The sequence below is a fragment of the Vibrio sp. YT-19(2023) genome (assembly GCF_033337395.1).
Genome location: NZ_JAWOQN010000017.1, coordinates 57,672 through 115,342, shown reverse-complemented (window position 1 = coordinate 115,342; position 57,671 = coordinate 57,672). Strand labels below are relative to the sequence as shown.

The window sequence follows — 57,671 nt, the reverse complement described above, 5'->3', positions numbered from 1 at the left end:
CTTTTCAAGACGTTCAAATATTGAGCGTGTGGTATCAAGTTGATTCCTTACTTCAATATATTGCGTCTGCAGAGTGGTTAACCTGTCGTTAAACGACTCTAAATTAGGCCTTTCAAGATCTTTCAATGCATGATTTAAATCATGTAGTGTTTGCTCAAGCTTGGTTTGTGCCTGTTTGAAGCTGTCTATTTCTTGCTGCCAGGCTTGAAGTTCATCATCTCCCACTCGACTACTTAGATAATGGCTTTCATCCTCAAATTTACTCGCCTGTAGTGCCTCATTCCACGCTAATTCTGCTTGGCTAAGTTTTTGCTCTGACTCAGATAACCACTGCTTGTTCGTCGCTAAGTGACTTTCCGCATTTGATTTCTCCAATATCGCTTGCTGCAAAGCGTTTTGCGCCTTTTCTAAGCCTGTGTTCAAACTCAGAATTTGCTCTTTTGTCAGCAAAATTTCACGTTCAAGCAAGTCAGCGGAACTGTATTTTGGGTCAATAGAAGCTTGTGATTGAGCCAATTGTTCTTGGTTCGCTTTAACGGTTGATTCATTTGCCGCCATTTGATTCTGCAGCTCATGAATTTTATTTTCACCCACGACGCAGCGTTGATTAAGCTGTTCAACGTTCTTTTCTAGCTTTTCAATATCAATAGCTTGTAGACGTAGGAGTTGAGCATTAAGCGCTTGCAAATCATTTTGAACCGTCGAGATCTCAGATGTAGCATACTCACCCAACTCCTCTTTCAACTGGTTATACTGATTCTGATACTGACTAATGACAACGTTATGTTGTTCTAGCTGATTGCTTAGTTGGTTCAACAAGGTTTGAGCTTCTCGCTCTTTCGCTCTAGCCGCCTGAACTTGCTCTTTTGTAACGGCTTCTTCAACAAACGTTGCGGGGTTAGGATGCGTTTCGCTACCACACACCGGGCATGCTTCACCTGCTTTTAGTCGCTGCGCTAATACTGCCGCTTGAGCGTTGTGCCACTTAAGCTCTATCGTATCAGCGGCTTGTTGACGCTGCATATAGCGCTGACTGGCTTCGTGTAGTGACTGCTGCTTGCCTACAGTTAGCGCATTGAGTTTAGAGAGCTCTAAAGTAAGATCATGCAGCTTTTGTAGATCCTGTAACAGCCGTTGTTTTTGTTTTATTTCCGCATCGATGCTGCCAATAAGCGCAACATCAACTCGTGCTTTCTCTAGCTCCTTCTGTCCCTGCTGGGCCTGTAACGTTAACTTATCTTTTAGTTCTATGTACTGTTTTAACGTTGCTTCAAATTGTTGTTTTTGTTGATAACCCGCCGTTATTTTACTTTCCAAATTGTCTTTCTCGACCAACTTGTTTTTCATACTTTCAAGCTGATACTGCAGTTGCGTTAACTGCGGGACCTTTGCCGCGGCCTCTTTTGCACTTTGCTGCAAGTTTTCTTGTTCTCTCGCAACGACATGAGCTTTTTCGAGACTCTCTTTCAAAGCTACGATTTTTTGCCTAAGATCTTGCGTTTGAGCTTTTGCATTTTGTAATGAGATGTAGGGCAACTCTATCTTATTGGCATTTTTAGCGTTTTCTAATTGCTGTTGACGAGCTTTTATCGAATCTGAGTGTTCTAGATGCAGCTTGAGTGCGCTTTCTGCTTGCTCTCGTTTCGAAAACTCTCCATTCAAGGTTTCCGCTTTTTGCAATTCAGATTTAGCAGTATTGAGCTTATCTAACGCTGCTTGCTCATTCTTTTTATCAGACTCTAATTGCTTAGTTACTTGTTCCAGTTGTTGTAATAGTTCTTGTTCAGAACTCGCTTCTGCAACTTGTAAAGCACCTCGAATTTGATTATCAAATTCGCCTTTCGCTTTACTAATTGCACTCGCTTTATCTTTGAGCGCGTACTCAATTTTTTTATATATGTCAGTTTGAAAGAGCTGGCCAAAAATTTCTTCACGCTCTTTAGAACTAGCAAGCAACAGTTCTCGGAATTTTCCTTGAGGCAACACCATAACTTGACGAAATTGAGTTTCATTCAAGCCAATAATATTGCTAACTTCAGTTTTAACCTGAGTCGTCTTGCTGGTGATAAGCGTTTCAGTCTCACCGAGTTCATAAAGAGCCGCAGTGTGCTTTTTAATCGTCATCCCTTCACCACGGGCCTTGGGCGCTTCCTGCTCAGGGGATCGAACAACTCGGTATTGTTTACCGTGTAACGAAAATTCGAGAACTACTTCGGTTGGTAAGTCTTGCGCGGATAAGTCACACCGCATCTGAATACCTTGTCGCTCATTACCTGTGGTTTCACCATAAAGGGCGAAGCAAATGGCATCTAAGATCGACGTTTTACCGGAACCTGTAGGACCATTAATCAAAAATAGAGGGTTACTGCCAAGCTTCTCAAAATGAATGATTTCAGTTTTTGCAAACGGACCAAAGGCTTGCATGGTTAGTTTAATTGGTTTCATCTTTGGTCCCTATTGCTGTGATAATTGCTTAATAATGTCAGTAACAGCTTGCTCTTGCTCTTTAGACAACTGGCTATCTTGCGCCTCAATAAAAAAATCTCGGAACATATCAATTTCGCTTCGCGCCAACTTTGCTTGCGCCATTTCCTGCTCTACCCCAATTAACATGCCAGGTTTCTCAAGGTGTAAAACGTTTGGATACACTGAACGAAGTTTTTCCATTGGGTTTAAAATCGCATGTTTATCCATCAAACGAACTAACAAATAATCTTCATTCTTGGGGTCTGTTTTCCCTTGCTCAATAACTTTATCCAGCTCGCCCTCTACAATACGCATTTCATGAGGAGCCGTAAGATCAATATGCTTTGCAGAAACGAATCCTTTCTTGTCCAGTTCAACTAACGTGAAACCTTTTCTCTGGTTCTGTTCACCAAAGCTATACTTCATGAGAGAGCCAGAGTAACGGATATGCTCTGCGCCTTTCTTTTGAGGCTGATGCAAATGACCAAGTGCGACGTAGTCAAAATCTAAGAAGTGTTCATGACTCACGCGATCAGAACCACCAATAGATAATGGTCGTTCAGAGTCTGACTCGATAGCCCCATCAACAAAACAGTGACTCACGAGCACGCGCTTTTGCTTAGAGATAAAGCGCTCTTTAATTTGCTCAACAAGCAATTGATGAGCCTCATCATGAGTGGATACCGAGGCTTTGTAGGCAAACCTGACCTGTTCAGGGTCGTTATAAGGCATACCATAAAACGCGACCTCGTCCGCAGAGTCCGTTTTTATGATGATGGGAGTGAGCATCTCTTCAAAGTTGCTAACAATATGGAGACCTGCATTTTTCATTTGCTCTGAGCCGAAACCTAGCCTTTCTGCACCATCATGGTTGCCAGATATCAATATCATTGGTGTTTCTAACTCGGTACAAATGCGTTTCACGACTCGATTTAACAGTTCTATTGCAACCGTTGGTGGCACCGAACGGTCATAGATATCTCCCGCCACTACAACTGCATCGACGGGGTTGCGTTCAATATAGTTAATCAGTTGTTCGAGTACTGCTTGTTGATCTTCGAGTAGTGATACGTTGTGGAATTGTCGACCAAGATGCCAATCTGAGGTGTGGATAAACTTCATTCGAATTCACTTTCCGCCAATTCTATGAGTAGGCTTGCTTCTGTCAGAGTCCATGTACCGTTTATAAAAAGGAATGCGTCACGGGTGGGATCTCGAACAAGCCAAAACTCAAGTTATTTTATTTCGGTAAGGATATCTTGAGTCGAACAGCTTTTCATGTGGTTTGTGTTCTATGGCTGGCTATTTAATCAGAAAGCGAGAAGAACACTGTAAAAACGCGGTGAGCAAAGCTATTTTGAAAAGCAAGCTGCGCCTAGTCATTGTCCAAACATCATTAAAGGGCCAGTTTCGAGTCAATCCCCCATAACATTTGCATCACTAAAACCTCAGCTACTACTACTAGAAGGAAAAGCAATAGCCAGACCTATTCACTACGCCAATTGTATATTACTCCTACCGCATAGCCATCTGACTCGATGTCCGCTTGCAACACGTGAAAGTCTGGGCAGGGGCTGCTTCTTTGAAGCTCATCAATCACTAACGCTTTTAAAACGCCGCCACATGCACCCAATCCGCCAAGTTTGATATCAACAAATTGATACTGAGTTTGATCGGTCACCCACGGAGACAAGAATTGCATTGAGTTTAACCATTGCGGTTCTTCCTTATTAACGGATAAATACAATTGACTGAGTGGATGTTCACAACTTACTCCTAATTGCTTAAACACCTTGTCCACGGCGATGCGTTGTTGTTTGGCATCTAAATCAATTCGAACAACATCAGGCACAAGACCTGAATGTCGAAAAAAGCACTTGGTTAAAATGATAGAGCTTTGAGGTTTGACATGCCCTTCTACATCACTCGTAACCTCTATAGCCAGTATCCAAGTCGCTTGCGTTTCATTAACTTCACGATTTATCCGATTTAGTGCCATCAAAAATGCAGCTTGGCCATAAGGATAAAAGTAAATTTCAGTATTGACAGTTTGGCCAACGAAAATAGAAAGCTCGCTTATCAATGCTTTAAGCAAACTTTTGTCTACCGAAGATGGTAAAAGAACACAGAGATTCCCTTTGATATCAACTTGCTCAAGACTCTCGCGCTCAGAGCGCACGAGGCTTAATATATGCTCATCTATTGATTGAGCAAAGTCAGGGGGTCGGATTTCCTCGGACAATCTAAAAGAATCATCAGCTATCTCGCGAACGGTGTGTGAACGGCCATTAAAGGATAGAAGATGCGTTTGAAATGCGAGTGGCATCTAGCCTCCGATTAAAACCGTAGGCATACCAGATAGAATTTTGCCACCATGAGACGTTGAATCGCCGACTCTCGCGGCTGGTTTACCGTTGATTGTTACGCTAGAAGAACCTGCTGAGATACTATCCGGAGGACCGATACAAATAAGCTTGTCGCCTTGTCTTGCCGCAGGTATACCGCCAATCGTTACGTTTGGTGAACCAACAACGACGGGACCACCGACATGCGGTATCTTTCCTGTTTTTTTAGGGCAAAGATGAAAGCTGCCCAAAATTGCGGCTGGTTTACCCACTTTAAATCACCTTAGTTCAATGAAATTTGCCCAGCTTTAAGAGCAATAGCTGAGCCGTTAATGGATATTTTATTACCTTTGATATTGATTTCTCCAGAGCTAGACATCTGAATAGAAGCACCACCTACTTTGATCTCGACGCTCTTTCCTGCATTAAAAGACAGTACTTCACCCGTTTCATTCGAAAAGTTTTTACCTACTTTCAAGCTCGCGTTCTGACCAACCTCTTGATTAACATCATTGGTCACTTTTTCGGTTTTACTGTTTTCAACGGCGATATCAACACAGTCTTCAACTAGCATTTGGAACAGTTTTTCAGCATGAAGATAAATGTGCTCTTCACCAGGCTTATCATCGAAGCGCAACTCATTAAAATTGGATGTACCTTTTTGTACAGAGCGTGATTTATAACCACTCTGAGAACTTTGCTCTGGTAAAGCGTAAGGAGGGAGTTGACTACCGTTATATAGTGACCCCGTAACGATTGGTTGATCAGGGTCTCCGTTAACAAACTCGACGATGACCTCTTGTCCGACTCTAGGGTGAAACACCGACCCCCATCCGTTACCTGCAATATTTTGCGCAACACGAATCCAACATGAACTATTTACATCGTATTTACCAACACGGTCCCAGTGAAACTGAACTTTGATACGGCCATGTTTGTCTATGTAAATTTCACCATCTTTGTTCCCCGTAACTACTGCGGTTTGCAAACCTTTCATCTGAGGTTTCGGGTAGTTAACTGAAGGACGCAGGATTGTCTTTGAGTCAACACAACTAAACGAGACTTTGACACCTTGCGCACCGGTCCCACCTTGACCAGTCTGGTTATAAACAGCAGCAGACAAAAAAACAGAAGACAGTACATATTCTTTGCCGACTCGAGATTTATCTTCATGCTTTTTAAACTTGAAGCACTTGCCCACACTGAATGTTCTGCACGTAGCCTCGCCACGACACAAATATGCATTTTGCTGTAGTGCTTCTATTGCATGCGTGTTTCTCAGTGCGTATTGATCATTGCTCTCCATTTCACCCATGTATTCAAAATACTCGCTTCCAGGTACTGTAAAAAAATCACTTTCACCCTTTGCAGTATTTTTAGGATTCGAAGAAGGCTTGAGCATGTTATAGCCTGACTTTTGACTCGCTTTAGTAGTCAGAATTTGCGTTTCATGCCAAGAAGAAATGTGGCTAGATTTCGCCGTACCTGTATCAAAATCGACTAAAAACTCAGTACCCGGCTTATAAAAACTGATGTCATCAAAAATATTGAGCGTATGGGCAGACTTAGTATGTGTAAAACTAAATGATAGCCCCTCCTCCGATAACAGACGTCGAACAAATTCAAGATCTGATTCTTCATATTGTACTTTGTATGTGTATTTAGGATAGGACTTGGTTAACTCAAAACTAAAGGCAACACTATGTTCCGATAGTACTTCAGAGATAATTTCCTTTATATCTTTATGCTGAAATATTCTGCAATTTTTTCGATATTCAGCGAAACGTAATTTAGGCTCTATTAATAATTCTATGTTTTTATAATTTTCGCCTTTATGTGTATTAGAAACCCTTTTCCCTTCTAATCTTGCAGCAGAAACATAACCATGCATATAACGAGGATTTGAAGAAACATCCTCATTATTTTCAAGGGTAATGGTAACTTCCTTACCAATAATTTCGTTTAACTCACTTCGTTGATCATTAAAGTAAGCTTTAGCACGCAATGAAAAAAGTTCTGAGATCTCTTCTCTATACTCAAACGAGTTTAGTATGATGGCATCTTTACCGAATGGCGAAGAAATTCGGATGAAATTGTTATCTTGAGTTGCTCTTTTCATTAAATACTTCTTTCAAAAAAATGCGGAGGAATACTCCCCCGCATGAAAATTACATTTGTTGACCTTTAACACCGCTGTAGCCGTATACCAATGGAGCAGAAGTGTTGTTCTTATCGTCAGTAGGAGTCACTGTCATCATCATTTCTGTGTAAGAAATTGTGATAGTTTCAACTGGACGATCGTCTTGGATAGAAACTGAGTAGTTAGAAATCATCGCATCAGTCAGTTCGATCTTCATGATCTCTTCAACCTTCTCACCCTGCTTAGTAATATGGAAAACCGCTGGTTTACCTTTACCAATCGTCGCTTCTTTAAATAAGTCAGGAGAAGAACGGTCTTGAAGTTTAGTGATAGTCAAATCATATAGACGAGTAGCGCTCGCTTCACGGTCCATCGCTGTACCAGTGTATGATGAGATCTCACGACCTACACTCCAATCTACAGATAGTAGTGTAATCAAATCTTTGTATTGCTCGGCTGTTGCCTCACCCTTAATATCTGCGTATTTAAGATACGTATTAGACTGCATGCTAATCTCCTATAGCATTATTAATTGACATATATCGTAATAATTTAATTATCTGACGTTTGGTGATAATTAGTGATTAATGTATCAAAAACTTCATTTTAAATACGCCCTGTTATATCTTTAAATAAGATTTAATTTAAGCGTTTTTTATAAAAAATAATAGTTAATATGAACCAACTCCCAATTATTATTGAGAGTGTAAAGGATGTTAAACTATTGAGACATCAAGTCCACTAGTTGTACCTTTAACAATAATTTCATCAAACGTCTTATCATTAAGAATTGCATGCAATATTTCATGAGAAATCTTCGGAAGCAATGTATTTTCTATGGTTGTTTGTACCACACGCGCACCACTCCCAGACTCATTGCTATTGTCTACAATATCATTAATTAGTTCCTCATCAAAAAACAGGTCAGCGTTATAGTGCTTACGAATACGATTCGTAATTTTATCCAACTTTAATTTTGTTATTTCTATCAATACTTTTCTTGATAGAGGCAAATAAGGTAATACATTCACACGCCCTAAAAATGCTGGTTTAAAGTCAACCAACAAATCATCGCGTAAAGCATCTTTTAGCGCTGACGGCTCAGGCGCTAAATCAGGATCAGAATACAAAGACATCGTCGTTTCGGTCCCTGTGTTCGCGGTCATAATAATAATAGTGTTTTTAAAGTCTATATCTCGACCTTCACCGTCTTTAATTGAGCCTTTATCAAATACCTGATAAAAAATATCTTGAACACCAGGGTGCGCTTTTTCCATTTCATCGAGGAGAATTACACTATAAGGTTTACGTCTAACAGCTTCAGTCAGTACACCTCCTTCTCCATAACCGACATAACCAGGAGGAGAACCTAATAGCAATGAGACTTTATGCTCTTCCTTAAATTCCGACATATTGATAGTCGTGACATTTTCTTCACTACCATACACTTTCTCTGCAATCGCCAAAGCCGATTCGGTTTTACCCACTCCGCTTGGTCCGGTTAGGAGAAATACACCATTTGGTCGTGTCTCATCCGTGAGCTGCGCACTCGCGGTTTTTATCACTTCAGACATGAGCTCTAAAGCGTGATCCTGCCCGACAACTCGCTTACACAAACTTTCTTTCAAACCCAATACTGCTTGGATTTCATCATCCTGAAGTTTACCCAGCGGTATACCGGTCCAATCCGAAATAACTTCTGCGATTAGCGCTTCATTTACATGCGAAAAAACTAAGGGCTGTGAGTTAGCGGAGAGGTTATTTTCAAGCTCTTGTAACTTGTCTCTCGCAGTCTCAGAACCCTCCTGGATTATTTGGGTTCTAAGTGACTTAGCTTCACTTACCCATTCTTTTTCTTTTTCCCAAAGTACTTCTAATTCAATAATGTCATTAGATAGCGCATCAATCTCTTTTCGGACACCTTGCAGCTGCACATCAAGAGATGCTCCTAGCCGATTCTCTTGGCTAAGATGCTCATATTCAGCTTGCTTTGCTTTAAGTTTGTTTCTTTTCGCATCTAGGCCTCCCGGTGTAGATGACTGACTTAACGCAACTCGAGAACAGGCCGTATCTAAAACAGAAACCGCTTTATCTGGCAGTTGACGACCATTAATGTATCGAGCTGAGAGTTGGACCGCTGCATTGAGAGCTTGGTTAGTGATATGAACATCGTGGTGTTGTGCCATTACATCAAGTAAGCCTCGTAACATTTCGATCGCGAGCTCAGGGGCTGGCTCATCAACCTTTACGACTTGAAAACGCCTAGTTAAAGCTGCATCTTTTTCAAAATACTTTTTATACTCTGCCCACGTTGTTGCTGCGATCGTTCTGAGTTCACCTCTCGCTAATGCTGGCTTCAGAATATTCGCCGCATCACCTTGGCCCGCTTGCCCACCACCGCCAATTAGGCCATGAGCTTCATCAATGAACAATATAATAGGCTGTGGAGCGTCGTTTACTTCCTTCACAAGGTTCTTAAGCCTGTTTTCAAACTCACCTTTCATGCCTGCGCCGGCTTGCAGTAACGCCAAATCCAGAGACTTAATTGCCACATTTTGCAGAGCGGGAGGTACATCGCCATCAATGATCTTTTGCGCCAAACCTTCAACAACGGCTGTTTTTCCAACACCAGCTTCTCCGGTAAGAATCGGGTTGTTTTGTCGGCGTCTTAATAAAATATCGATCATTAGGCGAATTTCATTATCTCTACCAATCACCGGATCTATTTTACCTTCCCTAGCTTGCTCAGTAAGGTCTGTTGTAAATTGATTCAAGGCGGAACTCGCGTTTGACTGTGCTAAGTCATTCGATCTTGATTGAGGCGCATTACTTTCTTCAAAGTTCAATAAGCGAGATGGTTCTATCTTGTTTAGTTCAGGACTAATCGAACCAGCCATGTTGACTAACGTATCATCAGACAAGTAGGCAAATAAAAGATGGATGCACCCCAACTGTTCTTGATTGAATTCAATGGTTGCAGATAACAAGGCATTTTGCATAACAGTCACCGTATGAGCTGATAGCCCAGGCACCGACTGGCATCCTGTTTTGTATTTTTCTAATGCCTTTTGAATATCGGTTTCAACCTTGATTTTATCGACATCAAATTCGTCAAAAACTTCAGAGTAAATATCGTCAGGATGGCGGATAATCATCATTAACCAGTGAGACATTTCAATACTGTGATGAGTTCGGGAGCTTGCCATCGCAGCTGCCTGTTCAAGTGTTTCCTTAGCCTGAGGAGACAATCTTTCGACCAACGCTGAAAGTGAGAGTGAAGCCATTACATTTCCTTTAAATAGTAATTGTTATAGTTCGATCTTTTGTACGTTCGTGTTTTTTAAGCACAGAACCAATACCTAACTGCCCCTGCTGTTTCGATAAACAAGCTTGTGGTAGCAAACTATGTTTGGTGGTGAGCTGCCACTTCAGTTGTTTATGTTTTCCAATCAGCTCATAAGCAGCGTTCTTAATGATTGCTATATTGGGTTGGTTAGGAAGCAATTTACTAACTAGCTGTTTATCTTTTGGCAGAAATTCTATTGTTGTCCCCGCGTTGATATTCCATGCTTTCGAACCCAAAGAAGCTCCTACACCAAGTTGAGCAAACTGCCCTTCAGGCATAGTTCGGGATGCAAGGCGTGTTTGCTCTTCTTTCGTAAGGTGTAACCATTGTCCTTGAAATTCATGAACTTTTACTTGGCATCCAGATAAACATTCAAGAATACTTTTTAGTCCACCTTTACTTCTCACTGGTGAAGCAAACACACCACCATAGTGCCGGGACAGTGAACTCCCTTTCCCAGTTAATGCCGATTTACAGCTTTCTAACGGCGAACGCGCGCCCTGCGCATGCGCACGAGACTGAACAGTCAGCTGACTCAATTGCCAACATCGATAATAAAGAGATAATAAGCGATGATTGAAAATATCGTAGAAGTCCACCATAGCCGTATCGCCTTCTTTTTGGCGATGTAAAGCTAATTCACTATAGTGCTGGGGAAGCACACCTTGCTCACCCGTTAGGCCTATTAAATTGGTCTCAATCTCTAACTTGTTGTCATCTATATTTTTCAGTTCACAAAGCTGAGCATTTTCAAAACCTAATGATGGATTAACCTTTAAGTTTAGCTTTTCATGCTTCGGTAACGCATCTGTTCCTATTTGCGCCTCTGCTTGCAGAACTTCGTGTTCAATAAGATGAATCGCTTCAAACAATGGATGTTGCTTTAATTCTCGATAAAATTGTTCTGCGCTCATAGCAACACCTTATCGCCAGTTAATGCGGGCCATAAGTGGAAAGACTTTCCCGTGGACTTAAGTCTTATTTCTAACTGCGTAAAAATGTTAATTTCAGCATATTGCGAGAAGTAAACAGATAAAACACTACCTAAGAGAAAGATCTGCTCTTTAGGTAAAATTTGATCAGAAACCGTCAAAGTAATTTTTATACCGTGCGCAAATCCAACTTTGCCTTTCTGACTAATTCTTCCTGTAGTCGGCTCAAACTCTAACTTAGTTAAAGCATCGATTACCGCTTTCGTTTCTGCTGTCCCAGAAAATGCATAGAGATTAAGGGTCTGCTTCAAAGTTGCTAAACCATCTTCCTCGGTAAAATGGTTTAAAGTTAAAAGCTTAGTTAACTGCCATCGTGTGCTTTCATCCATTTCTGGCCGAATAGTTTCTGATAAAGAAACTAAACAACGAACAGATTCGAAATTGTCATTTACCTCCGGTAAAGATACTTGCGGCAGCCCACCTCCAAATGGAAGTTTCTGCGCTAAGTTGCGGTTACAGCACTCAGCTTCCACGTACATTAACCAGTTTTCCCGGCTATCCGGGCTGAACAATTGATGTTTTTTATCAACAAAAGAAATGTAAGTTTCTCTACCTGGCTCATCATACCCACCAGCCCAGTTCTTATCCTCACGTCTCATCAACCAATAAATCTCACTAGTGTTCGTATAATGCGTGTGCTCACCAGCGTGATAACATGGCAAATTGTGGTACGTTTTGTTCCAGTTTCTCAACGTTACGTCAGAAATTGAGACAACCTCATTACTTTCAGCTTCTTGGTATTGTGGAGACAAGTGGTAATCGTATTCAGTTGGTAGAATACGCTTAGGCTCCATAATACTTTTAAATAAGTTGATCACAGGCACACAGCCTACCATTAAGCTTTCTTCGTCCACTTGCTTTGGAAGCCAGTCGTCGTTGGTATCAAAGTAAAAATACAGTTCGACTTGCTCTCTAAGATCTAGCTCTGATAATCCAAGTTCGGTGATATCAAAGAACATAAACTTCTCAGGAAAGTGTAAATACTCAACAAGTAATCTTGCTCCTGAAAAGCTTCTTTTACTGTATGGCACAACTTTCTCATCTTCTGAAAATCCCACTTCAGAAAGATGTCTTTTGGTTAAAGGACGAACTTCTTTGCCATCCACAACAACAGATAAACCAATTAGGTTTTGAAACAGCATTTGGTAGAGCTTAAAAGTCAATTGAGATTGACCGTTTAAATAGAAGCGCAGCCGTTCTATCCCCATTTCACCAAGAGGAGTCTCTTCATCTTGAGCCGTGAGCTGTACTTTCAAAACTGAATGAGCATTGCTTTCCCATCGTGAGCCAACTGGCTTGAAAGGCGCATTTTTAAAAACGCCAGAGGTCACATCAACAGGATACATTCTGACCGGATAACAAGTTCTAAACTCGCATTCATGATATCCAGTAGCACCGATAACAACTCGCTCGCCTTCTTCTACATCAAAATAAGAGGAAGTGGAGTTAGAACAGCTCATTTTAATGACTGACATTGACGGGATTGGGGCGTGAAAATCCGGATATAACTGTCCCATCAAAGACTCTGTAAACTGAGGGTAACTATTGTCTAAGCTTTGTCTAATCCTTGCTGTTAGAAATGCGCAGCCTTCTAACAATCTTTCTACGTGTGGATCGTCAACCTGTTCCTCACTAATACGAAGTCTCGCGGCAATCTTGGGATACTGCTCACCAAACTCTTGCCCTTTGTGACGCAAATAAGCTAACTCGCGATTATAGTACTTGAGAAACTCTTCACTCATTTTGCTCTACTCAGTTTCATACCTAAATTTACCGGCTCTACTTCAGAATTGAATCGCACTTCATGAATACTGTTATCAATTAAGCAAGTGGCATTTATCTGTAACCTCAATACCCTATCAATAGCGTTTTTCTCGTCCGAAATCTGGACATGAGGGTTCCTTAACCTCGGCTCAAACTCTTTAATTGCATCATGAACGATGTCGCAAAGCTGATTCTGCCCTTCTTGGCTGCTATAGGGCATTGAGGAAAAATCTGGCAGCCCATAGTTCAATATTGAATAACGAACCTCTAGAAGATCATCAGGAATATTTTTCCATCCAATACGACTATTCAGCATCGACTCTAGATCTCTAAGTAAGCTGCTCAACATCTGTTGCTGGCTTGCAGGGAAGTCTTTCTCATCTCGAGTGAGAGGATCACTATCTATCAATTTGTCGAGCAGAGAAACGGTTAACGACATGATATTTCTACGCTATTTGTTTCTGTTCTAATAATGTAGTCAAATCACAGATTGGAAGCGCTGAGTCACCGACTAACCAACATTTTTGACCCAAGCCAACAAAAGATTCTTGCTCACCAATCTGCTTCCAATCCGTTTCTCGACCTAACTTTTGCGCATCGGTCTCTGAGTCAACATATGTCAACGGCATATGGCCTTCGCCTTCACCAAGTCCATCGATATCAAACTCGACAGGTCGCCAAATACTCTCTAACAAAGAAGTAGGTGCTTTAACTTCTAGCGTATGGATTCTCGATATGGGTACAAGAAAATAGTTACCTGCTGTAGAAAACAGTTCAATGTAACCACCTAAACGATCATCAATATCTCTAGCATCTTCGTAGTTTGTGCCGTTTACGTTAAACCCTTTAATAGTGCGATGCTCTTCAATGCGATGCGATAGACGTGACGCTTCTTCGTACTCTTGATTTCCGAGAGCAAGATTAAATCGAACAAGCTCTTTAGTTAATTCCTCATCACCTAATACTTTGGCACTAGCCGCACCATTGATAAAATCCTTTCTAGCTTGAGCTGCTTTCACTAAATGTCGTAGCTGACTTGCACCAGGCAGATACTCAGGAAACAATTTAATCGATTGCATGAGCTGAGCGTCCGCACGCTCGAAGTCCCCATCAATGCAAAGAAGCTCAATGAAGGAACTTCTCAAGCTCGCATCTTTAGGGGTTGCTTTAATTTCATCAATTAATTGCTCTAGAGCGTGTTGCAATAGGCCTTGGGACAAAGCATTTTTCCATTGAGTCATTGTTATTTCCTTACACCATGTGCTCTGGTGATAATTCGGTAATTAATTTAATGCTAGATACCATTTGATCGAGTTGAAAATGCGGTCGCAAATGGATAACTGAGTAATAATGTCCAGGAGTTTCTCTTTTCTCTCGAACTGTAATTTTCGCTTCATTTAGGGGGTATTTAGCCCGAAGCTCATCAGACGCTTCATCTGATGCGGTAGTGTACTGATGTAACCAGCGTTGAAAGTCACGCTCTAGGCTTTCCGCGTCTTGATACCCACCAATTTTGTCACGCCCCATAACCTTGAGATAATGTGCGACTCGCGATACACACAATGTGTATTGCAACATCGATGTCAGTTTTGCATTCGTTGAAATATGCTTTTCTGCGTATTGTTTGGGCTTGTAGAGAGATACATTCGAGGTCATCCCTACCATATCGGTCTCAGGTATTGGAGAAATAGAAATAAAACCGCACTCAGACAATTCTTGTTCTTTTCTCTCAGAGATTTTCAAGTTTAACGGACATCTTTCACGATCATTCTTGCCATTAACACGCATCTTGCTCCTTGTAGGAGCGACGATAATACCCTGACTGTAATCGCCTTGTTTAATCCCTCGCATATGCGTGAACCAACCATGTTCCTGAAATGCTCTAATTGATACAGCAGCAAAACAGTACGCACTACTCCCCCATAGCAAATCTCGGTTGGAGTCGCAGACGTGTTCTTGAAAATTGAATTTATCATTCCGCGAGCCATCACTTTTGTATGGCTGACGGAACAAGACGTTAGGTGCAGTCAAACCAATAAATTTAGCGTCATCGTTATCTCTCAAACTACGCCACTTTGCATAATCTTCCTGTTCAAATTGGGCTGCTATATCTCTTATCGCAGAGAGTTGAGCGAAACTATCAACACCAAACATCTCTGGCGATGCAGACATGATAAATGGGCTGAATGCTGCAGCTGCAGACTGAGAGATCTTACTCAACACAGACAGATCTCTATCAAAATAATTTTTACTAGGATCACAGCGAAGCTGATAATCTCCAACCACCACACCAAAGGGTTCTCCCCCTGCCATGCCATATTCATTTTGATAGAGCAACTTAAATAGTGCTGATTGGTCAAACTCGATGGCTTTTAAAGCATCTTTACTGATTTCATTCCATGTCGCCGTTAAAACCTTAACTTTTACAGAATCCGATGAATGAGAATCAACCTGTTCACATAAATACCTAACTCCAACCCACCCCCTTTCGAGCTGTTGAAACTCAGGATGATGTAATATTTCATTTAGTTGAGATTCTAATAGCTCATCAATGCGGTTAATTGTGTTCATCACACTATGACGAAAGCTGTCCAAATCTCTTGAACGTGTACCTTCTAGCCAAATTCGCGCTGACGCTACAAGATCAGAAGATTCATTGAATCGAGTCAACCACGGGCTATCAAGTTCAGCATAGCCTCCGGTACTAAACTCATGTTTTAGCTTGCTAGGGTCGCGAAAGTTAAGTGACACTGCTAATTCCATCTAGAACATAAAGATTGGTCATGGCTGGCCTTTCGACCAGCCAATTCATTTCTTATCCACCTGACTGAGGGATCTTGGCCACAAGTCGCAAAGATGTAGTCAGTTCTTCCATTTGCAACCAAGGTTTCAGCCATGCTACGGCATTGTAAGAACCAGGTGCGCCAGGAATTTCCTTAACCTGAACACGAGCGTCTGCTAGAGGGTATTTCGCTCTGATCTCTTGACCACCGCCTTCAGAAGCATTGACGTAACCTAGGATCCAGCGGTTCAGCCAAGACTCAACGTCTTCTGCTTCCATAAAGCTACCAATTTTATCTCGAGCCATTACTTTCAAATAATGCGCAAAACGAGATGTTGCCATCATATAAGGTAGGCGGGCAGAAATGGCCGCATTGGCCGTTGCTTCAGGGGATTCATGGTTCGCTGGTTTTTGACAGGTTTGCGCACCAAAGAACACTGCATAGTTGGTGTTTTTGTAGTGACAAAGCGGTAAGAAACCAAGCTTACCAAGCTCCGCCTCACGTCTGTCGGTAATACCAATCTCTGTTGGGCACTTCATATCAGGGTCGCCATCATCACTCATGAAGAAATGCGTTGGCAAGTTATCCACTCGACCGCCGCCTTCTGCACCACGGATGGCAGTACAAAATCCATATTTTGAAAATGCGTCGGTTAACTTAACACCAAGAACATACGAAGAGTTCATCCAACAGTAGTCGTTATGTTCAGCGTTAACAGCAATACCTGAAACAGGATCTACTTCGAACTCTTCAAACCCAAACTCTTCGACTGGAGCGGTAGCTTGTCCGTATGGCAAACGAGCAAGGACTTTTGGCATCGTCAGACTAACGAAGCGCGAATCGGCACTCTCGCGGAACGAACGCCATTGGGCGTATTCTAGTGATTCAAATACCTTATCTAGGTCGCGTGGTTTTGACAGCTCAGTCCACTCATCAAAGCCGAATAGTGCTGGTGAAGCCGCGGACAAGAATGGAGAGAAGCCAGAAGCCGCTACATTTGACATTAGGCGTAACGACTCAATATCTTCTGGGTGGTTGGTAAACTCATAGTCTCCAATCAATGCACCATACGGTTCACCACCAGCACTACCAAACTCAGACTCGTAAACCTTTTTAAAGATCTGGCTTTGATCAAACTCAACAGCTTTGCTCAAGTCTTTATGTAGCTCTTTCTTGGTCATACTCATCATGCGAACTTTCAGAGTAGAGCTGGTCTCTGAATTCATCACTAGATAATTTAAGCCGCGCCAAGAACCTTCGAGTTTCTGTAATTCTGGGTGATGCATTACTTCAGACAACTGATCAGAAATCTGCCTATCGAGCAAATTAATCGCTTCACGAAAAGTTACTGTTAGGTTTTTGTTCCAAGTAACTGTCCCTTTCATTGCTTCTTCAGCGAGCGTTTTAATCAGCTCCTCAGCACGAGAAGCTTCGGTCTGCTTAGTCGCACCAATAGCTTGATCTAAGAATGAAGTTGTCTGTTCATTAACAGTTGGATCTAACTGTTTTTCAGCTTCAGTCGTCATTATTCCGCTCCTTCAGTACTGTCTGACTTCGCTTTCTTGCCAAGATCTAACTCGCCTGCAAGTCTTGCCAGATTGTCTGTATTGTTCAAAACATCCTCTAGGATATTTTCAAGCTCTTCTGAGCGGTCAACTTTTGTCATCAAATCACGCAGTTTATTACGCGTTTCCATCAATTGGCGTAGTGGATCAACTTGATTTACGATCGCAGCAGGCTCAAAGTCTTGCATTGATTTAAAGTTTAAATCGACCTCAAACTGTGAATCATCATTCGCAAGCTTATTCGCAACTTTAAACTTCACCGATGGATTCATTTTTTTGAGTACATCGTCAAAGTTATCTCGATCGATCTGAATAAAACGGCGGTCTTTTAATGGCTTCAACGCTTCTGTGTTTTGACCAGCGAAGTCACCCATTACACCTACAACAAAAGGCAGTTCTTTCTTAAGAGTCGTACCTTCAGTTTCAACATCATAGGTAATGTGGACACGAGGCTTCCGTACTCGTGATAGTTTCGAGTGGATACTCGTCATACCATTCTCCCTTTATTAATTTTCATTTTGTTCTGCTATGCCAACCAAACGGAAGTAGCTTTTCTTTGCATCCCCGTCGGAGATAAGTTCCGCCAGTAACTCCGGCAGAGGCATCCCACACCAACGAATAATCTGTTCGATGGAGTAAGAAACTGGTGAGTGAGGTTCACTCTCTCGGAAGAAATCAGCTACTTGCTGCAATTGTCTAATTGCCTGCTCTCGTGATTTCATGTTTGTCGCTAATAATGCATCACAACTTTGTGAACTTAACGGTTGTTCAGAAGAAGATTCATCAAGATCCTCTAGCTCTTCAAACACGGCTTGTGGTTGATTGAAACGATCTCCTAGAAGGTGCTTTAATGCCGAGTGTATTGATTCGAGTCTTTTTGATATATAAGAGCTAGGAGTCACATCACCGACCGCTTCGTCTAATCGCTGACTGAACTCATTAAATGATTCTGTAGCGAACTCCAAATCCGTGATTAATTCTCGATAAAACGTATCAGAAGTCGACTTAACCGTAGTTGTAATTTCAGATAGCTCAACAGCCCCAAGCTCGACTCGATTTCGGCGCTTATCTTCGTCTAAGCGCTCAAGCTCTATAGCTTGCTGATATTCCCAATAGGCATAAGCTTGCTCCACGCCTAAGTCAGTCAATGGTATACAAGCAATTGGAAAAATAAGTGTTCCTTCACTATCGATACCATTGAGGCCAATAATCGCCGATATTCTTGTCTCAATACCATCTTCATCAGGCATTGGGTACAGATCATCCCAAAAGTTCTCAATTAAACTGGTTGCGAGTTTGTAGCCAACGCCCATACCACGAAAACCATACAATCGAGTTAGGGCTTCTATAAGCCAGGCAACAAATTCCAAATCTTTAGACTGATTCGTGAGTATTTCTGGGACATCTTCAATAAATACTCGCCATAAATTACTGTGGGTATAGATACTTTCTTCTTCTATAAGAGCATTACGTTCAGCGTTGCGGGCGGCCATACGCTGATCTTTCAACCGATAGTAAGCAGACTGTGGTGATACATCCTCTCTAGGATCAACACCTGTAGGATTTTCTTGAGATATAGGGGCCAACGCTTGTTCATACCAATCAAACATTTCATTACTCATAAGCTCTCCCTCTTAGAAAGACAGGTATTGTCGCGTCTTCTCTAGTTACTGTTTCGCACTCCGTTTGCGCTTGGCGAACTTTGATCAAAGCACAAGTTACGTTATCACTTGCGCCCCGAACCAAAGCCGAATGCATGAGTGCTAATCCAGCTTGGTTGACTGAGTCTGCATACAATGTCCGATGAATTTCATCACTCGTAAGTTCCTTAGAGAGTCCATCGCTACAGAGTAGAAACTGATCGCCGTCAGCCAACTGCCCTGAAACTTGATCAATAGTGACACTTTCGTCGACCCCAACAGCTCTGGTAATAACATTTGCAAGAGGGTGAGATTCGGCATCTTCAAATGCCAATAAGCCCTGATCCACTAAGTCCATGACTTGACTATGATCACGTGTTTTTTGGACAAAATTACCACTTCTAAGCTGGTAAATTCGGCTATCCCCCACCCAAAGACAGTGGTAATACCCATCCTGAATAAACAACAAAACAAGTGTTGTTCCCATCGTTTTACCGTCTAAGTGATTTTGTGCGTATTGGTAAATTTCTAAGTTCGCTTCTTGAACCACTCTTCGGATATCATCGATATTAGTATTGGAGACATCCTGCATGTGGCGCGCGACTCTATCCACTAGCATCTGGCTTGCTATATCGCCAGCACTGTGTCCACCCATTCCATCGGCAACCACCCAAATATGCTGCTCTGTCATATCCAACAGAGCATCCTCGTTATAAGGGCGTACTTTTCCTGCGTGCGATTTAGCAAAGGTAAAATAGTTCCAATTCATTCTTCTATCCTACCAATTCCACTTTTTCCAGCCGCCATCAAGCATGGCTGAAAACTGACCAATTGAAGGAAATCCACTCGTAATGAACATGCATGGTTCAACCTTCGTTGAACCTTCAGTCCACCAAAAACATGGTTTACTCAATTTTTCTTTAATGAGGTAATTCAAAAGCGTATTTTGATCAGTATTGCCGTGATCATGAAAAACTGTAGATATTTGGCTTTGATAAAGAAACTCTAGAGGCCTCACTTCACTTGTTACATTCGCAACGAGTTCATTTTTTTCTTGAGTACTCTTATGCCAAACATCAAAGACAAAGTCGTCCTCAAGTACTGAAAGAGCAAGAGCGGCACTGTCCTCGGTCCAAGCTCTGTCACCCCAATATTGCACAGCTTCACCTTTTACGGCACGAGCTATAGTAAAGAAAAAGTATCTACCGCATGCATCAACACTAGGAATCATGCTACCAATGTAGGTTGAGTCTTCTAAATAGCTGATATCCAAAGCAAAGTGCCACACAGGAGCCGTTAAAAAGAGCTCATTCCAGCTTTCACCCAGTTGTTCCCTGCTGACTGCAATAACCGCCTGTTGCCAATCATGCCAACGCTCCGAGAAATCTTGTGATAAACCATCTTTCACAAAGTCCCCTTTTGCAGGCATTTTACCGATATAGCCCCAGCCTGATGTTATAAGGTTCGTGGACATCTGAACCTCTCCATTTCATTTGACCAAAACGGATTAATGGCACTAGAAGGAATAAGCTCTAGCTGCACCTTATTTCCCTTTAAATCAATCATAACTATATTGTCTTTACGCGATTCTGGCCTTGCTTTAAGTGATTGATCCAAAAGCTTGAATATGCCCCACTCACCTTCATAGGTATGCGCAATTTCGCGTTTAGATTCAGGTGGTGTGAACACAATTCGAGTCTGATCTTGACCGGCAGGCCAACTCAACGATTTAGCTCTTGCTGGTCCATGCTTATAAACCAAATCTTGTCCACCCAACTCTAAGACAAATCGAGTAATGTGCTGGTCTAGATAAACAGGCTTCATCCCAAACTCTACGCGTAATGAATTATCAGATTCAAAGAAAGACTGCCTGATACGTTGCGCTCTTTGAAAGACCATTAGTGTTTCTGGACGAACTCCAATTTCCTTTTCTAATCGCCAACGACTTTTCGAAGTATCCACAAACGGTTCGAGGTATTCTTGGAAGAATGCGTCAAGCGTACCTCCATAACCAAAGAATCGCTTAAAGTCTTTCAATCTAACTTCTCTGCTCGCGTTGGGCTCGAATGGATATCTGCCAGCAATAGTCCGCTGATAAGGGCGGACCACCTGTGTTACCCAAAGTTGATTTAGATGATCCTTCGAACCGCTCTCCGCAAACTTAACCGACTCTTGAGAAAGCTCACCTAGCCATTGATTAAATGGTCTCGGCAAAAGTTCTTTAGCACGAGCGAAGGAAGCTGCGACATCTTGTGTAACGGTTCCATCTAAAATACTTTTGTAGGCAATTTTCTGATTGTTACCAGAGCTTGATAAGTCACTTAAATACGAACGCAAGTTAACCATTGCTTGTTGAATATCATCAAAGTCTTGCTCACCAAGGCGTAAAATCTCTGAGAAATGTGATTCGACTTCTTTACCTGGCAGAGCAACATTGAAACCGTTTTCTTCAGGTAAATACATGTCTAGTCTATCTGCCGTATTTGAAAACTTAACTTTGGCAACTTTACCAGCAACTTCAGAAGCGGCTTTTTGATTTTCTGACAATGATACTTTTGATAGAGCAACCTCTTTTTGGATTGCTCTCAACAAAGATTCGATTGGTCTTTCAACTCCAGATAAAACCCTCGCTTGCTCTGTCGCAAGTTCTAGGCTCGGAGCCTGCTTCAATTGAATATCTTCGATCAACGTTTTCCATTCATTAACATAATCTTGATAGTATCGAGACTGAACGCCTTGGATGGCACTATCTTGATCAATTTCATGAGCCTTAAGATCGTCACCATAAACCCAGTTCTCTTCCATTAGGCTTTTTACTGTACGGTTGATCTGAATCTGAAAAATGCTATGAAAACCATTGTACGTGTAGAAACCCGAAATGCCTTGTGATAGCGGTTTTCCACTAGCTCGCTCGAACTGCTCAAGCCCTTTAGGTCCCAATACATCAGTCAAGCGAAATGAAGGTACATGACTCTTAGAAAATTGTATTTTCATTCGCTGATAAGCACGTTCAGGTAGAGACATTTGAGTCAACACTTCTCGAGCACTCGTCACGGCAGCAGTGTTGTAAGTAAAGCCTTGTCCATCGTTGCCTAATAAATATTGAGTGTGCTGTAGCAAGCGTCTTCTTAAGTCTGCGTTTAGCTCACCCGGATATTGACGTTCGAAATAAAAGTTAAACCAAGCCAACACTTCATCTTGTTGATATTTGTCTGGATTGAATAACATCAAATACGTTTTTAACGTTTCGTACAAATACTCACGATGCTGTTGATTGCTCTCCATTTCTGACACCAGGCTATCAAGAAGCAAAGGGGCGAAATATTGGGTCAAAGCATCAGAATATGCATTGTTTGCCGCCTGAGATACTTTGTCTCCTTGATAGAGACCAAACCTCTTTACAGAGTCGGCATCACCGTAGTTGCTTTGCTTTCCGAGAGGAAGCGTCATCAACCTATCTAATGTTTCTACAGCTGAAACAATATCCGCTTCAAAATCTAAACTTTGAGCGCCAATCAGTGCATCAATATGGCTAGCTTGTTCATTGGTATCGACAATTAACTGTGAGTTCCACTTATAACTCATAAACCAAAGCGCAGAAGCTCCTAGCAGTAGCGTTGTACATCCAATGTAAACACCTCGACGCATCCAACCTGACTGCTTTTGATAGTGACGATTAACTGTTCCTAACAGTTGCTCTTTGAAAATAACCTTGTCAAAAAGATTCTTTACGAAATAACTATGAGAACCAGTCTGACTCTTTGCTAGAGCTAATCGATTTAACCCAAGTCCATTGGTTGATTCATTCATCAGCTTATCGACTGGTAAGCCTTCTTGAACCGAACTCAACATAAACACACCACGAATCAAGGCAGGCTCTTCAAAACTGTTTTGTGCAAAAATTTCAGCTAAAAACTCGTCAAGATTAGCTTGTAGCACTCTTAATTGCTTTGGAAATTCAAAGATAAGTGCGCGTTTATCTAAATCGTCCTCAGTTTCAAGTATTCTAAGCATACGGGCATCAAGACGCTCCAACATGCCATGAAATTCTTTGTTGAATAGAGAAATAACGCCTCTTTCATCATCCACTTCACGAGGGAACATGAAACCAAATAATTCCTCTCGCTCTTCCTTACTTAAATCGGCAAAGAACTCATTGAAACCGGCAACTAAATCCATTTTGGTGAGCAATACGTAAATCGGAAACTGCATGCCTAACTGGTTCTTCAGTTCTTGAAGTCTCGACTTAATTGCTCGAGCATGAAGACTTCGCTCGGTTCGAGTCTGAGACATCACGCTGGCTAAACTTATCGTAACAATCGCACCATTAATTGGTCTTTGCGTTCTATACTTTTTCAACAATCCTAAGAAACCATGCCACGCTTTAGAGTCGACCTTTTCTTGACTGTCTTGTGTCGTATACCGGCCTGCCGTATCTATAAGAACTGCTTTATTTGCAAACCACCAATCACAGTGGCGAGTGCCACCTACACCGGCAATAGAGTCAGAGCCAAGGCTGTCTCCTAATGGAAACTCTAACCCCGACTGCTTTAATACGGTTGTTTTCCCCGTTCCAGGAGGGCCAATCAACACATACCACGGTAAGTCATACAAGCTTCTCTTGCCTTTGTGTGTTTTCGTCACTACTTTGACAGCTTGCTCAATACGCTCGCGCATTAAGTCAATTTCACTTGCTGCTTCTTTATCTGATTGGCTATCAACCTCAAGCAACGTTTGAATACTTTCGTCTTCTTTCACCTTTTGCTTATGCTGCTTGGTAACGTTAAATATCGCCCAAAGCAACACCAACACTAGAATAGTGACTAGCCGTTGAAAGTCACTCTTTAGGGGCTCATATCCCGCTATCGCAATAAGTGGACCAACAACCCAAATGAAAATAGAACAAGCAGCGACACCGATAAGACCGAGAAACCATCTTTGAGTAAATATTCTGCCAATTTCTTTAATACGCATCTCTATCTACCTATTATTAATTCGCGACAAGAAGGTCGATTTCAATCCGGCGGTTAATAGCTCGGTTTTCATCACTACTGTTTTCAACTAATGGTCTTGCATCCCCCAATCCCTCGGGTATCACTCGCCCTTCTAATGCACTATTCGAGATCAGTTGTTCAGACATAGCAGTGGCTCGAGCTAATGATAGGTGCCAGTTCGAGGGATATTTACTCGTGAAAATAGGCCTATCGTCGGTGTGACCAGTAACAATGATCTTGCCTTGGGTCGACTCCAATGTTCTCGCAAGCTTAGAAATAACGGGTTGGATGTAAGCGACAACATCAGCACTACCTGATTCAAATAGATCTTGAGACTTTAACGAAATTCTTACCCTGTCTTGCAGCGGCTCAACATTGATTAGCCCCTTACCGATCTCAGTTGCTAGATACATTGAAATCTTTTCTGCAATTGGCGCTGATTTTGATTCTGACGTTGCATCTTGGTTAAGTTGTTGCGGTTGAATCAAATTGACTAATTGAGAAAAGGTGCGATTGGATGCCTTATTTAGCTCATAGCTAAAATACATATATATGCAGACCAATAATGCCGCCGTTACAGAACATACAACCCAAAGAGGGGCTCTATCAGAAGCCTTTGAGCCATTCAAAATGTGTTGGTCGATACTATTACTTAGCTCCTGAGGGACTCCTCTCCCATAAGACTTAAGAGTAGCAATAACCTGTCTTCTCAATTTCCGGTGCGATTCCAGTCCATTTTTTTCTAAACGGTATTGACCCAGAAACCCGAGAGATAAGCACACATACATTAGTTCAAGCAAATCTAAGTTCGCATCTGGTTTCGCCATGCACTTATCAAGATGCTTAAAAAACGCTTCCCCACCTTGACTGCTAGCATAGAAGGAGCTAAGTAATGAATCGTGACTCCAGAATGAATGCCCACCCCAATTGGTGTTAAGGACAACTTCATCTAGTGAACAGCATAAACAATAACGAGCTGTATCAATGGTATCCAAATCAACGTCATGCTGACGTAATCGGTTCTCATAATCTCTAAGCTTTTGTGCCAATGTCTCTTTTAGAAACAACGGATCGGAATGAGTCGCTGTCGACCGAATTTGACCGATAATAGATAACAGGCCATTCGCCTCTGCTAGTAGAGAGTTACTCCCATAAGCGACCACTGAATCATTGTTCACCAATTCAGGGCTTTTTGAGATAACTACGGTATTATCCACAGACTTTTCTGATTGTGGTTTCGATGCGGGTGCTCTTCCACCCGGTGTTGGTTTTACTATCGTTTGTTCCATACAGAGCGCGCCTATTGATTAATACTCCAAAGCTCAAGTTCAGCATTAGGAAAATGCCCTGATAGGTGAAGCGCAATACCGCCACTATCTTTTAGCCTCATCCAAAATGGCCCTTTCTTGACAACTTCGAAATAGACATAGCCCGTTTGGTAAGGAATCTGTCTCGGGACGACACTCAACGGCACTACGTTTATACCGTTGATCTGATTATTAATTAGATCGCGAATCTGTTCTGCCGGGCCAAACTTGAGTTGCGCTGGGACCAGGCGTCTTATTTCATCTGTTGTGGTATCTGCTTTAATTGCTAGCACAAATTGGCATGACTCAAGCAAGCGTTTATCTGGAAGCGGCGTCACTTGAATACCGTATTGGCGAGGCTCCAACGGAAGTTTGGTCGCAGTTTGGTCAAGAACAACACTGAGGTACTGACTGAGTATCTGATTCAACTCGCTATAAACACTTGATACATCTAAGTGATCATACGCAAGCAAACTTGGGACTCTTTTAGTTTTATTAGAAAAAGTGGCTAACTCACCAATGTAACCTTTAAGTGTCGTCGCTAATTCCAGTGGATGTAACCTATCTAACTCACTGAAATGCTTTAACTTCGCCTCATATCGGTTCAACATTTGGAGCATGATGAAATCAACAGCAGATGCCGATGCAGATTTGCCCTTAATCAAGCGCTGCGCAATAACGTCAGCACGCATCTTTGTCATCGCGATAACGTTACGTAGATAAGCTGACATAACTTTATCGCTAAGGAGATTGATAAGCGGAGGAACGTACTCATCGTCTAGTATAACTTCCCCTTCAGGAGTTACCTCTTTGATCCTTAAGATAGGTAACTCCACATAACCCGCTAATTTGTCATTACTCGCTTTCAACTCTAGGTTAAGGGCTGCAACTTGGATGGTTTCTTCATCTTGTCCTGTAAGGTTATCTATCACGTCGATATCTTGAAGTACATAACGAGAGACGATCGATTCGCTTACATCCGAAACGTTTTTACCTGTAACACTTGAAAGAGGGAGAGTTATTTTTACTAACGTATTTTCAGTGTTTTTATCAATAAGTAGAGGCGAAACTGAATCGTTGGATATTAACGTATTAACCAACGTCATATCTGGCAAAACAGCTTCAAGATGCTCAAGTTCAATAAGACCATCTTTTAGCGCGTGTTTTTTTACTCGACATTTCCAAACTCCCCAATTGTAAGCCCCACCTAACTGATGTAAGCCCTTGAATTCTTGAGAGGTTGCGCGTTCTTGTTGTTGGAAGTGCTGGGGACGTAAAAACATTCCTTCGCACCAAGCCGTCTTGGAGTATTGCGTCATTTATAATTAGCCAACTAAACGTTATTTAACGACCAAAGACAGATCTTCTAACAATACTTGATATGTGTTGTAACCGGTCTTATCCACTTTAATGACTTGTCGCCAATTTGAGTTTTCAATATCTCGAAACGCTACGACAATGCCTAAATATTCTGTCTTTGGAGACATACTTGCTTGATATGTTTCTTTCTGACCTGGAGTTAATGAAACTTCATATTTATTCACTAAATCAGGTCCTAAGACTTTTTCACTTTCTTCATAAATAGAAAAAAAGTCCTGGCTTTCGAAAATGGTATTTGACGTTAATTCAAATACATACACCACTACAGGAGAAGGCCTGCCGTTTGAATCAGGATTAATGTTATGACTTGCTGCTATTTCTAAATCTGAGTATGGATCAACAACTAGGTTCGCTGCTGAGCACCCAAATAAAGCCATTGAAATTAATAACAAAATATATTGGTAAAACTTTTTCATCACCCTAATTCCTAGCCTTTGTTTTTTAATGCTAATTCATAGTGCTTAGCGAAGTCTTCTAAATAGAACGGAGACTCTTTATTGATAATATCATCGGATAGCTTTTCATGAATATCCTCAAACCTCTTCCAACTTTGAGCATATTTCCTAGCTGGAATAACCTTATTAATAACCGTGTCTTTCGCTAAAGCATCTGAGTATATAGAAGTAGGTTCAACAAGTGACATAACACTCGAAACCGTACCTTCAACACCTTTCATTAAGGCTTGCTCATGACTTTCGATGTCATTAAATGCTTCTTTAATGGCTGCATTTGGTTTTAAGAAGCTAGCGGTTTGACGGTTATATAGGTTATGAATCGCATCTTCTAAGTTTGCAGAAAACTTTAAAGGGTTATTTTCTGACTTACGAAATGCGGTATGACTAAGTCGATTTGTTTGTTTAAACACTGCTCTGTTATGCAGTGTTTCCATTAAACCAACTAGCATCAAAGAAAATGACTCCCCCAGTTGTTCGAACCATTCCTCTCGGTTATCGCTGGGAATCATCATTGGATCTATACCCACCCCTCTAACAAAAGCCGCAAGTTCACCCCCATTGGTATCAAAGTTGGGAGTCGATAGGTGTTCTGATTGTCGGTTAACTTTCGGTAAAGTTTCAGATACGGTGCTCTGTTTTTCGGGCTTTGGGATATCAATAAAATCATCGACTAAACCAATATCTAGCTGAAAGTCAGAAGGAACACTTTCGTTTAAGAGTTCACTAGCACTAAGGCCTAGGTCAACAAATTCTGCTTCCGATGGACTTGAGACTACTTCAGGGGGTGCGCTAGAAAGACTTTTACTTGTCTCAAGACTGAATACATCTGTATCTGTTTGAATAGAAACTGAAATTTGATAATCCCCTAAGCTAACCATATCGTCATCGCTTAGTGCTATTTCATTTCCTTGACCCACAGGAGTTACAGCATTATTTACAAAAGTACCATTAGTTGAGAGGTCTTTTATCAAGTATTTGTCACCAAACTTAATCAGTTCTCCGTGGGTTCCGGATACCACTCTTTCAGGATCTGGTAGTGTCCAATCACATTGTTCAGACCTACCAAATGTAACCTTGGCATGTTCATCACTTGATTCAAACACGAACTCACTCTCAATCTCTGGAGTAAATTTGTGAAAACTTGTTATGGTTAAAACCAACTTCATGTAAACCTCACCAAAGACCTGCTAGATATTATTTTTAATTTTATTATTAACTACTTTCTTATTAACAGTAAGATTAATAAAAATCTTAATACTGCCATTGAAAATCATGCACGGAATAATGAATCATTTTTTTATCAAAGCAATCACGTATTGTTCAACAATTTTAATTATCCAACCAAGTTCAAATTTTTGACACTTAGACTTTCATCAATAAAAAAACGAATGTTAGTTTGGCCGAGAAATTCTAACATAATGACTTTTCATTGAGCAGAAAGGTATATATTCCCCCATCATTTATACGGAGTTCTTGTGATGGAAGACAGTAATAAAAACAATTCTATAAATAACGAAGAAAGCGGAGATAAAACTAAAATTGTAAAGACTCAAAAACGAGACAATGCAATTAAATCAACCAAACTCACTAATAATGAAACCTCCGTTAAAAATAAAAATGAAACAAATACAAAACTGTCTCAAAAAGAAAACACTCCGTTAGTTAATAAGAAAAAAAACAATAAAGATGACTCATTAAATAATAACAAAGATGTTATTAACGAAAGCTTAATAGGAGCGACCGTTAAAAATCGGTATGAAATTGAGTCGGTTATTGGGCATGGTGGGCTTTGCGATGTTTACTTAGCTAAAGATAGGATTCTTGAATCTTCAGGTTCAGAAACACCCTACGTTGCGTTAAAAATATTACAGAAAGAGTTTGCTTCTCAACCAGAGACTGCACGCATGTTAATACGTGAAGCTCAACAAACTCAAAGGTTAAGCCACCCTAATATCATTAGGGTTTTTGATTTTGGTGTTGATGGCGAAATATACTTTTTAGTTATGGAGTATATTAACGGAGAAACATTAGAGAGTTTAATACAGCGTTCTAGGCCCCATGGGCTGAAGTTTAATGCAACTTTATCAATCCTAAATCAGGTACTCGATGCACTCTCATATGCTCACTCTCTTGGTGTAGTGCACGCCGACCTAAAGCCCGCTAATGTGATTTTAACGTCTGAGGGTAACGTTAAGTTGCTTGATTTTGGTGTATCTAAAACTCATCAATTAAAGCAGGATCAATATGCGGCTAAACGTAAATCCGAAAATGTTGAAACGCTTGGTTATACTCCCAACTATGCATCACTCAACCTGTTATCCGGTAAGGAACCGAACTTAAGCGACGATATGTTTGCTCTATTTTTTATTGCTTACGAGCTATTGAGTTGCAAACACCCTTACGCAAGAACTCCAGTTAATGAAGCTCTCAAAAAGAAGATCAAGGTCTCTAAACCAACTAACATGCCTGCATCTAAGTGGCCAATATTTTCAAGCGTATTTTCAACTGGCATCATTCCGAACGAGCTGACCCCTGAGCAGTTGAAACGCAAATTGAATATGCGCTATTGGCCTATCGCTAGCGGCGCGGCAGCGAGTATATTATTAGTTAGCGGCATTGTATTTGGTTATCAGCAGCAACAAGAAACCATCGCCAATTTGGAAACCGTTATTAGCAAGCAAAATGATCAAATTGCCGGACAAGAGTGGCAGCTTGATACGCCAGCAGAAAAAAGTTTGGCACTGATTGATAGTGAAAAAAGCTTACATCCAGTCGTTAAGGCTGGCTTATTACGCTTACACAAGACCTATATTCTCAGCGAGTTTGAATCTGAAATTGATCAGGTTTTGAATTCTGATGCCAACAACTACCCGAATTATGATGAAATTGAGTCCATACTTGATAAAGCAAAAACCTACTACCCTGACTCACATAAAATAGAAGTTCTTGCCTTAGATATTCAGTCAAGCAAGCACTCCACGTTACTTTCGATAGCAAGGCAAATCAACAGTCAACTTGAAAAGTCTCGGTACAGTAAAGAAGACGGCAGTAAATCCATCTATGAGCTCAAGGATGAGTTAAATCAGATTCATCAAGGTTATCCTTTCACGCCAAGTTCGTTATCTAGCGATGTTTTCGGTCAGCACCTCACTGAAGCACTCCAAAAGAAAGACGCAGCTGCACTTGTTGCTCTTATTAAGGTTGGGAACACCTTCTTTTCAAACGTAGAAGAGCATCAAGAGAACTTACAGATAAGTAATGCGATGAAAGATGCAGTGCTGGAAATGAAATTATATGAGACAGCGCTAGATTCCAACAGCCCTCTACCGTTTCCAGAAGATGCCGCTAGAATCCTGTTCCAAAAAGAGTTTGAAAACTTTTATTCTCGCCTAGAAAAGGCAAGGACGACAACTCATCTCGATAACTTGGTGAAGGATGTGGATCTGTTCTCGAAAAACTTTCCTATTGGTTTTCAGGATGTTAACGATTTAAGATTCAAAACTGCTGATAAATACTTACGCTTCTCCGATATATTACTTAATAAGCGAAGGACTTCAAGCGCAAGACGCGCTATGAAGAAAGCCAACGAGCTTATGAAGCAAATAGAACAGGACTCTAAGCAAAGCTAGTAATACAAAAGGGACGCGAGTCCCTTTTTTGCCGCAGATCACTTGCCAATATGCAACTAGATTGCTAATTTATACTTGTACTTAATGAGGAGAGTTAGCCTTAGTCAAAGTTGGCGAACGTCTGGCGTCCGTATGTAACAATAGCCTTAAACTAGGACTGCAAGACACTTACCGACTCGGCGTTTTACTTGGAAACGTCCCCTTTGCTACTTGTGTTAAAAACACGCGAGTTGAAGTTTTTTCATCCCTACATTTCGACCATTGCCGTTTGGATATAAGTCAAAATATCTTTAACAATGACTTTCTTTTTGTAAGTTTATCTCAAGCGACAAGCAAACTATTTCTGCTCAAATACTGGTTATGCCATTCATACCTTCGGCTAAGCCTTCATTATCCGAAACATTCCTCTACCGCAACGTTTAATAGGGGTATACATGATTAATTTTGATGTTCTCAATACATACATGGATAACGACGTAGATCTGATCGTCACTGTTTTTTCTACATACCTTGAAGATCACACGAATGATATAGAGCGTATAGATGAGCTATATACAAGCAGATGTTGGTCAGAACTCTATCTATTAGCGCATAGTTTAAAGGGCATTCTAGAGAGTTTCGGAGAAGACACCGCGGTCATTGCGTTTCAAAGAATAGAAGAAAAAACCAGAAACGATACAGCGCCAGATAGCTCAGATATAGCTATAGTTACTGAAGAGCTAGCTGCAATTAATCAACAAATCTTCGCTTACTTGAAGAATATGCAATAAAGAAATTCAAGGCTTAACTGGGGGAAATATGGCAATGAATAATAGCAATTTCAGGGAGTTGATTGAGTCTCTCAAAGACCTAACACCAACTCAAAAAAGGTACTTACTTAGCCGTACAAAGATGGCGCTAGATGATGAAAATAATATGTTAAACATCAGTGATATTCTAACACCAGAAGAGTTGGAGGCGTTACTATCACCAGCACCAACAACGAATACAAAATAACAATGATATACAACGCAACCGTCAGATTAACGCTAGGGACCAAGTGAAGGAAATCGACTTTGCTTGGTTGTTAGTTTCTCTCCCAATTCCTTTTCACTACAACAAACGTATTGTTTTCGAAACCTTTTTCCAATTTAAACAGGTCAGATAATTGAGCGACTAACATCAGTCCGCGACCAGAGGAGGACCAACTATCGTCATCCATTAAGTTAGGTGCCTCAATCTGTTTATTTTTATGTTGGATGAACGTCTTCTCATTGATCGGCGCTCCGCAATCAGAGACTCTCAGTTCCACGAAACCGGACACTTGGTCATCCCCAACCCTACACTCCACTTCAATTGGCAGGCCTTCTATTTCACTGTAAGAATGAATATAAGCGTTATTCATGAGCTCAACGACACAAAGCTCCAATGATTGAATTGCATTTAAGGGGATTTGATGACCCATCAAAAACCGAACAACGTCTTTGCTCGCACTTCGTGAGTGAGTAAGGGAGCTCCCGTAAGTTCGTTTAAATTCGCTCTTTGACATTCTTTTCCTTAAAATCGAGCCTCTCACCATGCCATTTTACCTGTAAAAGGCTGGCATCATCATCAAACTCATCTTCGTTGTGCCAAGATTGTACTTTTTTAAAGACGTCTCCCACTTGATCTTCAACTGGCAGCGTGCAAACAGCTTTTATACTCGATGCCAATCGTTGTAGTGAAAACATCTCCTCACCCTGCCTCGCTTCAATCAAACCATCCGAATAAAGCCACAATGCATCGCCCTCATCTAGACTAATTTGGTTACCGCTATATTCTATCGGCTGCATTGCACCAACGATAAAGTTATCGTCACCTATCTGTTCCATCATGTTCGTACTCGCTCGCCAAACTAAGATCCTGGGGTGGCCAGCCGTGCAATAGCTAAGTCGCCCTGATTTTGTGTTAAGAATGGCGTAAGCCATAGTAAAGTAAAGTTGACTGTTTCTAGTTTGCTGATAACGCCGATTTAGCCGTTCAATCACAGATGCTGGCTCACTTACGCAATAGCAGTCATCTCTCAACTCCATCGTGATCGAATCAGGCCCCTGACTTTGAGATAGTGTCTGTTGAATAGAAAAAGCCATCAAAGCTGAAGAAATACCATGACCAGAAACATCACATACATAAAACGCAACATGTTGTTCATCGAGCTCCAAATACCCCAACATATCACCACCAATCTGGGAGCATGGTCTGTAGACATAACTAAACTGTATATTTTGGATAGTTGATTCAGCAGGGAGTAGTTGCTCCATCAGTTGACTCGCAGACTGCAGGTCTTGGTGAATTGTTTGGTAGGCCGCATCTAGCTCTTTATTTCTCTCAACGAGTTTGTTGTGCAGTTCTAAAGTACGAAACCCCGCACGGATTCTGGCCTGAAGTTCCTCTACAGACGTCTTCTTATCTACGAAATCATCTGCGCCAGCATCAATGCCTTTCACGATCGAACTTTGGTCATTTCTAGAAGACAGTAGAACAAAAAAAATGTAACGTTCGCTAACTTTAGATTTTAATTGGCGACACAATTCAATACCATTAATTCTAGGCATCATTAAATCACTCAGCACAAACTGAATATCAGGGCGGTGGGTTAGCACTTCGAGCGCCGCTCGTCCGTCTTCAACAGCAAGCACTTCATAGCCTTGCTTTTCCAATGCACTGCTGATGTAAAGCAGTACTGTTTTACTGTCATCGACCAAAAGAATGGGTTTCATCTGCCTCCTTAAAGTGGTTGCTATACTGGCTAACGCAAAACACTAGTCACTGACTGCTCATTTCTAAAACGGCTGTAGTCTTCGGCTAATAATTGGTGTTGATATCGAGTGTAAGACAACGCTTCATTAGAAATTAGTATCTGATGCTCTTTTTCGATTAACTGACTTTGCAGCCTTTCAATCTGTTCATTCTGCTGTGTGTAATTGAGGTACAGTGCGAATAGACCAAAAACCGAAACCATTAACAGGGCGATTAGAATATTATTGATAGTTTTCACTTGAATATTCATGACCTCTCCTTGTCTATTATTAGACTTTCCATGATGAAAGAGAGCGTCTACGGACCAAGAGCTCAAGGCTCTAAAACGCAACGAAGCAAATTGAGGTTGTTTTTCCAATTATAGGCGATAGGAGAAAAAATAAGAAAAATCTGAAAAAATTTGAATATCCTGCTGAGTTAAGAATCGGTAAGGTGGTAGCAGCGAGCTATCATCCACTCGCTGCAATACATTAACTCTGAAATGCAGGTCTAGCTAAAATTTGGTTATACCATCGAGCAATGTTTGGCGACGTCGATAGCACATCAATTTCTAGGCCTTTAATTGCGAAACTGATCAAAATAAAGCCTGTTATATCGACGATAGTAAAATGGTCTACGGCGATAAAATCATTATGTTCAAGACGCTTGTCTAAGACAGGCAGAAATTCGTAGACGCGTTGTTTTGATTCTTCGCCCCATGCTTCAACACAACGTTCTCTGTCTCCATAAACTCCGGTCATGTTTCGAAACGCCTGAAATGCCGCATTTAGTCCTTGGAACTCCACCACACGATGCCACATTTCCACCTGAGCACGTTCGAGTTGGTTAGCACCAAACAGCGCCAGATCATTTTCATACGCTTCATCTAGGTAGCGACAAATCGCCACGCTTTCACAGATCGTCGTGCCATCATCCAGTTCCAGTAGAGGCACTTTGCCGTTCACACTTTTCGATTTAAACGGTTCAGATAGGTTATCGCCCTCACGAACGTTCAGCGCAATTCGCTCAACCTCGCCACCGATTTCCTTTAGAAAAATGCTAACTCGCTTACAACTTGGAGTCATTGCGGTTTCATAGAGCTTCATTTCACATCCTTTTATCTTTTTCTAACCGATTGGTTAGGATATACTGTAGCCAGTTTATAAACGATCAGTCAAGAACTTCACTATCAAAAATTTTCAAACAGTTGTGGGTCTGTTTGCTGAGCGAGATTTTTGATGCCGTTTGTGAGTTCACATGAATTTGGAGGCTGATACCCGAGAATAGATGGGTATTCATCATATTGGTTCAGTTCGAACGCTAGAGGTTCTCTGTGCCATCCCTCCAAAGCAATTTAATTACCCGATAAGCAGACCCAGGCAGGTAATTTATGGCAAGAAAAGCCAACTTCGACCGAGATGAAAAGCTTCTCGTGGCTATGGATGTGTTTTGGCGCAAGGGCTTTGCGAACACGTCCATCTCGGATCTCACCGACGAGTTGAACATCAACCGCTTCAGTCTTTACAACACCTATGGTGACAAGCAACAGCTCTACTACGAAGCGCTCGATACCTACTTGAAAAAGGTCTCGCTACCGTCACTGAATGATTTGGAAAAAGACGACGCGTCTTTACCTGAGTTGGAATCGTTCCTTAAATCTTTTGCTGAGCTGCAACGTAAACGCAACTGTGGGTGCTTTATTCAAAATGCGTTGATTGAGCACGCTGGTGAAGACGATGATGTACTGCGTAAAGGGCATTTCTTATTTGACCATCTTATCGACATCATTGCAGATGCGCTGACCAATGCACAAAAAGAAACCTTAGTGCCGAAAACGCTGAAACCAGAAGAGCTTGCTCGTTTTGTTCTCAACAACATGCAAGGTATGCGCGTGCTTGGCAAAGCCAAACGTTATGCCGATTTGGATACGGCGCTTTCCTGCTTGCTGGTTTTGATTAGGAAGTGACATGTCGATTGAAGTGATAGCAGTACGTCTTACCAAAGGCATGGACTTAAAGCTGAGCCTAGCGAAATTGGTCGAGCAGCATGGTATCAAAGCAGGCTCGATTGCCTCATGCGTTGGCTGTATCTCTGACCTCAACCTTCGTTTGGCAGGTGCAGAGAGTACGTTAACCAAACAAGAGCCATTTGAAATTGTCTCTGTGATGGGAACCCTAACGGCTGAACATCAACACGTTCATATCTCGGTGTCTGATCGTGAAGGACGAGTCTGGGGCGGGCATTTAATGGAAGGCACGGTTATAGATACCACCACAGAATTAATCATCCATTCTTACTCAGAACTTGAGTTTACCAGAACGATGGACGACTCGACCGGCTATACCGAACTGCAAGTGAATCCTTCCAAATAGTAAAAAGCTCCAGAGCCATACTGGCTGTCTCTGGAGCTTTATTCGCTTGTCTCTTACGCTAAGAATTTACTCATATCGAGCACACTAAAGAACTTCGAGGATCATTCTTCAACTAAGTAACAAACCTGATTATCGTCGACCATTACTTGCCACGTTTTTAGACAGTGCACTTCGTCTTCTAAACACTGCCCACTCTTTAAACTGAAGTGTTGTTTGTATAGCGGCGATGCAACACACATCTCACCATCGATATCACCGACAATCCCTCGACTCATCACATAAGCCTTACCAATTGGGTCCCAATCTTGAACGGCATAAACACCACTATCAGGAATGTAGAATAACGCGACATGCTCACCTTCAATCAATACAGTGGCACCGATAAACGGCATTAAGTCATCAAGCTGACACAATTTCACTTTGGTTAAAGCTGCCATTTACACCTCCTGTTTCACTGGAATACGCTGACCACGCACACGTTGGTACGGCAAGACTTTGCTGCCCGACGTGCTGTTCAAGAAAGGACGGAAACGTTGCAATTTTTGAGGATTATCCAACGTACTCTTCCACTCACATTGATAGGTATCTACGACTCGTGCCATTTGCTCATCCAATGAGTCACATAGGTTGAGAGAGTCATCCAAAATCACTTGTTTAAGGTAATCTAGGCCCCCTTCCATGTTCTCCATCCACACAGACGTGCGCTGCAAGCGATCTGCGGTGCTGACGTAGAACATCAATACTCGGTCGATCATGGTGATCAACTCTGATTTGGATAAGTCGGATGCAAACAAATCTGCGTGTCTTGGTCTCATGCCGCCATTCCCGCAAACGTATAGATTCCAGCCGTTTTCAGTGGCGATCACCCCAATGTCTTTACTTTGCGCTTCTGCACACTCGCGAGTACAGCCCGATACGGCAAACTTAAGCTTATGGGGCGCTCGCAATCCTTTGTAGCGGTTCTCTAACTCAATGGCTAATCCGACCGAGTCATCAACGCCATAACGACACCAAGTAGAGCCGACGCAAGATTTCACGGTGCGCACCGATTTGCCGTAGGCGTGCCCTGTTTCAAAACCAGCATCGATTAAGGTTTGCCAGATTTCTGGGAGTTGTTCTAACTGCGCGCCAAATAAATCCACGCGCTGACCGCCAGTGATCTTGGTGTACAGATCGTATTGCTGAGCAACTTCGCCTAGCACGATGAGTTTGTCTGGTGTGATTTCGCCGCCCGGAACACGAGGTACAATCGAGTAAGAGCCATCTTTTTGCAGGTTTGCCATGAAAGCATCGTTAGAATCTTGCAGAGATTGATGTTGAGGCTCCATGATGTGTTCATTCCACAAAGAAGCAAACACAGATGCTGCTGTCGGCTTACAGATATCACACCCATGCCCTTTGCCATGCAGTGCAATTAAGGTGTCGAAGTCTTTGATTTGTTCCACTTGGCAAATATGGAACATCTCTTGGCGACTTAACTCAAAGTGCTCACAAAGGTGGTTGTTGACCTCTACCCCCATGGCTGCTAATTGAGTATCCAATACCGACTTGACCATATTGCTACAGCCACCACAGCCAGTACCGGCTTTGGTGTTGGCTTTAAGGTCCGTCAGGTTGGTAGTGCCAGCTTGTATCTCGGCAACTAAGTCGCCTTTTGTGACGTTGTGACAAGAACAGATGATGGCGCTGTCTGGCATCTCTCCATCAAGCATTCCGGTATCAAACAGCAGGTTCGCTGCGTGGTCTGGTAGAACCGTTTTGTTCAAATAACACTGTAAGAGCGCATCGTAGTCGCTGTTGTCACCAACGAGAATCGCACCAAGCAATTGGGTGCCGCTCGCATCAACCACCAGCTTTTTGTAGATGCCTGCAACCGCATCTTGCAACACCATTTCCTGTGCGCCTTCGGTTTGCATTTGTGCATCGCCGATAGACGCCACATCCACCCCAAGTAGCTTGAGCTTGGTGCTCATGTCTGCGCCTTTAAAACCTTCGCTTGGCATACCAGTCAAGATATCGGCAGTGGTTCTCGCCATGGTGTAACCGGGTGCGACTAAACCAAAGATCTTCTGCTCCCAAAGGGCACATTCGCCAATCGCGTAAATGTTCTCATCGCTGGTTTGGCATTGGTTATTAATCACAATGCCGCCTCGCTCGCCTATTTCTAGCTCAGCCAGCCTTGCCAACTCATCTTGAGGACGAATGCCTGCGGAGAAGACAATCACATCCACTTCGAGAGGATCTTTGTCTTTAAACACCATACGATGCTTAGCCGTTTCACCATCGCAGATTCGTTCCGTACCCGTTGAGGTGTGAACGGTTAGCCCTAGTGCTTCAATCTTCTCTTTTAGCACTAAGCCAGCACCATCATCTAACTGCACGGGCATCAGGCGAGGTGCAAACTCAATGACGTGAGTTTCTAGCCCCAATAGTTTGAGTGCGTTTGCCGCTTCTAAACCCAACAAGCCGCCGCCAATCACTGCGCCTGTTCTTGCGCCTTCACATGCCTTTTTGATTTGTGAAAGATCATCAAGCGTGCGATAGACAAACACGTTGTCTCGGTCTTTACCTTCAATTGGCGGCACAAACGGGTAAGAACCGGTCGCGAGCACGAGTTGGTCGTAACCCAGCACATCTTCACCATCAAGCAGAATGCGCTTTTGCTCTCTGTCGATGCCTGTTACTTGGCTGCCAAGTACGAGTTGGATGCCATGCATGTCGTACCATTCTTGGTTACTCAGCATCAAATCATCATGAGACTTACCCGCAAATAAAGAAGAAAGTTGTACACGGTCATACGCGATAAAGCGCTCTGCACCAATCACGGTAATTCGGTGCTCCAAATGCGCGTTTTTCTGCACTAATTGCTCGACGAGGTGTTGCCCGACCATACCGTTGCCTACCACAACGATGTGGCTCAATGCGTTCTTTACTGGAATCGTTAAAGGACTGTTCATCGCTGCCTCCTTATGCCGTTTGCGCTGCGGTTTTGGGTTTGTCTTCTTTCGAAGCAGGAATCTCGACTTTGGATTGCTTCTCGTAAAGGAACTTCAGCACCGCTTGTCGACACTTCTGATACTGCGCATCATCCGCCAGTGCGACACGCTCACGAGGGCGAGGTAGATTCACTTCTAACACTTCACCAATGGTTGCCGCCGGTCCGTTAGTCATCATCACGATTTTGTCGGATAGCAGTACGGCTTCATCCACGTCATGGGTAATCATGATGACAGTGTTGTTTAGCTCGGCTTGAATCTTCATCAGTGCATCCTGCAAATGCGCACGTGTTAACGCATCCAACGCGCCAAATGGCTCATCCATCAGTAGAACCTTTGGTTGAAGTGCCAGTGCTCTGGCGATGCCGACTCGCTGCTTCATACCACCAGAGATTTCGTCCGGCTTTTTGTGCGCGGCATGCTGCATTTGAATCAACTCCAAATAGTGATTCACTTGCTCCTGAATCCACGCTTTGCCCTTTTTGCCGGCAATTTGCTTTACAGCTAACTCAACGTTTTGATACACGGTTAACCAAGGCAATAATGAATGGTTTTGGAACACCACTGCGCGGTCAGGTCCTGGTCCAGATACTTCTCGTCCATCGACGATCACGCCGCCGTCTGTTGGCATGTGCAGCCCTGCGACTAAGTTCAATACCGTTGATTTACCACAGCCAGAGTGACCAATTAGGGATACAAACTCGCCTTTATTGATTTGTAAATCGACGTTCTTAAGCGCGATGAACTCGCCATCTGGCGTTGGGAATCGCATCCCTAAACGCGTTAGATCTAATAATGCTTTTTCCATGATCGTTTCCCTTATCTCAACGCTTGTTGTTTATTCCAAGACAGCCACTTTTGAAGTTGCAGCATGCCTCTATCGAGCATCAAACCGATAAAACCAATGGTGATGACTGCCACCATGATGCGCCCCAATGATGCCGAGCTGCCGTTTTGGAATTCATCCCAAACGAACTTGCCTAACCCTGGGTTCTGCGCGAGCATTTCTGCCGCAATCAACACCATCCAAGCGATACCTAAAGAGAGACGTAAACCTGTGAAGATCATTGGAATGGCAGAAGGTAATACGATGGTGCGGATGTGCTGCCACCACGAAAGTTGAAGCACTTTACTCACGTTGATTAAGTCTTTATCAACGCTTGTTACACCCACAGCGGTGTTAATCAGCGTCGGCCATAAGCTACACAGCGCTACAGTGATCAGAGAGTTGATGAACGACTTAGCAAACATCGGGTCATCACTCACATAAGTGGCACTTACAACCATAGTGACGATAGGCAGCCAAGCTAAAGGTGATACGGGCTTGAGCAGTTGAATGATTGGGTTGAACGCTTGATACAGCCCTTGATTAAGACCAAGCACGATGCCAAGCGGAATCGCGATAACCGTCGCCAGCAAAAAGCCCGCAGTTACGGTCACTAAGCTTGTTATGATTTGGTCGAAGAACGTCGGTTTACCTGTGTAAGGACGAATCTTCACTTCCGCGTCTGGATTCTTCGCTAACTTCGCAGCATTGCGCTTTTCCTGACGCTCGATAAACGCTTGTTCCTTTTCTCGCTCTTGCCAATGGTCATCGACAAGGTTGCTGAACTGCTGAAAAGTTTGCACTGGCCCTGGTAGCGTACCTAATGAGGTTTGCACTTCTCTCGCTGCTAAGTGCCACATTGCCAAAAAGATCAGCAAGCCAATGACGGGCAAAAGCACCAGCCGACTTCGGTTCACTACCTGCTTAGCAGGAAACAGGGAAATGACATTACTAGACATACTCACTCCTAAGAAATTTACATCCTTGTTGCCACAAGCGAATTCCCTCGCCTGTGGCGTTTATCGTTATGGTTAAACCTTGTCTTTTCCTTTAAGCCCGATAGAGAACTTCTCTAGATATTTATTTGGCTCGCGACCGTCATAAACGATGTTGTCGATAAAGTGTGTTTGTGGAGCACGGAAACCATCTTCAGCACTAAAATCTGGGAAGTCTTTTTTGCTCAACACACCATCTTCAATCAGTGCTTGAGCCGCTTGTTGGTAAATGTCCGGACGGTAAACCTCTTTTGCGACATCCATGTACCAATCATCGGATTTCTCGCTTGAGATCTGTCCCCAGCGACGCATTTGGGTCAGGTACCAAATCGCATCGCTGTAATACGGATAAGTGGCGTTATGACGGAAGAACACGTTGAAGTCTGGCACGTCTCGTTTGTCGCCTTTCTCGTATTCAAATGTGCCCGTCATCGAGTTGGCGATAACTTCGGCATCGGCTCCAACGTATTCGCTTTTTGATAGCATCTTCACTGCTTCTTGGCGGTTGGCATTGTCGTTTTCATCCAACCAATGTGCCGCCCGAATCAAGGCTTTCACTACGCGAATGTGCGTGTTTGGATACTTCTCAGCCCAAGCTTTAGAAACACCAAACACTTTCTCTGGGTTGTTCTTCCAGATCTCGTAATCGGTCACGACTGGCGTACCAATGCCTTTGAATACGGCTTGTTGGTTCCATGGTTCGCCTACGCAGTACCCTTTGATCGTGCCCGCTTCCATTGTTGCTGGCATTTGTGGTGGCGGTGTAACACTCAAAAGAACGTCAGCATCCAACTGGCCACTGTTATCGCCTGAGTCTGGTGCGTAAAAGCCTGGATGAATCCCACCTGCCGCTAACCAGTATCGCAACTCATAGTTGTGCGTCGATACAGGGAACACCATCCCCATGTTGAACGGTTTGCCTTTATCCAGATAGCTGTCGACCACAGGCTTCAGTGCATCCGCTTTGATTGGGTGAACTGGTTTGCCATCTGGTTGCTTTGGAATGTATTGCTTCATCTGTTCCCAAGTATCATTGGAAACCGTGATTGCGTTGCCGTTTAAATCCATACTGAACGCGGTAATCACTTCTGCTTTTGTGCCGACACCAATCGTCGCGCCCAATGGCTGACCAGCAAGCATGTGCGCGCCAGCAAGCTCACCATCGATGACTCGGTCTAAAAGCACCTTCCAGTTTGCTTGTGCTTCTAAAGTGACGTACAAGCCTTCGTCTTCAAAAAAGCCTTTCTCATAAGCAACCGCCAGCGGTGCCATATCGGTTAACTTAATAAAACCAAACTTCAGGTCTTCAATTTCTGGCTCACCCAACTCTGCCTTTACGCTGACCGTGGTGAATACCGATAACGAAATTGCTGACACTTTCAGCATCGAACTCCATTTCATTGGTTTGCTCCCATAAAAAAAGCGCCACTACTCCGAAGAGCAGTAGCGCCGTTGCTAAGTCTACAATTACCGCCGTTGATAATTGAGATAAGCGATTCAACAATAAACCCAATTCTACTAATCCAATTACTGTGCCAACTTATTTTTTACAGTAGATACAATGAATTAGTATATTCTACCGTTTATTTTTCCCTGTTATTGCTTGCTGATAGTGCAACACGCACCACGTTAGAAAATGCACCCCAACCCCAAAGTGGTAGAGCAACTAATCCAACACTTCCAAAGTAGTTATCAAATTCTTGGCAACTTGTGCGAGCGTTTGGCTGGATTGCATAGCTGAATTTCTAAGCGCTTTGTAAGCCTGTTCTTCATCAACGCTGTGCATCTTCATCAGCAGACCTTTGGCTTTTTCCACCAGCTTGCGCTCTTCAATCTTGTGGGTCAGCGATTCAATTTCCGATTGCATACTTTCGAATTTCGTTCTCACTAATGTCGCATGTTCAATCCAAGGTTGAAGTGCAAACTCACTATCATGCGGCATGAGCACATAGTCCATTTTTTCTGATAAACGATTGATATCATTGGATGATAATTGCTTTAAGACGATAAGAAGTGGTGCCGATTTTCTGCGGCAGAAATCGACGATCAAACGCAGTTCCGCAGTTGGTTGCTGCCATCCAACCACAACGCTTGCTGACGGTTCTCGTTGCATTAACGTTTCTAGTTGTGCCAATTGGCAACCCATGATGTTGTCGTAATCTTTGCTCAATAAGCCGGACAATCGAGCCTGCTCTTGGTGGCTATCGCAGCATACTATGATGGGTGTTTTTGACGTTGATTGAGTCATGCACATTCCTTGTTTATATCTCACTCACTAAGAGAGACATAACAAGGAATGTGCCAACTAAAGCTGAAGCATTTTAACTAGAGGCGAGATGTTCTTTGAAGAAGCCGAGTGTGCGCTCCCAAGCGAGTGCTGCTTCTTCCGGTGCGTAGCGTGCTGTTGAGTCGTTATGGAAGCCGTGGTTGACGTTCTCATACATTAACGCTTGATACTGTGCGTCGGTTGCGATCAATTGCTGCTCATAAGCAGGCCATGTGTCGTTAACACGCTTATCGAGCCCTGCAAAGTGAATCATCAATGGCCCTTTGACTTGCTTTTGGATCTCTTGAGCCGCGGGTGTTCCATAGAAAGGCACACCTGCATCGAGCTCTTCAGGCATTACCGCTGCAAGCATGTTGACAATGTATCCACCGAAGCAGAATCCAACCGCGCCCAATTTACCGTTGCCACCCTCGTATTGTTTGAGGAAGTTAGCGGCTGCAATAAAGTCTTGTTCGATCTTGTCTCTGTCCATCTCTTTCTGCATCGCGCGACCTTCATCGTCGTTCCCCGGATAGCCGCCGAGTGGATAAAGCGCGTCTGGAGCGAAAGCAATAAAGCCGTCTTTTGCAAGTCGTCTTGCGACATCTTTGATATAAGGGTTCAGACCTCGATTTTCATGAATCACCAACACGGCCGGCGATTTTAAGGTCTTCTTCTGTGGCATCACCGAATAACCACGCCCTTCTCCATGCCCATTTGGAGATGGAAAGGTTTCGTAAGTTGCTTTGATGTCAGGATCGTTAAATGAAACTTGTTCTGCGAGTGCGTAATTCGGGGTTAACGCATCGACCAGTGCTGTCATGCTAAAGCCAAGCACCGCAAGGCCACCCAGCCTGTTAAGAAACTCACGGCGCGTGATTTTTCCGTGGGCGTATTCGTCGTACCAATCGAAGGCTTCTTGCGGGATTGGGTGAGAAGCCTTTTCACTAGGAGTGGTATGCTTTAGAACCATTATCCATGTCCTCTGTGTCTTACCATATGGGAATTTCTCATTCTCAAAAGCGCAGCGAGAAACGAACGCGATTGAGGCTAAAACTGCGGTTTCACCACTCTGATACGGAGCAAGGTGGTGAAACACATCATTGGCGAGCTAGGATCTTTTACCTTCTTCAAACAATAGATAATGGATTCAGATTCAACAACTTTGCGTCGTTGGTTTTACATTAATTGACAATAGTATCTTATTGCTGGCCGCAATAGGCTTGCCAGTAAGAGAAAGCTCGTTCGAATGCTTTTTCCCTGTCATGCATTTGTGCAAATAGCACCACTGTCATGGTGGCAAGAACCGTATTTGCCATTTGGTTCATGTCGTCTTCTGACGTTCCAAACGGGCAGTTTGCAGGCATTGGCACCTCAGACAGCATTTGTTCCGTCCAGTAATGCGATGTCACGCCGCTTGTTTGGCTTAACCATACTGTTTGGCTTACTTTCGGGTTGTATTCTGACTCACCCGATTGTCCTTTGAATGACACAACGGCATGAGCGGTTTTGCCAATCTCGAATTCGACTTCAGCATGAAGTTGTTGGAACCCGGGATGAAAGCTACCACGAATACCAACCGTCGCCTGCCCCGGATTCAATGCTCGAACCACGGTATTAATCGGCGTTCTAAGCCCATAACGATTCTTCCAACCGATCATGGTTTCTGCTTGAGGAGCAAACGAACTCAGCGGTAGATACACAATGTTTTGTGTTTCTAACACACGCTTTGCGTCTTCTGCTGATTCCGCTTTCTTGATAGCAAACTTGTCGAGGTAATCTTCGGCATGCAAACGACCAGATTGGCGGTCGTGATAGCCGTGCATCAGCACTTTATGACCATTATCGGCGAGGATCTTCGCTGCCAACAGGTGCCAAGGCTGCCCTGCCGCTTCACGTTTGCCTGCATAACATGGCCAGTCAATGTCTGCACCAATAGCTGGCATGCGGGATTGGAATGCTTTTACAAAGCCAGCGATTTCTTGTTGAGTTTCGTTCTGTACACGGATCAGCATCAATAGCATTGCCATCTGATCGTCGTCGCACTCACCGTTTAGGTATTCATCCATAACTCGAAATGCTTGGTCAAAGTTCAGTGGTTTTCTACCACGTTCGCCACGACCGACTGTTCTAATACATTCCAAAATGCTGCTCATATTCCCTCGTATTCCGTCACTGACTGTACGGTTTCTATTAGTTGTTCGCGCAGTTTGACAACTTCTCCCATCACAATCAATGCTGGGCTCACGCCTTTAAGTGTAATTGATAAATCATTGAGCTGATTGAGTTGGGTAACATGAACTTGTTGTTGAGGGCTGCAACCATGAGTAATGATCGCGACAGGGAAATCTTCTCTCAAACCAGAGCCTATCAAACCCGTTTGTATTTGCGATGACTTTTCTAACCCCATATAGAAGACTAACGTTTGTCCGCTTTGCATCAGTTGGCTCCACGCTTCAAATGCACCTGTTACCACTTGCCCCGTAACAAAGGTAACGCTGCGAGCAACGCCACGATGAGTCAGCGGAATCAAGCTGTTTGCTGAACATCCAATCGCAGCAGTAATGCCGGGAATGACTTCGTACGCGATTGAGTGTTTGACGAGCACTAATGCTTCTTCGCCTCCACGGCCAAATACGAAAGGATCTCCCCCTTTTAAGCGCACAACTCGCTTTCCTTGTTGAGCGAGCGATACCATCAAGTCACAAATTTCTTCCTGACCAATACTAGGTTGTCCGCATCGTTTGCCCACGTAGATCCAATCGGCTTGTGGCGGAGCCAACTCCAAAATATCTTTGTTAACCAAACGGTCGTACAGCAGAATCTCTGCCGACATAATCGCTTTCACAGCCTTTACGGTTAACAAGTCTGGATCGTGCGGCCCTGCTCCGACAATCGAGACAAAACCTTTGTGGTTCGCGTCTAGGTCTACTGAATGGTCTTCTAAAAGTTGGTTCAGTTTGCTTGCTTGGTCATGCTTAGAAAAGCGAGACGAGCGTTCTTGTTTCTGACTCGCTTGTCCTTTCTTAAACCAAGACTTTTGATAAGGCGCTTCCATGTGCTTATCCTCTTTATGACTTACTTTATTTGAATCGCCAGACTTTGCTGGTTCGCTTGCTGTTTGCCCTTTTGATGCTGATGGCTGTCGACCATTTGTTTGATTTGAGAAACGCACGAACCACAGTTAGTGCCGCATTTGAGTTTGTTTTGAAGTTGAGTCAGTGAAGTGCAGTCTTGCTTCTCCATCGCGTCATGTATTTGTTTATCAGTAACACGGAAACAACTACAAACCAGTTTGGCACTGCTTTGCGATTGAGTAATGGTAAGCAGTTGCGATAGCTCCATTGGCTTGCCAATCAAGCCAGTAAAGTTGGTGTAGTCGGTTTGAATCGGTTCACTAGACACCACTAAAACAGAACGAATGATACGAACGTCTCCAACAAGGTCGTAATCCACCGCTAGCCAACCTTGGGCAATATCTATCGTAATCCTGCGGCTCTTTTCCGTTCGACAAAAACTCTGCTTCTTTGGCCGCTTATCGTGTGCAAAGCGCCAGATGCCCAAATTACTTTCTGCTTGAAATGCGCTGTAGAGAAACTTGCCGGAATCAAACTGTGTACCGATGAACATACCGTAGGTTTTTACCGCCGCATCTTCCACTTCAACATAAGATGACTTAAACGCAGGTTGCCCGGAAATAGGGTCTTTTGCGCTGTTTACTATCGCATTAACACTGCTTTCACCGCCATATCGACCCGCCCAGTGCATTGACATAAACAGCTCCTGAAAACCCAAACCTTCATCAATGGCAACTTTGGCATAAATACCGGTGTTTGAAGTAGGCTGAAACAGCTTGGTGAGTTGTCCTGCTTTTAAGCGATTTTGAGTAGCAGAGAGTGTGTTCATGTACACGGTTGGTTCTAACTCAGAGGCGGCAAGGTGTGCGATATGCCCTGTGCGCGTCATGGTATGCCATTGGTCGCGTTGCCTACCCGTATTGAGCCACCAGCCTTTTGTTCTTTCTAAACGCGTTGGAGATTCACTGGTCACGACAAAACGCGCTTTACCATCTGGGTGCGAATAGATGCCATCAGCAAAAGGGCGCTCTCCTCCCCATTGTGTCGGCACCCACTCTTCGTATTCTTGCTCGGTTAAGTTGGCGTATTGAGACAGGTCGAGCTTCAATGGCGAATTGGCATTCATGCCTGTCATCGCCGCATATTCCCTGAATACCGCCCGCTCAGAAGTAAACGCAAAGCCATTTTGTGTCTTTTCCAATGCACACAGAGCTTGTCCGACTTGGCTTATCGCCCACCAATCTGATTTTGCTTCACCCGGAGGCATTTGAAACTGGCGCTGCCTTGAAAGTCGACGCTCAGAGTTGGTGACCATGCCTTGCTTCTCACCCCAACCAGCGGCGGGCAGCAACAGATCCGCGTAATGCGCTACATCCGAATCCGCTGTGATATCGGAAACAATCACAAACGGACAGATCTCTAGTGCACGTTTTATCAATTGGTTATCTGGCAAAGAGACAACGGGATTGGTTGCCATGATCCACAGAACTTTAATCTCACCACGTTCTACCGCCTCAAACAGTTCAACGGCTTTTAAACCGGGCTGAGTGGCAATCTCTGGTGAATCCCAGAACGCCTGCACTTGCTTGATAGACTCTGCGTCAAAAGCACGATGAGCCGCTAATTGATTTGCCAAACCACCCACTTCTCGTCCACCCATCGCATTCGGCTGACCTGTAATAGAAAATGGCCCGCTACCTGACTTAGCAATTTTACCCGTCGCCAAATGTGCATTAATAATGGCATTGCCTTTATCAACACCATTTTCGGCTTGGTTAACCCCTTGGCAAAACAGCGTGATTGCGGTTGGGCTTTGCGCAAACCATTGGAAGAATGTCGTGAGTTTTTCTTTTGAAATGCCAATGGAAGACGTCAAATTAGTGACATCGTAACGCAAGTCAGAAACCTCTTCTGTAAGTGCATCAAACCCGTCGGTATAGGAATTTATATATTCAGAATCAATACATTGCTGCTCGATAAGAAACTTGAGCAGCCCATTAAAAAGTGACACATCCCCATCGTTTTTAATCGGTAGATGCAAATCCGCTTGCTGCGCGGTGACCGTTTCACGAGGGTCAATAACCACCAGTTTGAGATTAGGATTGTTCTCTCTCGCTTGTTGAATACGTCGAAATAAAACAGGGTGTGTCCAAGCGGTATTCGCACCGCAAATTATCAATAGCTCAGTCTTATCAATATCGTCGTAATTTACGGGAACGACATCTTCGCCAAATGCTCGTACATGAGCCGCAACCGCCGAAGACATGCACAAACGGGAGTTCGTATCGATGTTCGCGCTGCCAACATAGCCTTTCATGAGTTTGTTGGCGACGTAATAGTCTTCCGTCAACAACTGCCCTGACACGTACATCGCGACGGAATCATGTCCAAACTCCGCTTTCGCTTGATGAATCTTTTCTGCAATTAGATCTGTGGCTTGTTGCCATTGTACTTCTTGCCCTTGAGGTCGCTGCTTGCTGATAAGCTTTGGATACAGCAAGCGCGAAGGCATATTCAAGCTCTCTGCCAACGCGACGCCCTTTACGCACAGTGAGCCCGCATTTGCAGGATGACACGCATCCCCAACGATTCCTTTCGCATTGACCTCGACACCACATCCAACACCACAATAGGGACAAGTGGTTTTTTTGCATCCTTGCGACATAACACCTCCAGTGTGATTCAGCCCAACTTACTAGCAAAAAAAAGCCTCTCCCGAATCGAGAGAGGCAGCAATGCCTTTAACGCTGTTAGTACATTTTCAAAAAGTAATACCCTATACCGCTCTCGCCTGCTATTAAGAGCGGCGCATCGAGTTATCGATGAACGTTTATGTAAAGCAAGTGAGGTGCCAAGATTAAAAACCCTTACTATACAAATGGTTAGCTTAAAACGAATTATAGCAACGTAATGCTACGCACTGATTGTGTGCAAATTTCGGTCATTATCGTGCAGTATTACTTTACTAATTCCATAACTAACCTGGATTCTTCGTCACCAAAATAATGCGCTTCTTCTTCTAACGTTTTAAAGCCAAGGGAGAGGTATAAAGACAATGCAGGTTGGTTCTTAGGATCGACAGTCAATTTCACGCTTGAGCCTAACGTCAACGACGCAATAACGTTTTCTAGGAGGGAACGCGCAATACCTTTACCTCTATGTTGAATATCGACGGCCAATGACATGATCCAATATTGATGTGCATTTGTGCTAGTCGTTAGCAATATATACCCTGCGACCTGCTCTCCCTCTTTTGCTACCAGTAAGCTCTCTCCCCAACAATCAAAAGCTTGCCGAAAGAAAAATTGAGGATAGGCGTGTTCTCCAAATAAAGTATTTTCGAGCTTATATATGGCAAATAAGTCCTCTTTTTGCGCAGACAAGATGTCCATTCAATGACTCCTTCTTTAACATGAATGGCAGCAGTATACCTAAATCTCATCTAAATGACGGGACACAAACATCTCAATTAAGTGCTTAAGAAATGTAATATTCTTCCTGAAAATTAGGCCTAACTCACTTAGAACATACATCCGTGATTAAGTTTTAACCGCAAAATCAAAAACCACACAAGATGAAAATTTCAATACATACAACCATTAAATGCATTAAAATTAAGAACTTTATTCTGGTTTATTGAAAAATTCATAGTTGGATAATTTACAACCACCCCAAGTCCACAGCATTATTCACCAAGCTTCGCATGTGATAATAAACACTAAAACCTTTACCATTTTCAGCATTATTATTTTTATAAAAGCGAGTTTTAAAGTGAAAGAATCTCGAAATGCCTTAAATCCTAGTGAAATAAACACAACCACAGCTTGGTCAAAACATGATACACATTGGGTTCTTAGCCTATTTGGAACGGCCGTTGGCGCAGGCATCCTGTTTCTGCCAATTAACCTTGGGATTGGTGGTTTTTGGCCTTTAGTCGCGATGGCAGTACTTGCTTTTCCAATGACCTATCTTGCGCACCGTGGCTTAGCTCGTTTTGTACTATCTTCTAAGATCAAAAACGCAGACTTCACTGATGTAGTGGAAGAGCACTTCGGCGCAAAAGCAGGCCGTTCAATTTCACTGCTGTATTTTCTTTCGATCTTCCCGATCCTGTTGATATATGGTGTTGGAATAACAAACACAGTAGATAGCTTCATGGTAAATCAGGCTGATATGGCTTCTTTACCTAGACCTTTGCTTTCTGGCGTACTAGTGTTTGCACTAATTGCTATTATGATGGCGGGTGAAAAAGTAATGCTACGGGCCTTTGCCATTATGGTGTTCCCACTTGTTGCCATTCTTGCCTTTCTATCATTTTACTTAATACCGAACTGGACCATGCCTGTCATGGATGTGCCAGAAGCGTCAGCTTTTGCTAGCACTATGTGGTTAGCAGTTCCTGTAGTGATTTTCTCGTTTAGTCACGCAGCTGCAATTTCAAGCTTTGCAAATGTACAACGTCGCCATTACGGTAAGCAGGCAGATGCCAAATCCGAAGTTATTCTTCGTCGCACTAGCATCATGCTGATTGCCTTTGTTCTTATTTTTGTATTTTCCTGTGTGCTAACACTGTCACCTGAACAATTGGCTCAAGCAAAAGAACAAAACGTATCCGTATTGTCTTACTTAGCGAACGCAACCGATAATCCATTTATTGCAACACTTGGTCCTTTAGTAGCGTTTGTTGCTATCACTTCATCTTTCCTTGGACATTTTTTAGGTGCGCGTGAAAGCTTAAATGGTTTAATTACCAAGCATTTTAACCTATCTGAGAAGCGTGTTGATCGTATCAGCGTGGCAGCACTGTTCTTCTCAATCTGGGCGGCGGCGATCATGAACCCAAGTATTCTTGGTATGATGGAAGCATTGTCAGGGCCTGTTATTGCAATGATCTTATTTATTATGCCAATGTTAGCGGTGTATAAAATCGAGGCGATGAAACAATATCGAGGAAATGTCTCTACTTACTTTGTTCTAGCAGCAGGCATTGTGGCGGTAAGTGCATTGATTTTTAGCTTCTTCAGCTAATAACTAAAGACTAGCTTGGATTTTCAGGGGAATACCTTACACAAGGTTAAGGTGATTCCCTGAATTTTCTTACTCTTTAAAAGGTAATCATCGTTACCCTTGACTCTTAAATAAGAGCGAAAACACCCGCAATCATAAGTACTGAAGCGATGCAGGTACGGCCGATAATGCCGAAGTGCGAAGGTTGAATCATTTCATTATGCATAGTTAATCTCCTATTTATTATAAAAGCCATTTTTTATTAGCTTAATAACACTATGTCTAATATCCAGTTTTTTAACAACCCATACAAACATTAAATATTTATGACAGAAACGTAATTTTTTACACTTCACCCTGATTTCGAGCGATGAATCCGCGGCTTAAATCATTAGATTGAGTCCACCGAATATGCTCACTTACCTTCCATCGTTACCCTACCTATGCCATCTTCCAATCATTACATAAGTTTTCAATAGATTTTGTTTTTATAAATCATAATATTATAGAGATCCTTCTCGTATCTCACTCCCAAAACACTTTGCCACTGGGAATCCATCCGCACTTAACCAACAAGAAATGGTAGACTTAACTGGTATTCGGTTAAGAGATCACATTTTATTAATACGCTCATGCACTTCTCAATTAAAAAACTGGCTTGCGCACTTTGTACTGCACTTGGACTTTTCTTGCATACGACCAACTTACTGGCGAGTACCGAAAAGCAAGCTTATCTGGAAAAACACATTTCAGCAGAAAGCAAGCCCATGTTAAAACTCTACTTTCGCTCGATGGGTAAGCCGCGATCAATTCAAAAAGATGAGTTAAATGCGCCACAGAATGCATCAGCGGAGTCTCTTGCTCTGTATTACTTTGCACGAAAGTACCTTAAGCGTTACGAAGGTGTTCCATTACCGAAAGATATGCCCGATTTAATCGAATTCGGTAAAAAGCACCATTTGGAATGGGTCGTCGCTGAAGCACAGCTCAATAAGGCTGTAACAATGATTGAGCAAGACGATAACTGGAACGCAGAATTGTTACTCCATGACGTTGTTTCTACAGCCCGTGATCTTGGTTATCTAGCATTAGAAGGCCGTGCTTACCGCTGGTTAGGCAATCTAGAAGTATCTCGAAATCAACTACGCAGTGGCCTAAAATATTATCGCAATGCCTATGAGTTATTAGAAAAAACAGTATTTGAAATACAAGTCGCGATGACACTGAACAACATTGGGACGGTCTACATCGACGCATCAGATTGGGCTCGGGCCAACAGTTACCTAACGCAAGCTCTCGACACTTACCTAGAGAGCGAATATCAATACGATAATAGCTTTTTTATGGGGGTTATCTACGCAAACCTTAGCATCGTTCACTCAAGCCTCGGAGATAACAAAAAAGCGGAATATTATTTCAATGAAGCCATTCGACTTTCAATGCAAACGGGGTCGGACACAGTCAAGCACCACTCTTTATCCAGCTTTTCACAAATGTTGAGCTCGATAGGAAAAATTGATGATGCATTAATGGTCGCACAACGTTGCGTAGACCTGCCCATTCCAAAAAATCTAGAAATGCTAAAAACGTCTTGTTACGAGGCATTTGCAGAGGCTTACCTCGCAAGCAAACAATACGATAAAGCTATTACAACAGCGCTTAACGTTCTAGAACAAACCAAATCAACCAGTGAATTAGAGCTGCGTCAGCGTATTGATATGCTTTCGGTACTGGTAAACGCTCATCAAATTCTTAATGACTATGAAGCGGCTTTTCATTATTTAACCCAATTAAGAGAGCTAGAGGCTGAGTTTTCTCATCATATTCATGGTGAAGAGATGATTAACATTAAGTTTGACCTCGAAGCTAAGTTAGCCCAGAAAGAACTCAAATTGCTAGAAACAAAAAATGCGCTACAAGCCTCTGAACTGCGTTCACAGCGCTATCGAGAAATGTTCTACTTTATCGCTATTGCGGCAATTGGAGTCGTTGGTTTTCGTTACGTACTGCGCGTTAGACGTATTAATAAAGCACTCACTCAAGAAAATACTACCGATCCATTAACTCAACTGCATAACCGTCGCTATCTTCACATTTGGTTGGACAAAATGGCTCGTAGAAGCCCAGATAGAACATTTGCCTTAGCCGTTTTAGATGTCGATCATTTTAAAACCTTTAATGATCAATATGGACACGATATTGGCGATAAAATGCTGACTCATATTGCCACGCTATTTAATGAATCCACCCGCTCTGGTGACCTACTCATTCGTTGGGGTGGAGAAGAGTTTGTCCTATTATTCGAAGTACAGCGAGTTGAAGATTGCGCTAAGTTTTTGGAGCGATTGAGATATACTGTTGCAAACACACCATTGGTGGTTGACTCTAAACCATTAAGCGCGACAATTTCCCTTGGAGCAGTGGACAAACTGTCGGCACAAACAATTAAACAAGAATGGGATAAGTGGTTTTTCTTGGCAGACCAAGCTTTGTATGATGCGAAGCAAGCTGGCAGAAACCAGTTCATCATTCATCCTACATCATAAAAAAGCACACATGAAAAAAAATCTAATCATTATTACTTTTGCGCCTCTATTTCTTATGGCGTGTAGTAATCAGCAAGCGTCTCAACTGGGAATGCGCAGCAGCAGTGTCAATGTATATGCCCAGCAAATGAGTAACACTCAACTATGTGAAACTCTCTACTACAACCGTGCAACTAACCAAACCAAAGTGGCGATTGGTGCTGAGTTCAATCGACGTGGATTAAACAAAAAGTGGTGTGATAAAGAATTCGATAAGTTGTACATTAAAAAGTGGATTGATAACGTGCTGCCTAAGGAAAAAGCCGAACCTAAAAAGCCAATGGCAACTATTCAACCCGCTTCAACTAAATAACCCCCCCTCTTGAAGCAGACGGTACACTCGTATTTTCTGCTTTTCACTTTTCATGCATGTTCGATGCGACATATAAAAACCTCATGGTTTCAGTAAATTAACAAAGACTTATGTTATCCATCGAACTTTTAATGTAAACAAGTTGTAAATGGTTTTCGTCCTTATTCTTTGTCGTTAGCTTTGTTTGTTCCTGTTAGCGGAATATGAAACAGGAACTAAAAAATTCCAAACAAAGACATGAGGTCAAAAATGGAAATACGCATTAATCGCCTATTTGCTGCTATGTTGGCAGTAGGCATTGCACCTGCCGTCTCGGCGTTTGATCCACTCTATTCTGAACAATGGCACTTAGACAACACGGGGCAAACTGCGTTTGCGGCTAATCCTGCTGTTGCTGGGAACGACTTAAACACTAAGCTCACTCAGGCAATGGGGATTGCAGGTGTTGGTGTGAAAGTTGCCGTTATTGATTCTGGAGTGCAGATCGATCACCCCGACCTTGCAGGTAATATAGTTACAGGTAGCAGAAACTTCGTCGAAGACTCTTCATTCCCACCAAGTTATCCGGTTGATACTAATGGTCATGGCACTGCTGTAGCCGGTTTGATTAGCGCCGTCGGCAACAACGGTGAAGGCGGACGCGGTGTCGCTTATCACTCTTCCCTCATCGGTTTTAACTGGTTAGCCAACCAGACATTAGAAGGCTGGTTAATCTCCCATGGCATGGACCCAGCAACACGCGATGTTCGCGTATTTAACCAAAGTTACGGTTTCAGCCCTATAAACCCGATTACTTTTGATGAAAGCGACCCTCAACTAAGACTTGAAATGGACGTGATGAAAAACGTCAGCGAGAGTAACGCCTGGGGTCGAGGTGCTGTATTTGTAAAGTCAGCAGGTAATGGTTACCGCTATTTCAATGCAGGGCGATTCTTCGTATTGCCAAGTAACTTCTTTGCTGGTGGAGACAATCAAGGCTTACCGATGCACAACTCTGCTCAGTCTTATGATAACGCCAATTACTTCAATTTAGTCACTAGTGCACTACGAGCGGATGGTACGCGAGCGAGTTACTCATCTGTGGGTTCGAACGTGTGGGTTGCAGCACCAGCAGGTGAATATGGGCAAGACTTCCCTGCTATGGTCACCACTGATTTAATGGGTTGTGAAGAAGGGCAAAATACCAGTGATGGCCTTGGCATTAATGGGTTACACGGCGGAACGGAGCTCGATCCGAACTGTAACTATACCAGTACGATGAACGGAACCTCATCGGCTGCGCCGAACACATCGGGTGCCATCGCGGCAATCATGTCAACCAACCACGCACTTTCTGCTCGTGATGTACGTGCTTTACTAGCGGAGACAGCAAAAGTAACGGATAAAGCGCATCCAGGCGTACAGCTTGAATTTACTAACCATAATGGTGAACAGGTTAGCTACGAGGCCATTGCCCCTTGGCAGAAAAACGCAGCAGGCGTAGATTTCCATACTTTTTATGGCTTCGGCGCTGTAGATTTAGATGAAGCGATGCAACGTGCTCGCATGACGAATCGTGTTTTACCAGCTCAAAGCATTACGCCATGGGTTCATAACGCTACAGAAGTAAGTGTACCCGATGCAAGTCTAGTTGGTGGCTCTTCAAGTATCGCCATTGCCAATGAGCTGACAGTAGAATCCGTTCAAGTGACATTGACATTGGACCACGCTCGTCTGCCCGACTTAGCTATCGAGCTCATTTCGCCATCAGGGACTCGTTCCGTTTTGCAAACACCGCGCAATGGTCTTGTTGGTCAATCTCTTGATCCAACGATTACAGGCTACAAAGATCAATTAATGTTGTCTAACCAATTTTATGGCGAAGATGCAAAAGGCGAATGGACGTTGCGAGCAATAGATACGAACGGCGATGAAGTCTATTCTTACATTGCATATTTCAACTCTTCCACCATCTATGACGTTCCGATGGCAAACAACGCTCAGCCCGGTGTTATTAAGAACTGGTCGATGCGCATATTTGGACACTAAAGGAGTCAATAACATGAAATACAAATCATTTTCTATGCTGGCTCTCGTTATCATGACGTCGAGTGTATACGCTGAGCAACAGCTCTCTCAACAACCTGCACCAGAACTGTTTGTGCCATCAGAAGCGGTTGAGATTAATGGCCAAGATTATCGAAAATTGCAAACTGGCACTGTTAGAACCCTATCTGAAGACGTAAAACTTCAAGCGGGTGATGAGGTGTTTAAGAATGCGTTTAGTAACGTATCCAAAGCCACTGGACTGGTTTATATCACCGTAAACAATCCTAACGAAGCGAAAGCAGTCGCCAAAGAGTTAAAATTAGAAGTTATCTTCGCAGAGGGGGAATCAGCGGTGTTAAAAGCATCTCAAGATCAAGATCTGCTAAGTATTAGCGACTACCTAAACGCAGACAGCCGGGTAAAAGCGTCTAAAATTGAACTAAACAGCGGTAAATACCGTGCACAATAATTCTCTAACAAGAGAAGTTGGCCTGTAAAACCATGCCTCAGCGATTGCTGAGGCATTTTTATGGATAGGAACAGGTACGCTATTATTCTTTAGTAACATTTCGCATAACCAGTATGATACCTAAACACCCTACTCGCCTGCGCCTGTCATTTCTTAAACAAAATAATTTCCGTTCTTAGCTCTTCTTCCGTGGTTTCCTTCGGGCTATTCAGATAGCGTTCGATTCCTAAAGGACTAGTTTTGACTTTCATACCACTCTGACGAACCAAGTTCATCGCTAACGCCCATGCATTTCCCAAAAACTGATATTCACCTCGGTGTTCAACGACAAATGTTTCACTCTCAGGAATGGTACCGGTAACCGCCCCTTGAGGCGCTGGTACTGAGTTATGAAGAGGAAAGCAAGTGATAAACTCGAATGCACCTTTCTGCATATCCATCGACTCGTAATAACAAAACAATTCACCATTCACGGATAGGGTTTCGTCACTAATTAACTGTTCTAGTTGCTGAACATGCTTCTCAATTACCGAACCTAATTCCTGCAAGCTAGCCACACCCTTGATCCCAATGTAATGAATTTGAGGCAACGTTCGGTTACCAATTTCGACTAAGTCTGAATGTACTCTTCCGGTTTCAAGCTTACTTTTAAGCATGCGTAACCCACGTTGATAATCCATCTCTATCATCGACTTAAACATACTTTTCAGAAAGAACAGATACCAAGGGACGCGAGATTGCATTTGCCATTCGACTAAACAGCCATTTTGTGACGGCGTCACGATTAGAGTCACCTTTCCATGGCTCTTGATTGGGTGAAAGAAATGTAGCTCCATATCTAATCGATGCTCTTGAGTACTTTCCAGTACAATCGCGCCAGTCCCAATACGCTGACCATTCCATTGATAACCAGCTCCAACGTGGCCCTGATTATCACTGAATGTCAGCTCGCAGCTTGATTCAAGAATGATCCATGGTGACCAGCTGGGCCAGTTATTGAAGTTCTTGAGATAGCCAATAATTTCACTTTGATTCTTATTAATTTCAATACTTCGGCTGACCTGATAAGAGAGCATAACGGTTCCTCGAGTTTCCGCTTCACTAACTTCAGTCTAATTCAAATTCCAGTTTTTTCTTGTTTGACTGCGGGTTAGATGCGTACGACAAGAAAAAT

At 42.9% G+C, this 57,671-nt stretch carries 48 protein-coding genes (1 of these 48 only partly in view); 10 read left to right on the top strand and 38 right to left on the bottom strand.

Going from position 1 to position 57,671, the window contains the following annotated elements; genetic code table 11:
- From R7E78_RS14425 to tagH, 22 genes are all read right to left on the bottom strand, one after another.
- Positions 1 to 2,445, bottom strand: the 5' portion of a protein-coding gene (locus tag R7E78_RS14425; protein ID WP_318057985.1) for an SMC family ATPase. It extends 612 nt beyond the left edge of the window; only the first 2,445 of its 3,057 coding nucleotides appear in the window; it begins with the start codon at positions 2,443 to 2,445; its stop codon lies off the left edge, out of view.
- Between the two features lie 9 nt (positions 2,446 to 2,454).
- A complete protein-coding gene (locus tag R7E78_RS14420; RefSeq protein ID WP_005375971.1) occupies positions 2,455 to 3,588 on the bottom strand; it encodes an exonuclease SbcCD subunit D in 1,134 nt (377 codons plus the stop codon).
- 364 nt (positions 3,589 to 3,952) lie between these two features.
- Entirely contained in the window at positions 3,953 to 4,792 is an 840-nt protein-coding gene (locus tag R7E78_RS14415) for an NAD/NADP transhydrogenase subunit beta (protein WP_239939063.1), read from the bottom strand.
- Positions 4,793 to 5,083, bottom strand: a complete 291-nt coding sequence (locus tag R7E78_RS14410) for a PAAR domain-containing protein (protein WP_005375969.1) — start codon at positions 5,081 to 5,083, stop codon at positions 4,793 to 4,795.
- A gap of 11 nt (positions 5,084 to 5,094) precedes the next feature.
- On the bottom strand, positions 5,095 to 6,930 hold the full coding sequence (gene tssI, locus R7E78_RS14405; protein ID WP_206949029.1) for a type VI secretion system tip protein TssI/VgrG: 1,836 nt from the start codon (positions 6,928 to 6,930) through the stop codon (positions 5,095 to 5,097).
- 49 nt (positions 6,931 to 6,979) lie between these two features.
- Positions 6,980 to 7,459, bottom strand: a complete 480-nt coding sequence (locus R7E78_RS14400) for an Hcp family type VI secretion system effector (protein ID WP_005375967.1) — start codon at positions 7,457 to 7,459, stop codon at positions 6,980 to 6,982.
- 208 nt (positions 7,460 to 7,667) lie between these two features.
- Complete coding sequence (tssH, locus tag R7E78_RS14395) at positions 7,668 to 10,235, bottom strand: type VI secretion system ATPase TssH (protein WP_318057984.1); 2,568 nt, start codon at positions 10,233 to 10,235, stop codon at positions 7,668 to 7,670.
- A gap of 10 nt (positions 10,236 to 10,245) precedes the next feature.
- Positions 10,246 to 11,211 (bottom strand): type VI secretion system baseplate subunit TssG, encoded by a 966-nt coding sequence (gene tssG, locus R7E78_RS14390; protein WP_238854903.1) that lies wholly within the window; start codon positions 11,209 to 11,211, stop codon positions 10,246 to 10,248.
- The gene (gene tssF, locus R7E78_RS14385) at positions 11,208 to 13,031 is read right to left on the bottom strand and encodes a type VI secretion system baseplate subunit TssF (protein ID WP_318057983.1); all 1,824 of its coding nucleotides are present in this window, start codon (positions 13,029 to 13,031) and stop codon (positions 11,208 to 11,210) included. Before tssF ends, tssG begins: the two co-directional genes overlap by 4 nt.
- Positions 13,028 to 13,492: a type VI secretion system baseplate subunit TssE gene (gene tssE, locus R7E78_RS14380; protein ID WP_017635621.1), complete on the bottom strand. Its 465-nt coding sequence runs from the start codon at positions 13,490 to 13,492 to the stop codon at positions 13,028 to 13,030. The genes tssF and tssE overlap by 4 nt, the downstream gene beginning before the upstream one ends.
- Positions 13,493 to 13,499: 7 nt before the next feature.
- The gene (locus tag R7E78_RS14375; RefSeq protein ID WP_318057982.1) at positions 13,500 to 14,294 is read right to left on the bottom strand and encodes a type VI secretion system accessory protein TagJ; all 795 of its coding nucleotides are present in this window, start codon (positions 14,292 to 14,294) and stop codon (positions 13,500 to 13,502) included.
- Positions 14,295 to 14,304: 10 nt separating this feature from the next.
- On the bottom strand, positions 14,305 to 15,816 hold the full coding sequence (tssC, locus tag R7E78_RS14370; RefSeq protein WP_047100991.1) for a type VI secretion system contractile sheath large subunit: 1,512 nt from the start codon (positions 15,814 to 15,816) through the stop codon (positions 14,305 to 14,307).
- A 52-nt stretch (positions 15,817 to 15,868) separates the two neighbouring features.
- Positions 15,869 to 17,362 carry a type VI secretion system contractile sheath large subunit gene (tssC, locus tag R7E78_RS14365; protein WP_005375950.1) on the bottom strand — a complete coding sequence of 498 codons (1,494 nt, stop codon included), beginning with the start codon at positions 17,360 to 17,362 and terminating at the stop codon, positions 15,869 to 15,871.
- A complete protein-coding gene (gene tssB, locus R7E78_RS14360) occupies positions 17,362 to 17,892 on the bottom strand; it encodes a type VI secretion system contractile sheath small subunit (protein WP_005375949.1) in 531 nt (176 codons plus the stop codon). Before tssB ends, tssC (R7E78_RS14365) begins: the two co-directional genes overlap by 1 nt.
- Positions 17,893 to 17,907: 15 nt before the next feature.
- Complete coding sequence (gene tssA / locus R7E78_RS14355; protein ID WP_256902665.1) at positions 17,908 to 19,023, bottom strand: type VI secretion system protein TssA; 1,116 nt, start codon at positions 19,021 to 19,023, stop codon at positions 17,908 to 17,910.
- Positions 19,016 to 19,810: a PP2C family protein-serine/threonine phosphatase gene (locus R7E78_RS14350; RefSeq protein WP_005375947.1), complete on the bottom strand. Its 795-nt coding sequence runs from the start codon at positions 19,808 to 19,810 to the stop codon at positions 19,016 to 19,018. Before R7E78_RS14350 ends, tssA begins: the two co-directional genes overlap by 8 nt.
- A gap of 9 nt (positions 19,811 to 19,819) precedes the next feature.
- Entirely contained in the window at positions 19,820 to 20,515 is a 696-nt protein-coding gene (gene tagF / locus R7E78_RS14345) for a type VI secretion system-associated protein TagF (protein ID WP_318057981.1), read from the bottom strand.
- Positions 20,497 to 24,015 carry a type VI secretion system membrane subunit TssM gene (gene tssM / locus R7E78_RS14340; RefSeq protein ID WP_318057980.1) on the bottom strand — a complete coding sequence of 1,173 codons (3,519 nt, stop codon included), beginning with the start codon at positions 24,013 to 24,015 and terminating at the stop codon, positions 20,497 to 20,499. Before tssM ends, tagF begins: the two co-directional genes overlap by 19 nt.
- Before the next feature lie 16 nt (positions 24,016 to 24,031).
- Positions 24,032 to 25,324, bottom strand: a complete 1,293-nt coding sequence (gene tssL, locus R7E78_RS14335; RefSeq protein WP_167416000.1) for a type VI secretion system protein TssL, long form — start codon at positions 25,322 to 25,324, stop codon at positions 24,032 to 24,034.
- Between the two features lie 11 nt (positions 25,325 to 25,335).
- Positions 25,336 to 26,661: a type VI secretion system baseplate subunit TssK gene (tssK, locus tag R7E78_RS14330; protein WP_080276943.1), complete on the bottom strand. Its 1,326-nt coding sequence runs from the start codon at positions 26,659 to 26,661 to the stop codon at positions 25,336 to 25,338.
- A gap of 21 nt (positions 26,662 to 26,682) precedes the next feature.
- A complete protein-coding gene (tssJ, locus tag R7E78_RS14325; protein ID WP_017820223.1) occupies positions 26,683 to 27,138 on the bottom strand; it encodes a type VI secretion system lipoprotein TssJ in 456 nt (151 codons plus the stop codon).
- Between the two features lie 11 nt (positions 27,139 to 27,149).
- On the bottom strand, positions 27,150 to 28,343 hold the full coding sequence (gene tagH / locus R7E78_RS14320) for a type VI secretion system-associated FHA domain protein TagH (protein WP_005375931.1): 1,194 nt from the start codon (positions 28,341 to 28,343) through the stop codon (positions 27,150 to 27,152).
- A 312-nt stretch (positions 28,344 to 28,655) separates the two neighbouring features.
- Between tagH and R7E78_RS14315 the strand changes: the two genes are divergently transcribed.
- The 3 genes from R7E78_RS14315 (at position 28,656) to R7E78_RS14305 (ending at position 31,802) form a co-directional block, all read left to right on the top strand.
- Positions 28,656 to 30,806: a serine/threonine-protein kinase gene (locus tag R7E78_RS14315; protein WP_318057979.1), complete on the top strand. Its 2,151-nt coding sequence runs from the start codon at positions 28,656 to 28,658 to the stop codon at positions 30,804 to 30,806.
- Positions 30,807 to 31,240: 434 nt separating this feature from the next.
- Positions 31,241 to 31,576 carry an Hpt domain-containing protein gene (locus tag R7E78_RS14310; RefSeq protein WP_005375918.1) on the top strand — a complete coding sequence of 112 codons (336 nt, stop codon included), beginning with the start codon at positions 31,241 to 31,243 and terminating at the stop codon, positions 31,574 to 31,576.
- A gap of 34 nt (positions 31,577 to 31,610) precedes the next feature.
- On the top strand, positions 31,611 to 31,802 hold the full coding sequence (locus tag R7E78_RS14305) for a hypothetical protein (protein ID WP_005375916.1): 192 nt from the start codon (positions 31,611 to 31,613) through the stop codon (positions 31,800 to 31,802).
- 70 nt (positions 31,803 to 31,872) lie between these two features.
- Here the strand turns inward: R7E78_RS14305 and R7E78_RS14300 are convergent, their stop codons facing one another.
- From R7E78_RS14300 to R7E78_RS14285, 4 genes are all read right to left on the bottom strand, one after another.
- Positions 31,873 to 32,334 carry an ATP-binding protein gene (locus tag R7E78_RS14300; RefSeq protein WP_005375914.1) on the bottom strand — a complete coding sequence of 154 codons (462 nt, stop codon included), beginning with the start codon at positions 32,332 to 32,334 and terminating at the stop codon, positions 31,873 to 31,875.
- Positions 32,315 to 33,544, bottom strand: coding sequence for a PP2C family protein-serine/threonine phosphatase (locus R7E78_RS14295; RefSeq protein WP_318057978.1), 1,230 nt, complete (start codon positions 33,542 to 33,544; stop codon positions 32,315 to 32,317). The genes R7E78_RS14300 and R7E78_RS14295 overlap by 20 nt, the downstream gene beginning before the upstream one ends.
- Positions 33,545 to 33,573: 29 nt before the next feature.
- Complete coding sequence (locus R7E78_RS14290; protein ID WP_005375908.1) at positions 33,574 to 33,834, bottom strand: hypothetical protein; 261 nt, start codon at positions 33,832 to 33,834, stop codon at positions 33,574 to 33,576.
- Between the two features lie 220 nt (positions 33,835 to 34,054).
- Positions 34,055 to 34,669, bottom strand: coding sequence for a glutathione S-transferase (locus tag R7E78_RS14285; protein WP_318057977.1), 615 nt, complete (start codon positions 34,667 to 34,669; stop codon positions 34,055 to 34,057).
- A 284-nt stretch (positions 34,670 to 34,953) separates the two neighbouring features.
- On the opposite strand from R7E78_RS14285, the gene R7E78_RS14280 reads away from it, so the two are divergent.
- Together R7E78_RS14280 and R7E78_RS14275 are read left to right on the top strand one after the other, a co-directional pair.
- Positions 34,954 to 35,529 carry a TetR/AcrR family transcriptional regulator gene (locus R7E78_RS14280; RefSeq protein ID WP_005375904.1) on the top strand — a complete coding sequence of 192 codons (576 nt, stop codon included), beginning with the start codon at positions 34,954 to 34,956 and terminating at the stop codon, positions 35,527 to 35,529.
- Between the two features lies 1 nt (position 35,530).
- Positions 35,531 to 35,935: a PPC domain-containing DNA-binding protein gene (locus tag R7E78_RS14275; RefSeq protein WP_318057976.1), complete on the top strand. Its 405-nt coding sequence runs from the start codon at positions 35,531 to 35,533 to the stop codon at positions 35,933 to 35,935.
- A gap of 101 nt (positions 35,936 to 36,036) precedes the next feature.
- Here R7E78_RS14275 and nirD read toward each other — a convergent pair whose 3' ends face one another.
- From nirD to R7E78_RS14220, 11 genes are all read right to left on the bottom strand, one after another.
- A complete protein-coding gene (gene nirD, locus R7E78_RS14270; protein WP_069687627.1) occupies positions 36,037 to 36,372 on the bottom strand; it encodes a nitrite reductase small subunit NirD in 336 nt (111 codons plus the stop codon).
- Positions 36,373 to 38,892 carry a nitrite reductase large subunit NirB gene (gene nirB, locus R7E78_RS14265; protein ID WP_318057975.1) on the bottom strand — a complete coding sequence of 840 codons (2,520 nt, stop codon included), beginning with the start codon at positions 38,890 to 38,892 and terminating at the stop codon, positions 36,373 to 36,375.
- Between the two features lie 10 nt (positions 38,893 to 38,902).
- Positions 38,903 to 39,739, bottom strand: coding sequence for an ABC transporter ATP-binding protein (locus R7E78_RS14260; RefSeq protein ID WP_064376516.1), 837 nt, complete (start codon positions 39,737 to 39,739; stop codon positions 38,903 to 38,905).
- Between the two features lie 11 nt (positions 39,740 to 39,750).
- Positions 39,751 to 40,716: an ABC transporter permease gene (locus R7E78_RS14255; RefSeq protein WP_005375889.1), complete on the bottom strand. Its 966-nt coding sequence runs from the start codon at positions 40,714 to 40,716 to the stop codon at positions 39,751 to 39,753.
- A gap of 72 nt (positions 40,717 to 40,788) precedes the next feature.
- A complete protein-coding gene (locus R7E78_RS14250; protein ID WP_005375887.1) occupies positions 40,789 to 42,153 on the bottom strand; it encodes a CmpA/NrtA family ABC transporter substrate-binding protein in 1,365 nt (454 codons plus the stop codon).
- 265 nt (positions 42,154 to 42,418) lie between these two features.
- Positions 42,419 to 43,000 carry an ANTAR domain-containing response regulator gene (locus R7E78_RS14245; protein ID WP_206952866.1) on the bottom strand — a complete coding sequence of 194 codons (582 nt, stop codon included), beginning with the start codon at positions 42,998 to 43,000 and terminating at the stop codon, positions 42,419 to 42,421.
- A 73-nt stretch (positions 43,001 to 43,073) separates the two neighbouring features.
- Positions 43,074 to 43,991, bottom strand: coding sequence for a dienelactone hydrolase family protein (locus R7E78_RS14240; RefSeq protein WP_318057974.1), 918 nt, complete (start codon positions 43,989 to 43,991; stop codon positions 43,074 to 43,076).
- A gap of 229 nt (positions 43,992 to 44,220) precedes the next feature.
- The gene (locus R7E78_RS14235; RefSeq protein ID WP_132936408.1) at positions 44,221 to 45,174 is read right to left on the bottom strand and encodes a glycosyl transferase family protein; all 954 of its coding nucleotides are present in this window, start codon (positions 45,172 to 45,174) and stop codon (positions 44,221 to 44,223) included.
- Positions 45,171 to 46,076, bottom strand: a complete 906-nt coding sequence (gene cobA / locus R7E78_RS14230; RefSeq protein ID WP_206952861.1) for a uroporphyrinogen-III C-methyltransferase — start codon at positions 46,074 to 46,076, stop codon at positions 45,171 to 45,173. Before cobA ends, R7E78_RS14235 begins: the two co-directional genes overlap by 4 nt.
- 20 nt (positions 46,077 to 46,096) lie before the next feature.
- On the bottom strand, positions 46,097 to 48,760 hold the full coding sequence (locus R7E78_RS14225) for a nitrate reductase (RefSeq protein ID WP_318057973.1): 2,664 nt from the start codon (positions 48,758 to 48,760) through the stop codon (positions 46,097 to 46,099).
- A gap of 292 nt (positions 48,761 to 49,052) precedes the next feature.
- The gene (locus R7E78_RS14220) at positions 49,053 to 49,487 is read right to left on the bottom strand and encodes a GNAT family N-acetyltransferase (RefSeq protein WP_017634213.1); all 435 of its coding nucleotides are present in this window, start codon (positions 49,485 to 49,487) and stop codon (positions 49,053 to 49,055) included.
- A gap of 379 nt (positions 49,488 to 49,866) precedes the next feature.
- Between R7E78_RS14220 and R7E78_RS14215 the strand changes: the two genes are divergently transcribed.
- The 5 genes from R7E78_RS14215 to R7E78_RS14195 all read left to right on the top strand — a co-directional run bounded on the left by R7E78_RS14215 (position 49,867) and on the right by R7E78_RS14195 (position 56,497).
- Entirely contained in the window at positions 49,867 to 51,123 is a 1,257-nt protein-coding gene (locus R7E78_RS14215) for an aromatic amino acid transport family protein (protein ID WP_005375868.1), read from the top strand.
- 611 nt (positions 51,124 to 51,734) lie between these two features.
- The gene (locus tag R7E78_RS14210; protein ID WP_318057972.1) at positions 51,735 to 53,648 is read left to right on the top strand and encodes a tetratricopeptide repeat-containing diguanylate cyclase; all 1,914 of its coding nucleotides are present in this window, start codon (positions 51,735 to 51,737) and stop codon (positions 53,646 to 53,648) included.
- Between the two features lie 10 nt (positions 53,649 to 53,658).
- Positions 53,659 to 54,000 carry a hypothetical protein gene (locus tag R7E78_RS14205; protein ID WP_033906993.1) on the top strand — a complete coding sequence of 114 codons (342 nt, stop codon included), beginning with the start codon at positions 53,659 to 53,661 and terminating at the stop codon, positions 53,998 to 54,000.
- Positions 54,001 to 54,249: 249 nt separating this feature from the next.
- Positions 54,250 to 56,028, top strand: coding sequence for a S8 family peptidase (locus R7E78_RS14200; RefSeq protein ID WP_318057971.1), 1,779 nt, complete (start codon positions 54,250 to 54,252; stop codon positions 56,026 to 56,028).
- 13 nt (positions 56,029 to 56,041) lie between these two features.
- Positions 56,042 to 56,497, top strand: a complete 456-nt coding sequence (locus R7E78_RS14195; RefSeq protein ID WP_237306109.1) for a hypothetical protein — start codon at positions 56,042 to 56,044, stop codon at positions 56,495 to 56,497.
- Between the two features lie 146 nt (positions 56,498 to 56,643).
- Here the strand turns inward: R7E78_RS14195 and R7E78_RS14190 are convergent, their stop codons facing one another.
- Complete coding sequence (locus R7E78_RS14190) at positions 56,644 to 57,573, bottom strand: SRPBCC family protein (RefSeq protein WP_318057970.1); 930 nt, start codon at positions 57,571 to 57,573, stop codon at positions 56,644 to 56,646.
- Positions 57,574 to 57,671: the final 98 nt, after the last annotated feature.

What these genes read in the sequence shown, in the direction of transcription:
- R7E78_RS14420 (WP_005375971.1), bottom strand. Translation starts at nt 3,588, where the DNA reads ATGAAGTTTATCCACACCTCAGATTGGCATCTTGGTCGACAATTCCAC.
- R7E78_RS14415 (WP_239939063.1), bottom strand. Translation starts at nt 4,792, where the DNA reads ATGCCACTCGCATTTCAAACGCATCTTCTATCCTTTAATGGCCGTTCA.
- tssI (WP_206949029.1), bottom strand. Translation starts at nt 6,930, where the DNA reads ATGAAAAGAGCAACTCAAGATAACAATTTCATCCGAATTTCTTCGCCA.
- R7E78_RS14400 (WP_005375967.1), bottom strand. Translation starts at nt 7,459, where the DNA reads ATGCAGTCTAATACGTATCTTAAATACGCAGATATTAAGGGTGAGGCA.
- tssH (WP_318057984.1), bottom strand. Translation starts at nt 10,235, where the DNA reads ATGGCTTCACTCTCACTTTCAGCGTTGGTCGAAAGATTGTCTCCTCAG.
- tssG (WP_238854903.1), bottom strand. Translation starts at nt 11,211, where the DNA reads ATGAGCGCAGAACAATTTTATCGAGAATTAAAGCAACATCCATTGTTT.
- tssF (WP_318057983.1), bottom strand. Translation starts at nt 13,031, where the DNA reads ATGAGTGAAGAGTTTCTCAAGTACTATAATCGCGAGTTAGCTTATTTG.
- tssE (WP_017635621.1), bottom strand. Translation starts at nt 13,492, where the DNA reads ATGTCGTTAACCGTTTCTCTGCTCGACAAATTGATAGATAGTGATCCT.
- R7E78_RS14375 (WP_318057982.1), bottom strand. Translation starts at nt 14,294, where the DNA reads ATGACTCAATGGAAAAATGCTTTGTCCCAAGGCCTATTGCAACACGCT.
- tssC (WP_047100991.1), bottom strand. Translation starts at nt 15,816, where the DNA reads ATGGAATTAGCAGTGTCACTTAACTTTCGCGACCCTAGCAAGCTAAAA.
- tssC (WP_005375950.1), bottom strand. Translation starts at nt 17,362, where the DNA reads ATGACGACTGAAGCTGAAAAACAGTTAGATCCAACTGTTAATGAACAG.
- tssB (WP_005375949.1), bottom strand. Translation starts at nt 17,892, where the DNA reads ATGACGAGTATCCACTCGAAACTATCACGAGTACGGAAGCCTCGTGTC.
- tssA (WP_256902665.1), bottom strand. Translation starts at nt 19,023, where the DNA reads ATGAGTAATGAAATGTTTGATTGGTATGAACAAGCGTTGGCCCCTATA.
- R7E78_RS14350 (WP_005375947.1), bottom strand. Translation starts at nt 19,810, where the DNA reads ATGAATTGGAACTATTTTACCTTTGCTAAATCGCACGCAGGAAAAGTA.
- tagF (WP_318057981.1), bottom strand. Translation starts at nt 20,515, where the DNA reads ATGTCCACGAACCTTATAACATCAGGCTGGGGCTATATCGGTAAAATG.
- tssM (WP_318057980.1), bottom strand. Translation starts at nt 24,015, where the DNA reads ATGCGTATTAAAGAAATTGGCAGAATATTTACTCAAAGATGGTTTCTC.
- tssL (WP_167416000.1), bottom strand. Translation starts at nt 25,324, where the DNA reads ATGGAACAAACGATAGTAAAACCAACACCGGGTGGAAGAGCACCCGCA.
- tssK (WP_080276943.1), bottom strand. Translation starts at nt 26,661, where the DNA reads ATGACGCAATACTCCAAGACGGCTTGGTGCGAAGGAATGTTTTTACGT.
- tssJ (WP_017820223.1), bottom strand. Translation starts at nt 27,138, where the DNA reads ATGAAAAAGTTTTACCAATATATTTTGTTATTAATTTCAATGGCTTTA.
- tagH (WP_005375931.1), bottom strand. Translation starts at nt 28,343, where the DNA reads ATGAAGTTGGTTTTAACCATAACAAGTTTTCACAAATTTACTCCAGAG.
- R7E78_RS14315 (WP_318057979.1), top strand. Translation starts at nt 28,656, where the DNA reads ATGGAAGACAGTAATAAAAACAATTCTATAAATAACGAAGAAAGCGGA.
- R7E78_RS14310 (WP_005375918.1), top strand. Translation starts at nt 31,241, where the DNA reads ATGATTAATTTTGATGTTCTCAATACATACATGGATAACGACGTAGAT.
- R7E78_RS14305 (WP_005375916.1), top strand. Translation starts at nt 31,611, where the DNA reads ATGAATAATAGCAATTTCAGGGAGTTGATTGAGTCTCTCAAAGACCTA.
- R7E78_RS14300 (WP_005375914.1), bottom strand. Translation starts at nt 32,334, where the DNA reads ATGTCAAAGAGCGAATTTAAACGAACTTACGGGAGCTCCCTTACTCAC.
- R7E78_RS14295 (WP_318057978.1), bottom strand. Translation starts at nt 33,544, where the DNA reads ATGAAACCCATTCTTTTGGTCGATGACAGTAAAACAGTACTGCTTTAC.
- R7E78_RS14290 (WP_005375908.1), bottom strand. Translation starts at nt 33,834, where the DNA reads ATGAATATTCAAGTGAAAACTATCAATAATATTCTAATCGCCCTGTTA.
- R7E78_RS14285 (WP_318057977.1), bottom strand. Translation starts at nt 34,669, where the DNA reads ATGAAGCTCTATGAAACCGCAATGACTCCAAGTTGTAAGCGAGTTAGC.
- R7E78_RS14280 (WP_005375904.1), top strand. Translation starts at nt 34,954, where the DNA reads ATGGCAAGAAAAGCCAACTTCGACCGAGATGAAAAGCTTCTCGTGGCT.
- R7E78_RS14275 (WP_318057976.1), top strand. Translation starts at nt 35,531, where the DNA reads ATGTCGATTGAAGTGATAGCAGTACGTCTTACCAAAGGCATGGACTTA.
- nirD (WP_069687627.1), bottom strand. Translation starts at nt 36,372, where the DNA reads ATGGCAGCTTTAACCAAAGTGAAATTGTGTCAGCTTGATGACTTAATG.
- nirB (WP_318057975.1), bottom strand. Translation starts at nt 38,892, where the DNA reads ATGAACAGTCCTTTAACGATTCCAGTAAAGAACGCATTGAGCCACATC.
- R7E78_RS14260 (WP_064376516.1), bottom strand. Translation starts at nt 39,739, where the DNA reads ATGGAAAAAGCATTATTAGATCTAACGCGTTTAGGGATGCGATTCCCA.
- R7E78_RS14255 (WP_005375889.1), bottom strand. Translation starts at nt 40,716, where the DNA reads ATGTCTAGTAATGTCATTTCCCTGTTTCCTGCTAAGCAGGTAGTGAAC.
- R7E78_RS14250 (WP_005375887.1), bottom strand. Translation starts at nt 42,153, where the DNA reads ATGAAATGGAGTTCGATGCTGAAAGTGTCAGCAATTTCGTTATCGGTA.
- R7E78_RS14245 (WP_206952866.1), bottom strand. Translation starts at nt 43,000, where the DNA reads ATGACTCAATCAACGTCAAAAACACCCATCATAGTATGCTGCGATAGC.
- R7E78_RS14240 (WP_318057974.1), bottom strand. Translation starts at nt 43,991, where the DNA reads ATGGTTCTAAAGCATACCACTCCTAGTGAAAAGGCTTCTCACCCAATC.
- R7E78_RS14235 (WP_132936408.1), bottom strand. Translation starts at nt 45,174, where the DNA reads ATGAGCAGCATTTTGGAATGTATTAGAACAGTCGGTCGTGGCGAACGT.
- cobA (WP_206952861.1), bottom strand. Translation starts at nt 46,076, where the DNA reads ATGGAAGCGCCTTATCAAAAGTCTTGGTTTAAGAAAGGACAAGCGAGT.
- R7E78_RS14225 (WP_318057973.1), bottom strand. Translation starts at nt 48,760, where the DNA reads ATGTCGCAAGGATGCAAAAAAACCACTTGTCCCTATTGTGGTGTTGGA.
- R7E78_RS14220 (WP_017634213.1), bottom strand. Translation starts at nt 49,487, where the DNA reads ATGGACATCTTGTCTGCGCAAAAAGAGGACTTATTTGCCATATATAAG.
- R7E78_RS14210 (WP_318057972.1), top strand. Translation starts at nt 51,735, where the DNA reads ATGCACTTCTCAATTAAAAAACTGGCTTGCGCACTTTGTACTGCACTT.
- R7E78_RS14205 (WP_033906993.1), top strand. Translation starts at nt 53,659, where the DNA reads ATGAAAAAAAATCTAATCATTATTACTTTTGCGCCTCTATTTCTTATG.
- R7E78_RS14200 (WP_318057971.1), top strand. Translation starts at nt 54,250, where the DNA reads ATGGAAATACGCATTAATCGCCTATTTGCTGCTATGTTGGCAGTAGGC.
- R7E78_RS14195 (WP_237306109.1), top strand. Translation starts at nt 56,042, where the DNA reads ATGAAATACAAATCATTTTCTATGCTGGCTCTCGTTATCATGACGTCG.
- R7E78_RS14190 (WP_318057970.1), bottom strand. Translation starts at nt 57,573, where the DNA reads ATGCTCTCTTATCAGGTCAGCCGAAGTATTGAAATTAATAAGAATCAA.